Origin of the sequence: Pseudomonas sp. B1(2018), from assembly GCF_003097365.1 — a bacterium.
GTDB lineage: Bacteria > Pseudomonadota > Gammaproteobacteria > Pseudomonadales > Pseudomonadaceae > Aquipseudomonas > Aquipseudomonas laurylsulfatiphila.
This window is the reverse complement of sequence record NZ_PYUK01000003.1, coordinates 57,672-114,033: the sequence shown is the minus strand read 5'-3', so window position 1 is coordinate 114,033 and position 56,362 is coordinate 57,672. Positions and strand designations below refer to the sequence as shown.

Annotated in this window: 53 protein-coding genes, 4 tRNA genes and 1 pseudogene (2 of these 58 only partly in view); 22 read left to right on the top strand and 36 right to left on the bottom strand. The window is 60.0% G+C overall.

Annotated features, from left to right (window positions below; translation table 11 throughout):
* Both C9422_RS05625 and C9422_RS05620 read right to left on the bottom strand, forming a co-directional pair.
* Window positions 1-122, bottom strand: partial view of a Flp family type IVb pilin gene (locus tag C9422_RS05625; protein ID WP_116580128.1) — the 5' portion only. The gene continues 70 nt to the left of window position 1, outside the view; the window shows 122 of its 192 coding nt (coding positions 1-122); the start codon lies at window positions 120-122; its stop codon lies beyond the left edge, outside the window.
* A gap of 90 nt (window positions 123-212) precedes the next feature.
* A complete protein-coding gene (locus tag C9422_RS05620) occupies window positions 213-404 on the bottom strand; it encodes a Flp family type IVb pilin (RefSeq protein ID WP_116579954.1) in 192 nt (63 codons plus the stop codon).
* A 407-nt stretch (window positions 405-811) separates the two neighbouring features.
* On the opposite strand from C9422_RS05620, the gene C9422_RS05615 reads away from it, so the two are divergent.
* A complete protein-coding gene (locus tag C9422_RS05615; RefSeq protein ID WP_116579953.1) occupies window positions 812-1,681 on the top strand; it encodes a DNA-binding response regulator in 870 nt (289 codons plus the stop codon).
* A gap of 58 nt (window positions 1,682-1,739) precedes the next feature.
* Here the strand turns inward: C9422_RS05615 and C9422_RS05610 are convergent.
* From C9422_RS05610 to C9422_RS05595, 4 genes are all read right to left on the bottom strand, one after another.
* A tRNA-Gly gene (locus tag C9422_RS05610) sits at window positions 1,740-1,815 on the bottom strand.
* A 3-nt stretch (window positions 1,816-1,818) separates the two neighbouring features.
* Window positions 1,819-1,894: transfer RNA gene (locus tag C9422_RS05605), tRNA-Glu, on the bottom strand.
* 104 nt (window positions 1,895-1,998) lie between these two features.
* A tRNA-Gly gene (locus C9422_RS05600) sits at window positions 1,999-2,074 on the bottom strand.
* A gap of 2 nt (window positions 2,075-2,076) precedes the next feature.
* Window positions 2,077-2,152, bottom strand: a tRNA-Glu gene (locus C9422_RS05595).
* 383 nt (window positions 2,153-2,535) lie between these two features.
* On the opposite strand from C9422_RS05595, the gene C9422_RS05590 reads away from it, so the two are divergent.
* Window positions 2,536-3,294: a hypothetical protein gene (locus C9422_RS05590; protein WP_178082413.1), complete on the top strand. Its 759-nt coding sequence runs from the start codon at window positions 2,536-2,538 to the stop codon at window positions 3,292-3,294.
* A gap of 168 nt (window positions 3,295-3,462) precedes the next feature.
* On the opposite strand, the gene C9422_RS32830 is transcribed toward C9422_RS05590, so the two are convergent.
* The 4 genes and pseudogenes from C9422_RS32830 to C9422_RS05570 form a co-directional block, all read right to left on the bottom strand.
* Window positions 3,463-4,326, bottom strand: coding sequence for a methyl-accepting chemotaxis protein (locus C9422_RS32830; protein WP_371317843.1), 864 nt, complete (start codon window positions 4,324-4,326; stop codon window positions 3,463-3,465).
* Window positions 4,321-5,388, bottom strand: a pseudogene (locus C9422_RS32825) (HAMP domain-containing protein); the annotation flags it as partial. The gene C9422_RS32830 and the pseudogene C9422_RS32825, both read right to left, overlap by 6 nt.
* 147 nt (window positions 5,389-5,535) lie before the next feature.
* Window positions 5,536-6,921 (bottom strand): PLP-dependent aminotransferase family protein, encoded by a 1,386-nt coding sequence (locus tag C9422_RS05580; protein ID WP_116579950.1) that lies wholly within the window; start codon window positions 6,919-6,921, stop codon window positions 5,536-5,538.
* A gap of 279 nt (window positions 6,922-7,200) precedes the next feature.
* Entirely contained in the window at window positions 7,201-7,962 is a 762-nt protein-coding gene (locus C9422_RS05570; protein WP_116579949.1) for an SDR family oxidoreductase, read from the bottom strand.
* 236 nt (window positions 7,963-8,198) lie between these two features.
* On the opposite strand from C9422_RS05570, the gene C9422_RS05565 reads away from it, so the two are divergent.
* Complete coding sequence (locus C9422_RS05565) at window positions 8,199-9,203, top strand: NADP-dependent oxidoreductase (RefSeq protein ID WP_116579948.1); 1,005 nt, start codon at window positions 8,199-8,201, stop codon at window positions 9,201-9,203.
* A 292-nt stretch (window positions 9,204-9,495) separates the two neighbouring features.
* Here C9422_RS05565 and C9422_RS05560 read toward each other — a convergent pair whose 3' ends face one another.
* Together C9422_RS05560 and pyrF are read right to left on the bottom strand one after the other, a co-directional pair.
* Window positions 9,496-10,554 (bottom strand): IS110 family transposase, encoded by a 1,059-nt coding sequence (locus tag C9422_RS05560; protein WP_116580127.1) that lies wholly within the window; start codon window positions 10,552-10,554, stop codon window positions 9,496-9,498.
* 171 nt (window positions 10,555-10,725) lie between these two features.
* Entirely contained in the window at window positions 10,726-11,424 is a 699-nt protein-coding gene (gene pyrF / locus C9422_RS05555; RefSeq protein WP_165824752.1) for an orotidine-5'-phosphate decarboxylase, read from the bottom strand.
* A 296-nt stretch (window positions 11,425-11,720) separates the two neighbouring features.
* On the opposite strand from pyrF, the gene C9422_RS05550 reads away from it, so the two are divergent.
* Window positions 11,721-12,479: a response regulator gene (locus tag C9422_RS05550; protein ID WP_104449037.1), complete on the top strand. Its 759-nt coding sequence runs from the start codon at window positions 11,721-11,723 to the stop codon at window positions 12,477-12,479.
* Window positions 12,479-13,528: a HAMP domain-containing sensor histidine kinase gene (locus C9422_RS05545; protein WP_116579946.1), complete on the top strand. Its 1,050-nt coding sequence runs from the start codon at window positions 12,479-12,481 to the stop codon at window positions 13,526-13,528. The genes C9422_RS05550 and C9422_RS05545 overlap by 1 nt, the downstream gene beginning before the upstream one ends.
* 255 nt (window positions 13,529-13,783) lie before the next feature.
* On the opposite strand, the gene C9422_RS05540 is transcribed toward C9422_RS05545, so the two are convergent.
* From C9422_RS05540 to C9422_RS05520, 5 genes are all read right to left on the bottom strand, one after another.
* Window positions 13,784-14,839 carry an AI-2E family transporter gene (locus C9422_RS05540; RefSeq protein WP_116579945.1) on the bottom strand — a complete coding sequence of 352 codons (1,056 nt, stop codon included), beginning with the start codon at window positions 14,837-14,839 and terminating at the stop codon, window positions 13,784-13,786.
* A gap of 69 nt (window positions 14,840-14,908) precedes the next feature.
* The gene (locus C9422_RS05535) at window positions 14,909-15,715 is read right to left on the bottom strand and encodes a DUF4892 domain-containing protein (protein WP_116579944.1); all 807 of its coding nucleotides are present in this window, start codon (window positions 15,713-15,715) and stop codon (window positions 14,909-14,911) included.
* Window positions 15,716-15,723: 8 nt separating this feature from the next.
* Complete coding sequence (locus C9422_RS05530; protein ID WP_102699771.1) at window positions 15,724-16,383, bottom strand: glutathione S-transferase family protein; 660 nt, start codon at window positions 16,381-16,383, stop codon at window positions 15,724-15,726.
* A 50-nt stretch (window positions 16,384-16,433) separates the two neighbouring features.
* Window positions 16,434-17,288, bottom strand: coding sequence for an alpha/beta hydrolase (locus tag C9422_RS05525; RefSeq protein ID WP_102699772.1), 855 nt, complete (start codon window positions 17,286-17,288; stop codon window positions 16,434-16,436).
* Window positions 17,285-18,091 (bottom strand): alpha/beta fold hydrolase, encoded by an 807-nt coding sequence (locus tag C9422_RS05520; protein WP_116579943.1) that lies wholly within the window; start codon window positions 18,089-18,091, stop codon window positions 17,285-17,287. Before C9422_RS05520 ends, C9422_RS05525 begins: the two co-directional genes overlap by 4 nt.
* 196 nt (window positions 18,092-18,287) lie before the next feature.
* On the opposite strand from C9422_RS05520, the gene C9422_RS05515 reads away from it, so the two are divergent.
* Window positions 18,288-21,278, top strand: coding sequence for an RHS repeat-associated core domain-containing protein (locus C9422_RS05515; RefSeq protein WP_116579942.1), 2,991 nt, complete (start codon window positions 18,288-18,290; stop codon window positions 21,276-21,278).
* Here C9422_RS05515 and C9422_RS05510 read toward each other — a convergent pair.
* The 5 genes from C9422_RS05510 to C9422_RS05490 all read right to left on the bottom strand — a co-directional run bounded on the left by C9422_RS05510 (window position 21,275) and on the right by C9422_RS05490 (window position 25,418).
* Complete coding sequence (locus tag C9422_RS05510) at window positions 21,275-21,718, bottom strand: hotdog fold thioesterase (RefSeq protein ID WP_116579941.1); 444 nt, start codon at window positions 21,716-21,718, stop codon at window positions 21,275-21,277. The two genes, C9422_RS05515 and C9422_RS05510, sit on opposite strands and share 4 nt — an antisense overlap.
* A gap of 32 nt (window positions 21,719-21,750) precedes the next feature.
* Complete coding sequence (locus tag C9422_RS05505) at window positions 21,751-23,418, bottom strand: AMP-binding protein (protein WP_116579940.1); 1,668 nt, start codon at window positions 23,416-23,418, stop codon at window positions 21,751-21,753.
* 143 nt (window positions 23,419-23,561) lie between these two features.
* Window positions 23,562-24,017 carry a phosphohistidine phosphatase SixA gene (gene sixA, locus C9422_RS05500; protein ID WP_102699776.1) on the bottom strand — a complete coding sequence of 152 codons (456 nt, stop codon included), beginning with the start codon at window positions 24,015-24,017 and terminating at the stop codon, window positions 23,562-23,564.
* A complete protein-coding gene (locus C9422_RS05495) occupies window positions 24,014-24,361 on the bottom strand; it encodes a DUF4389 domain-containing protein (protein ID WP_007974561.1) in 348 nt (115 codons plus the stop codon). Before C9422_RS05495 ends, sixA begins: the two co-directional genes overlap by 4 nt.
* Before the next feature lie 31 nt (window positions 24,362-24,392).
* Window positions 24,393-25,418 (bottom strand): NAD(P)H-dependent glycerol-3-phosphate dehydrogenase, encoded by a 1,026-nt coding sequence (locus tag C9422_RS05490; protein WP_033047849.1) that lies wholly within the window; start codon window positions 25,416-25,418, stop codon window positions 24,393-24,395.
* Window positions 25,419-25,613: 195 nt separating this feature from the next.
* Between C9422_RS05490 and C9422_RS05485 the strand changes: the two genes are divergently transcribed.
* The 6 genes from C9422_RS05485 to C9422_RS05460 all read left to right on the top strand — a co-directional run bounded on the left by C9422_RS05485 (window position 25,614) and on the right by C9422_RS05460 (window position 33,081).
* The gene (locus C9422_RS05485) at window positions 25,614-27,737 is read left to right on the top strand and encodes a TonB-dependent siderophore receptor (RefSeq protein WP_116579939.1); all 2,124 of its coding nucleotides are present in this window, start codon (window positions 25,614-25,616) and stop codon (window positions 27,735-27,737) included.
* Between the two features lies 1 nt (window position 27,738).
* On the top strand, window positions 27,739-28,671 hold the full coding sequence (locus tag C9422_RS05480; protein ID WP_116579938.1) for an ABC transporter substrate-binding protein: 933 nt from the start codon (window positions 27,739-27,741) through the stop codon (window positions 28,669-28,671).
* Entirely contained in the window at window positions 28,668-30,569 is a 1,902-nt protein-coding gene (locus C9422_RS05475; RefSeq protein WP_116579937.1) for an ATP-binding protein, read from the top strand. The genes C9422_RS05480 and C9422_RS05475 overlap by 4 nt, the downstream gene beginning before the upstream one ends.
* A 247-nt stretch (window positions 30,570-30,816) precedes the next feature.
* Window positions 30,817-31,332, top strand: a complete 516-nt coding sequence (gene fabA, locus C9422_RS05470; RefSeq protein WP_003227150.1) for a 3-hydroxyacyl-[acyl-carrier-protein] dehydratase FabA — start codon at window positions 30,817-30,819, stop codon at window positions 31,330-31,332.
* A gap of 11 nt (window positions 31,333-31,343) precedes the next feature.
* Complete coding sequence (gene fabB, locus C9422_RS05465; protein WP_007974551.1) at window positions 31,344-32,564, top strand: beta-ketoacyl-ACP synthase I; 1,221 nt, start codon at window positions 31,344-31,346, stop codon at window positions 32,562-32,564.
* 328 nt (window positions 32,565-32,892) lie between these two features.
* Window positions 32,893-33,081: a hypothetical protein gene (locus C9422_RS05460; protein ID WP_007974549.1), complete on the top strand. Its 189-nt coding sequence runs from the start codon at window positions 32,893-32,895 to the stop codon at window positions 33,079-33,081.
* A gap of 57 nt (window positions 33,082-33,138) precedes the next feature.
* Here C9422_RS05460 and C9422_RS05455 read toward each other — a convergent pair whose 3' ends face one another.
* From C9422_RS05455 to cysM, 6 genes are all read right to left on the bottom strand, one after another.
* Complete coding sequence (locus C9422_RS05455) at window positions 33,139-34,086, bottom strand: hypothetical protein (protein ID WP_116579936.1); 948 nt, start codon at window positions 34,084-34,086, stop codon at window positions 33,139-33,141.
* Window positions 34,087-34,273: 187 nt separating this feature from the next.
* Window positions 34,274-34,816: a DUF2058 domain-containing protein gene (locus tag C9422_RS05450; RefSeq protein ID WP_015096441.1), complete on the bottom strand. Its 543-nt coding sequence runs from the start codon at window positions 34,814-34,816 to the stop codon at window positions 34,274-34,276.
* 28 nt (window positions 34,817-34,844) lie between these two features.
* Window positions 34,845-35,678, bottom strand: coding sequence for a nucleoside triphosphate pyrophosphohydrolase (gene mazG / locus C9422_RS05445; protein ID WP_116579935.1), 834 nt, complete (start codon window positions 35,676-35,678; stop codon window positions 34,845-34,847).
* A gap of 120 nt (window positions 35,679-35,798) precedes the next feature.
* Window positions 35,799-38,042, bottom strand: a complete 2,244-nt coding sequence (gene relA, locus C9422_RS05435; RefSeq protein ID WP_007974540.1) for a GTP diphosphokinase — start codon at window positions 38,040-38,042, stop codon at window positions 35,799-35,801.
* 122 nt (window positions 38,043-38,164) lie between these two features.
* Window positions 38,165-39,517: a 23S rRNA (uracil(1939)-C(5))-methyltransferase RlmD gene (rlmD, locus tag C9422_RS05430; protein WP_116579934.1), complete on the bottom strand. Its 1,353-nt coding sequence runs from the start codon at window positions 39,515-39,517 to the stop codon at window positions 38,165-38,167.
* Window positions 39,517-40,419: a cysteine synthase CysM gene (gene cysM / locus C9422_RS05425; protein ID WP_116579933.1), complete on the bottom strand. Its 903-nt coding sequence runs from the start codon at window positions 40,417-40,419 to the stop codon at window positions 39,517-39,519. The genes rlmD and cysM overlap by 1 nt, the downstream gene beginning before the upstream one ends.
* Window positions 40,420-40,882: 463 nt before the next feature.
* Between cysM and C9422_RS31975 the strand changes: the two genes are divergently transcribed.
* On the top strand, window positions 40,883-41,263 hold the full coding sequence (locus C9422_RS31975) for a hypothetical protein (protein ID WP_133248994.1): 381 nt from the start codon (window positions 40,883-40,885) through the stop codon (window positions 41,261-41,263).
* Between the two features lie 46 nt (window positions 41,264-41,309).
* Here the strand turns inward: C9422_RS31975 and C9422_RS05420 are convergent, their stop codons facing one another.
* The 3 genes from C9422_RS05420 to C9422_RS05410 form a co-directional block, all read right to left on the bottom strand.
* On the bottom strand, window positions 41,310-41,813 hold the full coding sequence (locus tag C9422_RS05420; protein WP_116579932.1) for a hypothetical protein: 504 nt from the start codon (window positions 41,811-41,813) through the stop codon (window positions 41,310-41,312).
* 140 nt (window positions 41,814-41,953) lie between these two features.
* Entirely contained in the window at window positions 41,954-43,312 is a 1,359-nt protein-coding gene (locus tag C9422_RS05415; RefSeq protein WP_116579931.1) for a sensor histidine kinase, read from the bottom strand.
* Complete coding sequence (locus C9422_RS05410) at window positions 43,302-44,021, bottom strand: response regulator transcription factor (protein ID WP_116579930.1); 720 nt, start codon at window positions 44,019-44,021, stop codon at window positions 43,302-43,304. The genes C9422_RS05415 and C9422_RS05410 overlap by 11 nt, the downstream gene beginning before the upstream one ends.
* 216 nt (window positions 44,022-44,237) lie before the next feature.
* Here C9422_RS05410 and C9422_RS05405 point away from each other — a divergent pair, with 216 nt between their 5' ends.
* From C9422_RS05405 to C9422_RS05390, 4 genes are all read left to right on the top strand, one after another.
* Window positions 44,238-46,991, top strand: coding sequence for a response regulator (locus tag C9422_RS05405; RefSeq protein ID WP_116579929.1), 2,754 nt, complete (start codon window positions 44,238-44,240; stop codon window positions 46,989-46,991).
* Window positions 46,992-47,091: 100 nt separating this feature from the next.
* Window positions 47,092-48,084, top strand: coding sequence for a 2-hydroxyacid dehydrogenase (locus C9422_RS05400; RefSeq protein WP_116579928.1), 993 nt, complete (start codon window positions 47,092-47,094; stop codon window positions 48,082-48,084).
* Between the two features lie 77 nt (window positions 48,085-48,161).
* A complete protein-coding gene (locus tag C9422_RS05395) occupies window positions 48,162-48,596 on the top strand; it encodes a hypothetical protein (RefSeq protein ID WP_015096451.1) in 435 nt (144 codons plus the stop codon).
* Window positions 48,596-49,000, top strand: coding sequence for an META domain-containing protein (locus tag C9422_RS05390; protein WP_007974527.1), 405 nt, complete (start codon window positions 48,596-48,598; stop codon window positions 48,998-49,000). The genes C9422_RS05395 and C9422_RS05390 overlap by 1 nt, the downstream gene beginning before the upstream one ends.
* A gap of 86 nt (window positions 49,001-49,086) precedes the next feature.
* Here C9422_RS05390 and C9422_RS05385 read toward each other — a convergent pair whose 3' ends face one another.
* Complete coding sequence (locus C9422_RS05385; RefSeq protein ID WP_104449059.1) at window positions 49,087-49,554, bottom strand: TlpA disulfide reductase family protein; 468 nt, start codon at window positions 49,552-49,554, stop codon at window positions 49,087-49,089.
* Window positions 49,555-49,668: 114 nt separating this feature from the next.
* On the opposite strand from C9422_RS05385, the gene arsC reads away from it, so the two are divergent.
* The 3 genes from arsC to C9422_RS05370 are packed head-to-tail and all read left to right on the top strand — an operon-like array spanning window position 49,669 to window position 51,042.
* Window positions 49,669-50,022 (top strand): arsenate reductase (glutaredoxin), encoded by a 354-nt coding sequence (gene arsC / locus C9422_RS05380; RefSeq protein WP_116579927.1) that lies wholly within the window; start codon window positions 49,669-49,671, stop codon window positions 50,020-50,022.
* Entirely contained in the window at window positions 50,019-50,615 is a 597-nt protein-coding gene (wrbA, locus tag C9422_RS05375) for an NAD(P)H:quinone oxidoreductase (protein WP_116579926.1), read from the top strand. The genes arsC and wrbA overlap by 4 nt, the downstream gene beginning before the upstream one ends.
* Window position 50,616: 1 nt before the next feature.
* On the top strand, window positions 50,617-51,042 hold the full coding sequence (locus tag C9422_RS05370) for a DUF2069 domain-containing protein (protein WP_102699792.1): 426 nt from the start codon (window positions 50,617-50,619) through the stop codon (window positions 51,040-51,042).
* A 96-nt stretch (window positions 51,043-51,138) separates the two neighbouring features.
* On the opposite strand, the gene C9422_RS05365 is transcribed toward C9422_RS05370, so the two are convergent.
* The gene (locus C9422_RS05365; protein WP_116579925.1) at window positions 51,139-51,813 is read right to left on the bottom strand and encodes a DNA-3-methyladenine glycosylase I; all 675 of its coding nucleotides are present in this window, start codon (window positions 51,811-51,813) and stop codon (window positions 51,139-51,141) included.
* A 194-nt stretch (window positions 51,814-52,007) separates the two neighbouring features.
* On the bottom strand, window positions 52,008-52,832 hold the full coding sequence (ttcA, locus tag C9422_RS05360; protein WP_015096458.1) for a tRNA 2-thiocytidine(32) synthetase TtcA: 825 nt from the start codon (window positions 52,830-52,832) through the stop codon (window positions 52,008-52,010).
* Between the two features lie 344 nt (window positions 52,833-53,176).
* On the opposite strand from ttcA, the gene C9422_RS05355 reads away from it, so the two are divergent.
* Together C9422_RS05355 and C9422_RS05350 are read left to right on the top strand one after the other, a co-directional pair.
* A complete protein-coding gene (locus tag C9422_RS05355) occupies window positions 53,177-53,779 on the top strand; it encodes a Yip1 family protein (RefSeq protein ID WP_007980093.1) in 603 nt (200 codons plus the stop codon).
* Window positions 53,780-53,936: 157 nt separating this feature from the next.
* Window positions 53,937-54,431 carry a SprT family zinc-dependent metalloprotease gene (locus C9422_RS05350; protein ID WP_007980095.1) on the top strand — a complete coding sequence of 165 codons (495 nt, stop codon included), beginning with the start codon at window positions 53,937-53,939 and terminating at the stop codon, window positions 54,429-54,431.
* A 120-nt stretch (window positions 54,432-54,551) separates the two neighbouring features.
* Here C9422_RS05350 and C9422_RS05345 read toward each other — a convergent pair whose 3' ends face one another.
* On the bottom strand, window positions 54,552-55,733 hold the full coding sequence (locus C9422_RS05345; RefSeq protein WP_116579924.1) for a CaiB/BaiF CoA-transferase family protein: 1,182 nt from the start codon (window positions 55,731-55,733) through the stop codon (window positions 54,552-54,554).
* A 144-nt stretch (window positions 55,734-55,877) separates the two neighbouring features.
* Window positions 55,878-56,362: the end of a dicarboxylate/amino acid:cation symporter gene (locus C9422_RS05340; RefSeq protein WP_116579923.1), read on the bottom strand. 850 nt of this gene lie beyond the right edge of the window; 485 of the gene's 1,335 nt are visible here — the last part of the coding sequence; its start codon lies off the right edge, out of view; its stop codon occupies window positions 55,878-55,880.

The following is a 56,362-nucleotide window of genomic DNA, read 5'->3' as shown; positions in this document are numbered from 1 at the left end:
ACAAACATTGCGGCAACAGCTACCGTAACTAACCCACCGGCAACGGCGTACTCCACAATGGTCAGGCCATCTTCATCTTTGGCGAATTTGCTTATCAAAGTTCTGATTGTTTGCAGAGTCATTTTTGTGTACCTCACTTCAGCGGCCATACGGCTTAGAAAGTACATTGGCGGGGACAGCGCGAAGCGCCCCGCCACGGTGAGTTGCAATCATCAGCAGGCAGAACCTTTGACCGCAGTGCACAGCGCAGTGATCTTGGTGTTCACGTTGGTGCCCAAAGTTACAAACATTGCGGCAACAGCCACCGTAATTAACCCACCGGCAACGGCATACTCCACAATGGTCAGGCCATCTTCGTCTTTGATGAACTTCACCACCGAAGCCTTGATTGTTTGCATGATCATTTTGCCCACCTCACTCGAATGTTGTTTTTTCTGAGGCAGTACTTTCTGCGCTGCCTGAGTGCAACCCTAGTCAGGAGCAAGGCATGGGCGTTAGGAAGATTTTGCACATCGCTAGGACTTTTTTGCGGGGCGGCCAATACGGAGCATTGGTCTTTGCAGCAGTCACGGGAGGGGTAAACAAAGCATTGAAACGCAAAGGCAATTGCCATTGATTCACAAGCGACAGGCGGCTCGACCGGGCTTTTTCGACGACACACGAGCAAATAATCGCCTGGAGCTGCCTTCCAGATAACCCATAGAGCGAATAGAACTAAAAATCGTATTTTCTATCAGGATTAAATCTGCAGAATTGATGGCACATTGGCAATACTGGCGATGAGAGTCACTAGAACCCCCAGAGTGAAGACATGACGTCCAATTTGACCAGTAGGCCATCGCTCCTATGGTTCGATCTGACTCATGATCGGTCCACGAAAGAACTCGTCACGCAGTTCGAGGATGCCTGCGACTGCAAACTGGCAAAAAACTCCGTGTTGCCCATCGGAGAACAGGCAGACATGATCTGCATCCATTTTGATCGCCCCGACACTCCAGGCTTGAAGCTATTACTGGAGATCAAACGCACCACCCCGACCATCCCGATCACCATGTTCACCGTGCAGCACTCGGAGGAACTGGCGGTATGGGCTATGCGCTCCAGCGTCTGGGAATACATGGTGCTCCCGTTCTCGACCTCCGAGAAGAAGCGTTACCTGACGGCGGTGCTGCAGCTCTGCGAGCTGCGCCGTAATGCCAACGGCCAGGACAAGTCTTCGCAGATCGAACACTCCCCGACCCTGCCAGACAGCATCCGGCTGACCTCAGGCCACCAAAAACACCAGGCACTGAACAGCGTCATGCTGTACATCGAACAGCACTTTCGTGACAGCATCGATCAGAGGGACCTGGCGCAGCGCTGCGGCATGACGACATTTCGCTTCAGCCGCCTGTTCAAGGAAGCCAATGGACTTGGCTTCACGGATTACATCCTGGACAAGCGCATGAACTTCGCCAAAGAACTGCTCGACAACAGCCAGATGCCGATTACCAGCATCGGCTATGAGGCCGGCTTCAAGGATCCGTCCTACTTCGCTCGTGCCTTCAAGCAGTTCGCAAACTGCACGCCCAGCGAATACCGCCTGGCACGCCAACTCAGAGCAACTGCAGCTGTGCAACGGGTGCAGGATGAAGAAACCACTGACGCGCTCGAAAGCCTGGTACAGAGCCTCAGCAGTTGATCCGGTTTTTTACGCGCAAACAAAAACGCCGCTCAATGAGCGGCGTTTTTGTTAAATATGGAGCGGGAAACGAGACTCGAACTCGCGACCCCGACCTTGGCAAGGTCGTGCTCTACCAACTGAGCTATTCCCGCAAATGGCGTCCCCTAGGGGACTCGAACCCCTGTTACCGCCGTGAAAGGGCGGTGTCCTAGGCCACTAGACGAAGGGGACACGCTGCCCGGAACACATGGTGTGTGTTTCGGTGCCCAGATCCGCATCCGAAGACTTGGTTCTGGTTTCACTCAGCCCTGCCCGAAAGCAACGCTGTTTAAAATTGGAGCGGGAAACGAGACTCGAACTCGCGACCCCGACCTTGGCAAGGTCGTGCTCTACCAACTGAGCTATTCCCGCATTGGCGTCCCCTAGGGGACTCGAACCCCTGTTACCGCCGTGAAAGGGCGGTGTCCTAGGCCACTAGACGAAGGGGACACACTACAACATTCACTCCCTGCTTCGTTTCGCTGTGTGCTTTACGCTGCAAGTGGCGCGCATTCTATGGATGGATTGAGAGGTCGTCAACCCCCTGATATAAATTTATTTAAATCAATGACTTCGCCCTGCTTTTGGACGCCATTGCGGTTTTTCCGCTGCCCGGTGTTTGACGCCTATATTCTGGCACCCGCCAAGGCGTTATAGTCCTCCAGTGATGGCAATCTGTATATCGCGTGCCACCATTTATAGAAGCAAGGCTGCGGCCGATATAGGCGCAGGCATGTCCGATCCAACCCGTCATACGGGCCTAGGCGCTCAAATGCCAAGCCACTAGACTCGCATGCGTACCCTAAAAAGAGGTCTTACCGGTGACGCCACTCATGATCACCCTGCTAGTTGTAGCCGGGATCGCACTGTTGATCGCCATTGGCTACATGAACCATGTGGTGGAAAACAACAAGCTGGAAAAGGCCCGTACCAAGATTGAACTCAATGATCGTCTGCGTCGCTGCGGAGAAATCACCGAGACTTTCCCCGGCCAGTTGATGACCCCGGCACTCAAACTGTTGTTGGCCCGCCTGGAACTGAACGTCTGCCAGCGCCTGCTCAACCTGGAAAAATCCAGTGCCAACCTCAAGGCACGGATCGCCGAACTGGAGGTCCTTGTCGGCCAGGGTGAATCGATCCCGGTCAACAATCCGCCGGCACCGATCCAGACCGAAGCCAAGGCCAAGGATGTGCGTTTCCTGCTCGAAGCCCTGCACGGGCAAATCACCCGCGCGGCACAGGACGGCTTCCTGCCACCTAACGAAGCCAAGCGCTGGATTCGTGAAGTGCGCCACATCCTGGTGCTGCTGCACATCGAGTTCTTCAACAACCTCGGCCAGCACTCCCTGCAACAGAACCAGCCAGGGCAGGCTCGCCTGGCATTCGAGCGCGGCGTGCAATACCTGCGCAAGCAACAGGAACCACAGGTCTACGCCGAGCAACTGGAATACCTGGAAAAACTCCTGGCCCGCGCCAATGACCAGGTCATGGATCGTATTGCGCCGGTCGAAGGCGAGGTCAACCAATTGACCGAAGGCCTCAAAGACGTCGAAGCTGACGCGGACTGGAAAAAGAAAGTGATCTACGACTGATCAGCGAAAACAGAAAAGCCACCGCAAGGTGGCTTTTTTTTGTTCTTCTGTAGGAGCCGCCGGTCGACGCTCGATTGCTCGCGATGGACTCCAGAACACCGCGCTCACCCAGTCAACGCGCGTTGTCTTTGCGGCCATCGCGAGCAATCGAGCGTCGACCGGCTGCTCCTACAGCCTGAAATGCCCCACCATCCCCTTCAACTCAACCCCCAGTTGCGCCAACTCGATGCTGGAGGCGGCATTGCCCTGCATCGCCAGCGATGATTGATCGGCACTGGCGCGAATACTGGTGACGCTGCGGTTGATCTCTTCGGCCACCGAGCTCTGCTCCTCGGCCGCCGCGGCGATCTGCTGATTCATCTGCTGGATCAACGATACCGCCGCTGCGATACTTCCCAGTGCGCTCTCGGTCTGCAAGGCATCGCTGACCGCCAGCTTCACCAACTCGCCACTGCTCTGGATCTGCTGCACCGACGACTGCGCCGCCGAGCGCAAAGCGCTGACCAGGCGTTCGATTTCCTCGGTCGATTGCTGGGTTCGCCTGGCCAGTGCACGCACTTCATCGGCCACCACCGCAAAGCCCCTGCCCTGCTCACCCGCCCGGGCCGCTTCGATCGCCGCGTTCAATGCCAGCAGGTTGGTCTGCTCCGCCACGCTTTTGATCACACTCAAGACCGTGCCGATGTTCTGGATTTCCGCACTCAGGCTTTCAATGCTCGAACTGGCCGAGTTGGCCGAGTCCGCCAACTGCTCGATCCGCGCCATGCTCTGGCGCACCACCTGCTGACCACTTTCAACCTTGCCGTCAGCCGTTTGCGCCGCCAGGGCTGCTTCCTCTGCGTTGCGCGCGACATCATGCACCGTGGCCGTCATCTGATTCATCGCAGTGGCGACCTGCTCGGTTTCCTCTTTCTGCGTGCTGACTTCGAGATTGGTCTGTTCAGTCACTGCCGACAGCGATTGGGCGGAAGTGGCCAACTGTTCGATACCCGACTGCAAGCCGCTGACGATATGGCTGAGCCCCGCGGCCATTTGTTGCATGGCCTGCATCAACTGGCCAATTTCGTCACGACGGGTCACGTCAATGGTTGCACTCAAATCCCCTGAGGCTATCTGCTGCGCCACCTGGATCACACTGCGCAGCGGCGCCACGATCAACCGGGTGATGAACCATGCAGCAACCAGCCCGACCAGCAACGCCAGAGCGGAGGAGCCAAGGATCAGCATCGAGTTCTTTTTCAGTTCGGCCTGCATCGCCTGGTCTTCAGCGACATAAGCCTGATCCACCCGCTCAACCACTTGGGCTGCGCGTTGGTGCAACTGTTGATAAACGGTTTTTTCCTGTTCCAGCAGGCCGGTGTACTCGGCGAGCTTGTCACTGAAACCGGCGATATGACCCGTCACCTCGTTGAGGACGGTCTGGTAACCCTCGTCCTTGACCGTGGTCTTGAGCTGCTCGGCCTGGGCCAATGCCTGGCTGGCCTGTTCGATCTTGCCCTGCCCGGCGCTGTCGTCGCCTTTGCGGCTTTGATCCAGGCGCACGCGCGCTTCATTCATGGCTTGCAGCATCAAGCGTGAAACCTGGCTGACCTGACCGGCCTGCTCGATGAACTGTGCACCGTCCTTGCCTTCGGAATCTTTCAGCGTATAAGCGCCGTCATCGGCGAGCCCGGATTGCAATACATCAAGATTATTGGCCACGCTGGACACCGACCAACTGGCCATTTCCAGCGCCAGGTCCTTGGCCTGGGTGAGCGAGACAAACTCGTCGAAGGCCTTGCGATAGGCACCCAGGGACTGTTCGACATCATTCATCACCGGCACATTGGCCGCCGACGCGGCCTTGAGCTGGCCGGCCAGAGCGATCAAGCCATCGACGCCCTCGTGCAAGGCATCGACGGTTTTCGGATTGCCGTGCAAGGCGTATTCCTGCTCCAGCAGCCGTACCTTGAGCAAACCGCTGTTGAGCGATGACATTTGCTTGAGCCCGTCGAAGCGCTGGCTGATGGTTTGCAGGGACCAAACGCCAATGCCCGCCACCAGCGCAGTCAACAACAGCACCAGGACAAACCCGATACCCAGTTTTTTCGCCATACCGAGGTTGGCAAAACGTCCTTGCACGGCCGAATTCATTGCACTTAGTCCCCTGCCAAAGTCTGTAGACGCAGATTCGCAACGGGCCAGTGGCAACACAAGGCTCTGGCGCCGGAATAATGGCCAAAAGCTACGCCAACGTCGCTTTCAGAACGCTTGAGGTCGATCCCGAGCAGTGGCTTGAAAGAACGCACGGGCACGCGGGTCGCAGGCATAGGCCACATTGATACGCTGCCAGTCACTGGCCCCACCCGAGGAATTGAAGGCCGTCTTCGATGACAACACCACACCCAGACGCCGTGCCCGGGCCAGCACCTGATCGTAGTCGGACATTCGTGATCGCGCCCAGATAAACAGGCCTCCCGCCGGTTTGCCGAAGACTTCCCATTCGGCATCCTCGAGCATTTGCAACACCGCCAGCCGGTCGTTGTTCAAGCGTTGGCGCTGACGTTGCACCAGTTTGCCGTAGGCACCGTTCGCCAACAGGCACGTCAGCACCGACTCGCAAAATCGTGAGGCGCCTATGCCAGAGATCATTTTGACCTCGGCCAGACGCGTAATGAGTGCGCAATCGGCCACCACGAAACCGACCCGCAAGGAACTGCTGAGGGTCTTGGAATAGCTGCCCACGTAGATCACGTTGTTGTCCAGCGCAGCCAGTCGCGTACCGCAACCGCTGCGCAAATCCGCATAGACGTCGTCCTCGATCACCTGCACGCCAAAGGCCCTGGCCAGTTGTAGCACGCGACGCGCCACCCCGGGTGAAAGGTTGCTGCCGGTCGGGTTGTGAAAGAAGCTATTGATGAGCAATCCTTGAGGCCGGTGCTTGGCCAGCACCGACTCGAGCACGTCCACGTCCGGCCCGCGCGGTGTTCGCGGCACCTCGACCATGTGGATGCCGTGCAGCCTGAGCAGATCGAACAGCAGCGGATAACCGGGACTCTCCACGACCACACAATCACCGGCCTTGAACAGTGTCCGCACAATCAGGTCGAGCCCCTGACTGGCCCCCGCGGTGGTCATGATCCGGTTGTCCTGTACCGGGATGTCCAGCTGCCTGAGGCGCTTGAGTATCTGTTGCCGCAAGGCTGGCAAACCCAGCGGCGTGCTGTAGTTGAACAGACTGGCCGTATCGGTACGACTGACTTGCCGGATCGCGTAGATCAGATCGTCGGTCTCGCGCCAGCTTTCAGGCAGCCCGCCACAGCCCAGCCTCAACTCACCCGACCAAGGCCCGTACTCGGGTTCGGCCCCCTCAAACCACACAGGCTCATGCCTTGCGTTCGTGACCGATGCCGGGGCGGCGACTGTATAGCCAGCCCCATGACCTGACACCAGCATCCCCTGCGTCACCAGGCGTTCACAGGCCTGAGCGACGCTGGACTGACTAAGCAAATTGATCCGCGCAATCTGTCGCACCGAAGGCAGGCGCGTACCGGGCGATACCCCGCTGGAATGAAGCCAGCCGGTCAGTGCGTCAACAATTTGCTGTACGACGGGCACCAGCGCCTGTCGGTCGATTCTCAACTCCATGAGCAAGCAAACTCCTGTTGATTTTGCCGGAAGCAGTTAATCACAGGAGGGTTCGAAGGCATGTGCGACAACGCCGCCAAAACCATTCGATCTAATTATTTGAAACACATTGCCCGGCCCCTTTGTGGAACCAAAAAAACCTGTGGGAGCGGCGGTGCGGCGATCCGACTTGCTCGCGAAGAGGGCGTGTCAGTCGACATATTTATTGATTGATCCACCGCATTCGCGAGCAAGCCCGCTCCCACAGGTTCCATGTTTTCTGCATTGTGGAGTGCAGTTTCAGAACGCTGTCACGCCACCGTCCACGGCCAATGAGTGCCCTGTGGTGAAGGCCGCGCCATCGCTGCACAGATACAGCACCGCGCTGGCGATCTCTTCGACCTTGCCGATGCGACCGACCGGGTGCATGGCGTTGGCGAACTCGGCTTTTTTCGGGTCGGCTTCATAAGCGCGACGGAACATGTCGGTGTCGATCACCGCCGGGCACACGGCGTTGACCCGGATCTTTTTCTTGGCGTACTCAATGGCCGCCGATTTGGTCAGGCCGATCACCGCGTGCTTGGAAGCTGCGTAGATGCTCATTTTCGGCGCTGCCCCGAGGCCCGCCACCGAAGCCGTATTGACGATCGCGCCGCCCCCTTGCGCCAGCAGCAGTGGCAACTGGTACTTCATGCACAGCCAGACGCCTTTGACGTTGACGCCCATGATCGCGTCGAACTCGTCGAGCGAACCGTCGGCCAGCTTGCCTTTCTCAATTTCGATACCGGCATTGTTGAAGGCATAGTCGAGACGACCGTAAGTATTGATCACCTCCTCCATCAGATTTTTCACATCGTTTTCCAGGGTGACGTTGCAGCGCACGAAGGTCGCCTCGCCACCGGCCGCACGAATGAGCGCCACCGTGCCCTCGCCACCCGCCGTGTCCATATCGGCTACTACGACCTTAAGGCCCTCGGCGGCAAATGCCTGGGCGGTCGCGCGGCCAATACCGGCTGCCCCGCCGGTCACCACCACCACCTGGCCGGAAAACGTCATGCTCATTGTTATGTCCTCGAAGAGAAGTAAGCGGGGAATCGCACAGCGCCAGTCTAGCCATGGAGGTGCTGAACGCGGCAGCACTATCAGGACTCCGGTTGTGCGCCCATGAGTTGCAGTGATGGAACTGCCGTACCAACTATCACTGCACTGGATCAACCTGCATTCGCCGCATCAGCCGAACTTGCGGCATCGGCGCTGACCGGCTATCAACAAAGCTTCATTCATCTTGAGTGCCTGTCATGACCTCCCAGACCAATCGCCAATTCCTGCTCGCCAAACGTCCGGTTGGCGCGGCGACCCGCGAGACATTCACCTACCAGGAAGTACCGGTCGGCGAGCCGGCGGCGGGCCAGATCCTGGTCGAAAACCAATACCTGTCCCTGGACCCGGCCATGCGTGGCTGGATGAACGAGGGCAAGTCCTACATCCCGCCGGTCGGGCTCGGCGAAGTCATGCGCGCCTTGGGTGTGGGCAAAGTCATCGCGTCGAACAATCCGGGCTTCGCAGTTGGGGACCACGTTAACGGCGCCCTCGGTGTGCAGGACTTTTTCCTGGGTGAGCCGCGAGGCTTCTACAAGGTCGATCCAAAACTGGCACCGTTGCCCCGTTACCTGTCGGCACTGGGCATGACCGGGATGACGGCGTACTTCGCCCTGCTCGACGTCGGCGCGCCGAAGACCGGTGACACCGTGGTGCTGTCGGGTGCGGCGGGCGCCGTGGGCAGCATTGCCGGGCAGATCGCCAAGATCAAAGGCTGCCGGGTGGTTGGCATCGCCGGCGGCGCGGACAAGTGCAAGTTTTTGATCGATGAACTGGGTTTCGACGGTGCTATCGACTACAAGAGCGAAGACGTCCTCGCCGGCCTCAAGCGCGAGTGCCCGAAAGGTGTCGACGTGTATTTCGATAATGTGGGTGGCGACATTCTCGACGCGGTGTTGAGCCGCCTGAACATGAAGGCGCGAGTGGTGATTTGCGGCGCCATCAGCCAGTACAACAACAAGGAAGCGGTCAAGGGGCCGGCCAATTACCTGTCGCTGCTGGTCAACCGCGCACGCATGGAAGGTTTTGTGGTGATGGACTACGCCGCCCAATACGCCAGCGCCGCCCAGGAAATGGCCGGCTGGATGGCCAAGGGACAACTCAAGAGCAAGGAAGACATCGTCGAAGGACTGGAGACGTTCCCGGAGACGCTGATGAAATTGTTCAACGGCGAGAATTTCGGGAAGCTGGTGCTGAAGGTTTAAAAACGATAGATCAAAAGATCGCAGGCTGCGCCAGCTCCTATGTATGGACTCGCCCCCACTTTCAACCTGCTTCTAAACACTGCTGCCCGGTTGCATCTATGTATCAGGCCTGTTCGAGGAAGCCTTGAACGGCTTCTGGCCAACATTGGATAAGCGCGCGGTATGCCGATTACAGTGAGGCCTCAAGGGCCGGTAGGAGCCCAGGCATCAATCCGCGACGGTCTGACCTGGGGTCAATGTTTTTTAGCATGGGTTGGAGCGGCTTAACGCCCCGGCGGCAGAACGCTATGGATCAGTGACTCATCGCCACCTCGGGGCCGTTGCCCGGCCAGCGACGATAAGTCTGATCGTTTTGTAGTAGTACCCAGAGAATGCGCAGGTTGCGGTTGGCCAATCGCACTGCCGCCTCCTTGCGCCCCAGGCGGGAGATCCAACGCTGTAGACGTTGGTCGTCCGGCTGCTGTGAGTCAGATCGTATCTGCCTTAAAACAGCATGGGCGCCCTGGATCGCCAGGCTGCGCAAGTAGGCATCGCCATGTTTGCACATCTTGCCCAGCCGGATTTTATCGCCGCTGCTGTGCTGGTTGGGCACCAACCCGAAGTACGCGGCAAACTGCCGGGCGTTGGCGAAGCGTTCAGGCTCGGTCTGCTTGGCCAGCAGCGCCGTGGCGATGATTGGACCAACACCGCGCACAGTCATCAGCCGCCTCGCTATCTCACTCTCTTTCGCCGCCGTTTCCAGTCGGCCGGTCAGTACGTTGACGCGTTCACCCAGTTGACTCCATTCACCCAGCAGTTCGGCGATCAGCTCGCGCAGTAGATCGGGCAATGGCTGGGTAACATCTGCCAATATCCGAGGCACGAGCTGGCTGATCGCCATTTCGCCCTGCGCCAGAGCCACGCCATGTTCCAGCAGCAAACCGCGCATCTGATTGCCCACCGCCGTGCGTCGCCGTATATATCCCTGTCGAGCTCGGTGCAGTGCCTGCATCGCGAGCGCCGCCGGGCTCTTGACCGGAACGGCTGAAATCGTGCTATCGCGGCCTGCACGCAGGATAGCGAACGCATCGTTGTGATCATTTTTCGGGCCACAGCGATGTTTGGCAACAAGCTGGGCCGGCAGGATGCGGACCGGATTGCCCTGTATTTGCAGTAACCGCGCCCACGCCTGAGCGCCTGGCCCGGTTTCCACCAAGACCGTCACACGCTCGGGAAGCTTGTGCAGAAATACCTGGAAGGCCTCGCGGGACTTGATGCGATCCTCGAATTTTACCTGGCCGAGAGCATCCTCCCCGGCGACCTGAAAGACCTTTTTTGCAAGATCTACCGCAACGGTCGTGCACGCCGACACGTCGGCTGACAAAGACTGATTGAACATCGTATGCTTTTTCATGGCCTCGCCCTCGCTGTCGTTGGCTTCTATAAGAATGCCACCGCGGCGCACAGACGCCTCGGCTTGGGCGAGTCCATTTAATTACAGGAAAACGCGATCCATGTAGGAGCTGCCGAAGGCTGCGATCTTTTAAGCGAGTTCGGCCACTACGTCGGCCAACGCCTTCGCCGGATCCGCCGCCTGGCTGATCGGACGGCCGATCACCAGATAATCGGAACCTGCATCCAGTGCCTGACGTGGGGTGAGGATGCGGCGCTGATCGTCTTGGGCACTGCCCGCCGGACGAATCCCCGGGGTCACCAGTTGCAGCGACGGATGTGCCGATTTCAGCGCCTGGGCTTCCAGGGCCGAGCACACCAGTCCGTCCATACCGGCTTTTTCCGCCAGGGCGGCCAGGCGCAGGACCTGCTCTTGCGGCTCGATGTCCAGACCGATGCCTGCCAGATCTTCACGCTCCATGCTGGTCAACACGGTCACGCCGATCAGCAGTGGTTTGGGACCGCTACGCTGATCCAGCACTTCACGGCACGCGGCCATCATGCGCAGGCCGCCGGAGCAATGCACGTTGACCATCCACACGCCCATTTCCGCAGCGGCCTTGACGGCCATCGCGGTGGTGTTCGGGATGTCGTGGAACTTGAGGTCCAGGAACACTTCGAAACCCTTGTCGCGCAGAGTGCCGACGATTTCCGAAGCGCAGCTGGTGAAGAGTTCTTTACCGACTTTGACCCGGCACAGCTTCGGGTCCAACTGATCGGCCAGCTTCAGTGCGGCGTCACGGGTAGGGAAATCCAGGGCGACGATGATAGGCGTCTGGCAGGCGGACATGAGTAGGCTCTCAGGCAAGTCGAAATCGGCGCGCATTGTAGCGGAACCAGCGCCGCTGCGGGACCCGATGATCGGTAAATCGTCGAGACGGCTCAAGCAAGACTAGCCCCCGAGGCCATTGTGTCGAGTTCGATACACACACGACACGCCCGCAACACCCGGGCCGGCTACCCTCGGCAACCGCAACGGGTCCCTGCAACAGCCCTTCCCGCCTCAGGGCCGGACGCCTATGCTGGAACCACAACCTCGCAGCCTATCTTTGTGGTTGGCAGCCTACCTGGCAGATGAACGCACGCATGCACAACACCCAAGCACCCGTGAACGACGACCAAAAGACGCCCGGTGACGACAAACGCTGGAGCATTCGCGCCCTGATCGTCGACGATGACGTGCCGATCCGCGAATTGATGATCGACTATCTGGCCCGGTTCAACATCCACGCCAGCGGCGTCACCGATGGCGCCGCAATGCGCCAGGCGATGCAGGCGGAGCATTTCGACGTGGTGGTACTCGACCTGATGCTGCCCGGCGAAGACGGCCTGTCGCTGTGCCGCTGGCTGCGCGCCGAGTCGGACATCCCGATCCTGATGCTCACCGCCCGCTGCGAACCCACCGACCGGATCATCGGCCTCGAACTGGGCGCCGACGACTACATGGCCAAGCCGTTCGAGCCCCGCGAGCTGGTGGCGCGAATCCAGACCATCTTGCGTCGGGTGCGCGATGACCGCAGCGAACAGCGGGCGAACATTCGCTTCGACAATTGGCGCCTGAACAGCGTGCTGCGGCAGCTGATTGCCGACGATGGCCTGGTGGTGCCGCTGTCCAATGCCGAATTCCGCCTGCTCTGGGTGTTTATCGAACGTCCGCGCCGGGTGCTCAGCCGTGAACAACTGCTGGACGCCGCCCGCGGTCGTTCGATCGAAGCCTTTGACCGCAGCATCGACCTGCTGGTATCGCGCCTGCGCCAGAAACTCGGCGACGATCCCAAGGCTCCGCAGTTGATCAAGACCGTTCGTGGCGAGGGTTACCTGTTCGATGCCCGAGACATCGGCTGATGCGCGGGCGCTTCGATACCCTGTTCGGCCGCCTGTTTGGCGTGTTGTTGCTGGCGATTATCCTCGCGCATCTGCTGGCCTTTGCCTGGTTTCACCATTACGGCCCGCCGCCACCGCCGCCTCCACCAGAGTTTTCCGAAGGCCTGGACGGGCCACGCCCGCCACTGGACCCAAACCTCGAGAAGCGGCCGCCACGGCCGTGGTTCGGCGGCCCCCTGGTGCCACTGACCTTTCAATTGGTCTCGCTGATCATTGCCGCCTGGTATGGCGCCAAACTGCTGAGCCGGCCAATCCAGCGCCTGAGCGACGCAGCCGAGCGCTTGAGCGAGAACCTCGACAGCCCGCCGCTGGAAGAGTCGGGGCCACGGGAAGCGCGGCAAGCGGCGCACACCTTCAACAAAATGCAGCAGCGCATCCTTGAACAGGTCAAGCAGCGCTCACGCATGCTCGGCGCCGTGTCCCACGACCTGCGCACGCCGCTGTCGCGCCTCAAGCTGCGGCTGGAGAAAATCGACGACGACAGGCTGCAAGGCCAGATGCGCCAGGACCTCGACGACATGATCAACATGCTCGACGCCACCCTCACCTACCTGCATGAACAGCGCACCAGCGAAGCCCCACAGTGGATGGACGTGCAGGCGCTGGTGGAGTCCCTGAGTGAAAATGCCCAGGACCAGGGCGCAGACGTGCAGGCCAGCGGTCACTGTGCCCCGCTGCAAGTGCAGCCGATGGCCCTGCGCTCCTGCATCAACAACCTGATGGACAATGCCCTGCGCTATGCCGGGCAGGCGCTGATCACCCTGGATGACCATCGTGAACACCTGGTGATCCGGGTCATCGACCATGGCCCGGGTATCGCCACTGAACAACGTGAAGCGGTGTTCGAACCCTTCTTTCGCCTTGAAGGCTCGCGCAATCGCAACTCCGGCGGCGTTGGCCTGGGCATGACCATTGCGCGTGAGGCGGCGCAACGAATGGGCGGCCAGTTAACCTTGGAAGAGACGCCTGGTGGCGGCCTGACGGCCGTGATTCGCCTGCTGCGTACCTGATTCCCCTACAGAGCCCGCCGCGATCGGCCTCGTTGTCTGGTGGTGCACGTGCTCCCTTGTAGGAGCTGCCGGAGGCTGCGATCTTTTGATTTTGCTTTTGCGATCTGGAGATTGCTGAAGATCAAGATCAAAAGATCGCAGCCTCCGGCAGCTCCTACAGGTATTTCGTTATCTGTGTTCCCCCGGGATTCCATGAAGAACCCAAAAAAAGCCCACTACCCCTCGGCGGTTCAATGGGCTACGGCCCCTGGAACTTCAGGGCAGGCGATCCTCAGCCCGTGACTGAGTCTTGCTCCAGTCGATCAACAGGCTATAGGCCACCGCCAGCAATGTCGGGCCGATGAACAGGCCGATGAAGCCAAAGGCAATCAACCCGCCAAATACCCCAAGCAGCACGATGACCAGCGGCAGGTTACCGCCACGGCTGATCAGGTACGGCTTGAGCACGTTGTCGACACCGCTGATGACGAATGTGCCCCAGATGCCGAGGAATATGGCCATCCCGTACTCGCCTTTCCAGGCCAGCCACGCGGTCGCCGGAATCCACACCAGCGGCGGCCCCATCGGGATCAGGCTGAGCATGAAGGTCACGATGCCAAGCACCAGCGCACCCGGTACGCCGGCAATCAGGAACCCGATCAGCGCCAGGATCGCCTGGGCCGCTGCTGTGCCGATCACACCGTTCACCACCCGCTGCACCGTGCCTGCCACCAGTTCAATGTAGTAGCCGGCCCGTTGACCGATCAGCCGTTCCAGCAATGTGTGCACAAACGCCGCCAGACGCGGTCCGTCACGATAGAAAAAGAACACGAAGACGATGCTCAGGGTCAGTTCGAGAATACCGCCGCCGATCTGCGCGCTGCGCGCCAGCAACCAGTTACCCACCTGTCCCAGATAAGGCTTGAGCGCCATCATCATCGCCGCGCCCTGCTCATCGATGCTGTTCCAGATTCCGACCAGCCGCTCGCCCACCAGGGGAATCGAACCCAGCCAGACCGGTGCTTCGGGCAACCCCTCGACCTGCGCGTCCTTGATGAATGCGGTGGCATCACGCACATGATCGGCGAGGTTGAAACCCAGCCACACCAGCGGTGCCGCGACCAGCAACATCCAGCCCAGCGTCAGCAATGCCGCCGCCAGAGACTCGCGGCCGTTGAGCCAACGGGTCAGCAAGCGCATCAGCGGCCAACTGGCGAATGCCAGGACTGCGCCCCAGAACATCGCCGACCAGAACGGCGCCATCACCCAGAAGCTCGCGCCGAACAGCACCACGAGCAGGATCTGCACCAACAGGCGATCGTTATTGATCATCGAAAATCCCGAAAAAGTCAGTCAGCAAAAGAGTAGGCGAACGCAGCGTGCACGCTCGCCCGGTACAGCCTACCGCAATAGCTCGATGTGCAGGCCAGAGCCTTCGGCGCTGCCGGTTTCCATCCGTGCGGCACGCACGCCCTGGGCAATCAGTGCCTGACGCCAGGCTTCGGCGTTCGCTCCGGAAATACTGACCCGCAAGGTGGTGTCCAGATTCAGTCCGCGGGAAATCAGGCGCAGCCAGGTCTCGTCAGGTGCACTGTTCAACGTGGAAAAATCCAGTTCGCCGGTGCTCTTGAGCTCACGCAGCAAGGTCGCGGAGGTCGGCAACAACTCACCCAGCGGTGCCGAAGCGTCGAACTGCTCGACATGCAGGTAGGCCTTGCGATTACCGCGAGTGATGCTGTACAGCGCGACGAGTGTGTTATCCCGCGGCGCGGCAAGTCGCAGCAGCAAATAGGCTTGTTGATCGTCGGCACCGTACAGCTTGGCGTTGCCGAAGACTTCATTGGCCCAGAGGCTGCTTTCACCGCAATCGCGCGCCTGGCACCAAAAAAGCAACCCGGCGTCCTGTTTTTGCAAAGCCTCGCGGGCAGCGGTGAACGCTTCGATGGATGAATGCTCCGGTGGCAACTCGTAGGTCACCGAAGTGACGTTGCCGCGGGCACTGACCTGACCGTCGAAACGTAACTGGCCACTGATCTTGCGGATCGAGCCCAAGGGGTAGATCCGCTCCAGTTCGACGGTGGGGCGATAGTCGACAATCTGGGCGTCGACCATGCGCGGTACTATCGGCAGGTCCTGACTGCCCGGAAGATCGGCGGCGAACAACAAGGGACTGAAACTGCACAGCACCAGCAAACTGAATGAACGCATGGATAGACTCATCGGATCAGCATGGCCTGGGCGCCCTTGATGACACTGGCTTCATCGGCGCGTTGCGGTACCTGCAGACCACGCTGCACCGCCGGCCGTGCCTCCAGGGTTGCCATCCAGCGTTGCAACGCCGTCAAGCCCTCCACCGGGACACCCGACCACTCGTAACCGCGCACCCATGGAAAGGTGGCGATGTCGGCAATGCTGTACTCATCGGCGAGGAACTCCACGCTTTGCAAACGCGTGTCGAGCACTTCATAGAGGCGACGGGTCTCGTGCTGATAGCGGTCGATGGCGCCCTGGAGTTTTTCCGGAAAGTAGCGGAAGAACACGTTGGCCTGGCCCTGCATCGGGCCGATGCCACCCATCTGGAACATCAGCCACTGCAACACCAGCGAACGTCCCTTCGGGTCGCTCGGCATCAGTTTGCCGGTCTGTTCCGCGAGGTAAATCAGAATGGCGCCGGACTCGAATACGGCGAAATCGCCGTTGGCGCGGTCGACAATCGCCGGAATCCGGCCATTGGGGTTGATCTTGAGGAAGTCCGCGGACTTCTGCTCCTTCTTGTCGAAACTCAAGGCATGCACCCTGTAGGGCAGGCCGAGTTCCTCGAGCACGATAGAGACCTTGTGGCCATTCGGGGTCGCAGCGGTGTAGAGATCTATCATGGTTGTCTCCCTTTTCAACCCACCAAGCCTCGACAGTTGACCGGCGCAAGTCAAGGAATGGCGAAGAACCGATTGAAACAGTCTGCGACAAGATCGGCACCGGACTCGTCATTCAGGTGCAAATGGTGGCCGCCTGGCAGCTGTTCCCGGCTAAAGGGTAGACGCTCCAGCAACTCGGGGTGTTTGGCGAGCATGCCGTCGGCAGCGACCACCAGCGTTGCAGGACATTTGATCCGCTGGACGAAGGCCATGGCCTGCTCGGTGGTCAGGCGCAGTGGCGATGGCAGCGTGAGGCGATTGTCGGTGCGCCAGGTATAACCACCCGATACCGGCATCAGACCCCGCTGCGCCAGCAGTTCCGCGGCTTCGCGGCTGACCGCCACCAGGCCCTTCATGCGCGCTTCGATGGCGCGGTCGAGGGTGTCGTAGACCGGTTTGCGCTTCTCCCGCAGATCCAGTTGCGCCTGCAGGGCCATGCCCATGCGCTCGGCAGCGTTTTCACCCTTGTCCGTAGGAGGAATGATGCCGTCGATCAATGCCAGGTGGGTGACCCGCTCAGGCATCGACCCGGCGATGATCAGCGAAGCGATGGCGCCCATCGAATGCCCCATCAGCGCAAATTTCTTCAATCCAAGCTGTTCGGCGACCTGCAGCACATCGTGGGCATAGTCCCACATGGCGTAACCGGCGCCCGGCGGGCGATGCCCGGAATGACCATGACCGGCCATGTCCAGCGCGATGATGCGCAGGCCTTTGAGTTTGGGCGCCAGACGGGCAAAGCTGTTGGCGTTGTCCAGCCAGCCGTGCAGGGCTATGACCGGCAAACCGTCTTCAGGACCGAACAGGTGCGCCGCCAGCTCGATGTGCGGCAGGCTCAGGCGAACTTCTTCGACGGCGTGGCTCATGCGCAATCCTGTTGTCGATGGCCGCCCCAGCGATGGAACAGGCCTTTAAGCATTTGGGCAGTATCAAGGGGACGTTCAAGCGGAAACATGTGGCCGCCAGGCATGGTCAACGACTCGCCCAACGGCAGGCGGTCGACCGAACTGGCGTGATGGCGCATCACCACGCGGCTGTTGTGCCCGCGAACCACCGCCAGTGGCACTTGCAACTTGCGGGTGCTGCCCGGGCTGGTGTGGGGCACGCCGCGATAGATGCTGATTTCCGTGGCCGGATCGAACCGCAGGCGCAGTTTGTCGCCGACCTGGTGCAAGCCATGTTGCAGGTAGGCATCGAAGCATTCGGGGTCGAAACCGCGAAACAGGGTCTTGCCGGCAAAGTATTTGCGGGCACTTTCCAGGTCGGCGAACTCTTCACGGCGGCCCAGGGTACGGCCGGCCGGCGTCAGGCGGTCGATGAAACCGAAGCGTTTGGCCGCACGTATGACCCATTGATCGGCTCGGGTCAGCACGGGCGAGTCGAGCATCACCACCCCTCGATACAATTCGGGGCAGCGCAAGGCCGCATGCAGGTGCAACACACCGCCGAAGGAGTGACCGACGCCCCACACGGGCTCGGCCTGTTGTTGCAGGTGATGGATCAGCTCATCCACCAGGTTGTACCAGTTGTCGTCCGCCGGGTAACGCGGGTCGTGGGCATGCTGCTCCAGATGCGTCACCTGAAACTCGGGTGCCAGCGCCGCAAACAACTTGCCGTAGGTCCCCGAAGGAAAACCATTGGCGTGGGCGAAAAAGATCTGTTGCGACATACCTGCAAATCCATAAGCGAGAACAGAGATTGATTGTCCGCAAGACCGCGTCTTGCAGCAATGACCGTAACTGCCAGGAATGATGACAGACCTGCCGTGGCTATGACGGCGCCACCTGTTATTTCTGACAGTTGACTGGCAACCGGCATCAAGTGGATAAGAAGGGCTGTTCCGCCGAGTCACAGACACATTCACAATGAGCCACGCCAACACGCCGGCCATCCAGGCCTTTGACCCACGCGGGCTGAGCGTGCGCGGTATAGCCTATCACCGTCGCCAGAACGAGTCGGTTGCGCAGCCGTGCATCACTCAGCAGGAATATGACGGCGCCGGTCGCGCCGTTCTCAGTCGTGATCCACGCCTGTTCCGTTTACATCAGGACGGTCAGCCGACAGCCAATCAGCAAAACCTTTTCAGTTTATCGGGCGCTGTCATTCTTTCGCACAACAGCGACGCCGGCTGGCGCCTGGGTTTGCTCGGCGCCCACGGACAAAGAGTTGAAGGCTGGGACCAGAAACTCAGCCAGAGCCGCGTGGACCATGACCCCCAGTGCCGCCCGGTCGCTACGTTCGAGCGCGCGTGGCAGGGAGCCGAACGCTGCATCGCACGGTTCACCTATGCCGCTGACGACGCCGATGTCGGGCATAACCTGCGCGGTCATCTGATTCGACAGGACGACACCGCCGGCGCCCTGCTCTTTACCGGATTCAGTCTGAACGGTGCATCACTGCAGCAAAACCGAACCTTCATCGCCGACCCGCAATGGCCGGTGGACTGGCCCGATTCAGTGCCTGAACGCGACGCCTTGCTGGAAATCGAACCTGCAATCACGCGCCTCCATTGCAACGCCGCCAGCGAGGCCGTCAGCCAGACCGATGCATTGGGCAACCGGCAGACGTTCATTCATACCTGTGCGGGCGAACTGCGTGAAGTTCGTCTGAAACTCGCCGGGCAGACCGAGGAAACGGCGCTGGTTCGAGACATTCAGTACAACGCCTTTGGTCATGTCGAACAACAGCGCGCTGGAAATGGCGTTGTTTCCCGGGCGACTTTTCGGCCCGACGATGGCCGACTGGAACAGCTGAAAGCCTATGTAACAGGTCAGCCAGCGCTGCAAGACCTGACTTATGAATACGACGCAGTGGGCAATGTCACCTGCATCACCGATGCCGCGCAAGCGACTCACTTTCACCGCAACCAGCGCATCGAGCCCGTTAATCGCTACCGCTACGACAGCCTCTACCGCCTGATCGAGGCCTGTGGCCGGCAATTGCGCAATGCGCCGGGTGGGCCTCAGCTCCCGGATTTCCAAACCACGATCGATCCCGGACAACTGGAAAAGTACACGCGTTTCTACACCTATGATGAGGCCGGCAACTTGAAGGTCATGCAGCATCAGGCAGACAGCGCCTGCCGTACCGAACGCACGGCAGTCGCCCGGTTCAGCAATCGCAGCCTCCCCGAAAAAACCAATGGCGAGTTGCCCGACGAACAGGAAATTGCCGTTGGTCATGACCTGAACGGCAACCGTACCGGGCTTCAGCCAGGGCAATCCCTGCAATGGGATCTGCGCAACCAACTGCGGCAGGTCGATCAGGTGGTGCGTGAAGATGAAGCGGACGACTGCGAGTTTTATGTGTACGACGGCGATGGCCAGCGTCAACGAAAAATCCGTCAGGCCTACACCGGCACACTGACCCGCACCCACGAAACCCGTTATTTGCCCGGCGTGGAAGTGCGTATTTCCGACAAGGACACGCTCCACGTCGTGACGATCAAGGCCGGGCGCAGCACGGTGCAAATCCTCCACTGGCCGACTGAACCGCCAGCCGGCATTGCCCAAAACCAGCAGCGCTACGGTTTTACCGATCATTTGGGCTCCAGCACCCTGGAACTGGACAAAGCGGCCTTGCTCATCTCCCGGGAAAGTTACTACCCCTACGGCGGTACCTGCTGGTGGGCCGGGCGCAACAAACTCGAAGCCAGCTACAAGACGCGGCGCTATTGCGGCCAGGAACGGGATGCCACCGGGTTGTACTATTACGGGTTTCGCTACTACGTACCCTGGTGCCAACGCTGGCTGAACGCGGACCCGGCGGGAATTGCCGATGGGTTGAACCTGTATGCCATGGTGCATGGCAATCCGATCGGGCACCTGGACCTACAGGGACTGATCACCGCTGGAGAAGTGCTCGGTGCGGCCGCCGCGACGATTGGCCGTGACGGTGTGAGTGCGTTGGCCGGTGGCGCTGTCCGGTATCTTGCAGAACAGGGACTGGTTCAGTGGGCAAACCCCACCACGGATGATCCGCAGAACCAGACGGTCGACCCTGGCGCCAATTTGGCGCTGACCGTAACAGGTGCCGTGGTCGGGGCATTGGCGGGTGGATCCATGGGGATGGGCGCAGGCAGCAACATCGTTTCCCGATACAGCAACAACCGCGCTGCGCAGTGGATCGGGGCGGCCATGGGTGGGTTGGTCGGCGCGGCAGCAGGTGCCACTACCCCGCTCTATTCCTACTGGAGTAACCCCGAAAGACTCAATGCAGTGGCCATCAGCCTCATCTCCGGCGCGGCCGGCAGCCTGACAAGGGAAACAGGACAACGCATCAGCACAGAACTGGGCCCCAGCCTTTCACTCCCGCCTTCAGGTGTCGCGACTGCCCTGCGCACGGGCGTCTATGGCGGATTGCTGTTCGCCGGCGGCATGATTCGCGAAGAACTTCCGCCCTTGGCAGACGTCGCCATCAATGCTGCCGTCGAGGGTTTTGATGGCGCATCCATCGCCATTATCAACGCCTTGCGCGGAGGCACCTACAACCAGGGTACTAACGAGTTGACCAGACCCAAAGGCGTGGAAGTGCTGTATGGCTGGGCTACGCGCACGGCCGGGACCGGCTTGACCGCCTCCCTGACATTCATGTCCACCCCGCTGACCGACTCGATTGCGAACCCCAATCTGCAGGCGGGCGCCATTGCTGCAATGGCTACCCCCACAGAGGCCAGAACCTATTTGGGACAACATGTGCAGCGTGGCACCGCCCAGTTGTTCAAGTATGACGATGCGGACTTTTCGCTGGACCACTTCACCCAACCGAACAGGGAGTGGACGGGGCACCCGGACATGCCCACAAGCAGCGCCATTGAGATGAGGACGTTCAGATCCCGTGTTTCGAACTCGCCTTAACGCACTGGCGGCGTCTCACCCAACGGCACCACCGCCATGGTCAGCCGCGACACGCAACTGGCCTTGCCCTCATCGCTGGTCAGGCGAATGTCCCAGACATGGGTCGTGCGGCCGATGTGGATCGGCTTGGCCACCGCGGTCACCCGCCCGCTGCGCAGGCCACGCAAATGGTTGGCGTTGATTTCCAGACCCACGCAATAGAACTTTGTGGCATCGATGCACAGGTAGCTGGCCATCGAGCCGACCGATTCGGCCAGCACCACCGAGGCGCCGCCATGCAGCAAGCCGTAAGGCTGATGGGTGCGGTGATCGACGACCATGCTGGCGGTCAGGGAATCATCGTCAAAGGACTCAAAACGGATGTCCAGCAATTCGCCGATGGTATTTTTCTGGATTGCGTTCAACTGCTCGATGTTGGGAGTGGTGCGCCACAGACTCATCGCAGGGTTTCCTTGTTGGTTTTGTTGGTGGATCAATCCTGCCACAGCACCGCTTCGCTGCGCTCGCTCCATTCTTCAAAACGCTCACCGTACGCCGCTTCGATCACGTTGCGCTTGATCTTCAGCGTCGGGGTGAGAAAGCCGTTTTCCACGGCCCAACTGTCCTTGACCACCACCAGGCGCCGCAGCCGTTCATGTTTGTCGAGGTCGCCGTTGACCTCTTCCAGCAGCTTTTCCAGGCTGGAATGCAAACCGGCGCGTGCGGCCCCGCCGGCATCCTGTTGGCCGACCGCCGACAGCACACACAAACCCAGCGGTGCACTCAAGCCATCGCCCACCACGCACACCTGTTCGATACGAGAATGCACGGCCAGGCGATTTTCGATCGGTGCCGGCGCCACGTATTTGCCTTTGCTGGTCTTGAAGATTTCCTTCAGGCGCCCGGTCAGGCGCAGATTGCCTTCGGCATCCTCCTCGCCCTTGTCGCCGGTGCGCAGGAAGCCGTCCTCGGTAATGGTGTCAGCGGTTTTTTCCGGTTCCTTGAAATAGCCGAGCATGGTCGCGCCGCTGCGCACCATGACCTCCCCCGTCTCGGCGATCCGCACTTCGACTTCCGGGCACGGCTTGCCGATCCAGCCCGGTTTGTTCTGGCCCGGCATGCCGATGTGGGAGTAACCGCAACTCTCGGTCATGCCGTAGACCTCCAACACGTCCAGTCCCAGTTTGCGGTACCACTGCAACAAGGTCTGCGGCACCGGAGCCGCGCCGGACAACGCGATGCGCAACGCATCCAGACCCAGTCCGACGAGGACTTTATGCCCGACCCGTTTGCCGATGATCGGCAGGCCAAGCAGGAAATCGAGGCGTTTTGCCGGGATCTTGCTGTACACGCCCATCTGGAATTTGGTCCAGATGCGTGGCACGCCAAACAGTGCGGTCGGGCGCGCACGCTGCAGGTCGGTGAGGAAGGTGTCCAGGCTTTCGGCAAAAAACACCGTCTGGCCGGTATAGATCGACGCCAGTTCGACGAACATCCGTTCGGCAACGTGGCACAGCGGCAGGTAGGACAACAACCGGTCCGACTCGTTGAGGCCAAACAACGCAGTGCCGCGTGTGGTGGCGAAGCCCAGAGTGCCGAAGCTGTGCATCACGCCCTTGGGCATGCCCGTGGTGCCGGAGGTGTAAATGATGGTCGCCAGTTGATCGGCGGCAGGTTTCGGATCGTCCTGGATCGGCGAGCTGCCTTGCAGGTCGGCCCAACTGAAATCGAACGTACCCGGCGGATGCAGGGGCAGGCTGATGGTCGGCAGGTCGGGGCTGACGCCACGGGACATGCCTGGCCAATCATCGAGCTTGCCGATGAACGCCAGCGCCGCTTCAGAGTGTTCGAGCACCTGGGCAACCGACTCGGCGGTGAGGTTGGGGTACAACGGCACCGACACATGCCCGGCCATCCAGATCGCCAGGTCGGCGATGATCCAGTGCGCACAGTTCTTCGAGATCAGGGCGATATGGCTGCCCTGCGGCAACTCCCGCGCTCGCAACCAATGGGCCGCGCAACGGGCCTGATGACCGACGTCCGCCCAGGTCAAGGTCTCGACCTGGCCGCCTCCGACAGGCTGGACCAGGAAGCGCTGGCGGGGATGACGGGCCTCACGCTCGTAGAAAACGTCCAGCGGCAAACGAAAAGCAGCAGACATGACTCGCTCCTGTGTTTTTGTTCTGGAGCAAGCGTAGTCAACCAAGCAAGTGCTTGGTTAATTTTTTACAGGTAAAAAGCAAGATCAAAAGATCGCAGCCTGCGGCAGCTCCTACAGGAGACCGCAGGCTGCGATCTTTGCTTTTATGGGTGCTTGATGTCGTTGAGCCTCATCGACCCGACCAACAACTCATTGCTCTCGAGCTCGGCCAGGCCGGCGGTGCTGACCCGCTCCGGTGGATGTCCAGCGCCATGTTGCAGGTAGCTCAACAAATTCCCCACCAGAGGGTTGTGACTGACCAGCAGGACATCGCTCACCGCCACCATTTGCTCGGCGACCTTGTCCGGCTCGGTGTCCGGTGTCAGCCACTCGACAGTGCGGATTTCCGGCTCGAACCCCAGTGTTTCGCGCACCAGTTGCGCCGTCTGCTGCGCTCGCAGGTACGGACTTGCGTATATCGCCGTCAGCGGTTGCCCAATCAGTTGCGCGGCGCTGCGCAGCACCTCCTCACGACCGTGGTCCGTCAGTTCCCGCTCCGAATCGTGGGGGCGAGAGCCGTGCGGTACAGCTTCACCATGACGCAATACCCAGAGTTTCATAGCTTGGGTTCCTCATCTCGAGCCGGATGCGGTGCCGGTGCCACTACATGCGGCGCTTCACCTTCCGGTGTACGCGGCGTCGGCCAATCGGCAAACGGCCAAGGCTTCTGGTCGCTGTGAAAGCTGCCGAAACGACCGATCTGCGCCAGAAACTGGCTCAGACTGTCGCCAAAGTTCATCAGGCTGGCGCTCGGGGCGCCATAGAACAAACGATAGATCAACTGCACCAGCACGACGGCGCCGAGGATGAACTGCGCGACCTGCCACACCAGCACGAAGACGATCATCCACAACACGCGCAGCAGGATGGATTCATACTTGGCTTCTACTTTTGGATCGTTCATGCGCAACTCCCTGCTTTTCTGGCAAGCGTGATTAATTGAAACCACTGGTGGAAATAAAGTCGACGTCGGTTTTCGGCTCGCCACGCATTAACAGACCGATGACCTGCTCCAGCGTGCGGCCTTCGAACAGGATCGCGTGCAGCCCGGCGACCAGCGGCATGTACACGCCAACTTCCTGGGACTTGGCCTTGAGTACTTTAAGGGTGTTGACCCCTTCGGCGACTTCGCCCAGGCGCGTGACGGCCTCGTCCAGGCTCAGGCCCTGGCCGAGGGCAAAGCCGACCTGATAGTTGCGGCTCTTTGGCGAAGAACAGGTCACGATCAAGTCGCCCACGCCGGCCAGGCCCAGGAAGGTCATCGGATTGGCGCCCTGATTCACCGCGAAACGGGTCATTTCCGCCAGTGCCCGGGTGATCAGCATGCTCTTGGTGTTTTCCCCCATGCCCAGCGCCACCGCCATGCCGGCGATGATCGCGTAGACGTTTTTCAACGCCCCGCCCAGTTCCACACCGAAACGGTCGGCGCTGGCATAAACCCGAAAGGTGCGGCCGTGCAACGCGGCCTGAACCTGCTGGCACAGTTCTTCGTCTTCACTGGCGACCACCGTGGCCGTCAGCGCATGTTCGGCGATTTCGCGGGCCAGGTTGGGGCCTGACAGGACGCCGATGCGTGCCTGCGGGGCGATCTCTTCGAGAATCTCGCTCATCAACTTGAACGTGTGGGCTTCGATGCCTTTGGTCAGGCTCACCAGCATTTTGCCGCTCAAGCGTTCGGCGTGCGGCACCAGCACCGAGCGCAGCGCGCTGGAGGGCAGTGCGACGAAACACAGGTCGCAGGCGTCCAGAGTGGCTTGCAGGTCGGTGACCGGGGTGACGCCGGGCAGAATCTTGATGCCTTTGAGGTAACGCGGGTTTTCGCGATTGACCCGAATGGCCTCGGCCTGTTCGGGGTCACGCATCCACTGAAGGACCTGATGCCCGTTCTCGGCCAGCAGATTAGCCACGGCGGTTCCAAAACTTCCGCCTCCCAGGACCGCAATCGGGCGCTGTTCAGTCATATGCAATCCGTTAATCCATACCAGTGGCGATGTCGGCATTATACGGGGCAGCCCATCGGCGGCCAGCCCCGACATCAAATACCTGCCCCCCCAGGAAGAAGACCAATAAAACCGAGGAAAATGCAGACATCGTGAATGGAAAAGTCATTCGGCTCGGTTAACATGCGCGCCATCAATCACTGACAGGGATGTGTTGTGTCTCCGGCTGCTCCCTCACCGCGTTCGCCTCTGGTACTGGCGCTGATTTTCAGCTCGCCGGTGCTGGCCGACGACCTGTTCCTGGACAGCGAACCGCTGCCGCAAGTGCTCACCGCCACGCGCCTGAAGCAGTCGCCCGCTGCCGTGCCGGGCAGCATGACGGTGATCGACAGCGCCCTGATCCACGCCACCGGTGCCCGCGACATCAGCGAACTGCTGCGCCTGGTGCCGGGGATGATGGTCGGCAACATCAGTGGCAACCAGGCCGCGGTGAACTACCACGGCACCAATGCGACCGAAGCGCGACGCATGCAAGTGCTGATCGACGGGCGCTCGGTGTATCGCGCCGGCCTGGCCACCGTCGACTGGAGCGACATTCCGGTGGCCATGGAAGACATCGAGCGCATCGAAGTCTTTCGCGGGCCCAATACCGTCAGCTACGGCGCCAATGCCCTGATGGCGGTGGTCAACATCATTACCCGGCGGCCGGCCGACAGCCACGGTACCCGCATGAAGGTCACCCGGGGCCAGCGCGGCATCAACGACTTTTATGCCAGCCAGGGCCTGGGCTGGGAGGATGGTGACATGCGCCTGTCCCTGTCCGGCCAGCAAGACGACGGCTTCGATACCGACCGAACCGGTGCTGATTACCATGACAGTCGTCGCCTCGAGCGCTTCAACCTCGCCGTCAGCCAGAGCCTTGACGAACGACAAAGCCTCGATTGGCAAGTGAATGCCAAGGACGGCACCAACCAGCGGCCCTATACCTACCAGCCGGTGTTCCCGGGAATTACCCGCGCCGGCAACGACTCCGACGTCACGGCCAAGGACTACGCCGGGTCGTTGCGCTGGAACCTGGACATCAATCCCGATCACAGCCTTTATATCCAGGGTTCGGCCCAACACTGGGATCGCCAGCAAACCTGGCGCGCCTGCGACGCAGAAATTTCGTTCAGCCCGCAATTGACCGAGCTCTGGCAACTGAACCCGAACTACACCGAACGCCTGGCCCGCAACATCACACGCTTCACCGGCCGTGGCGCCCCGGCTGGCACACCCGCCGAGCAGGCGCTGGCCAACCAGGTACTCGATCAATGGCGCAACGGTGCAAACCAGACCGTTTGCGGCGACATCGACCAGAGCACCCGGGAAACGCGCTACGACCTTGAACTGCAGGACACCCTGAGCCTTGCCGATAACCTGCGGCTGGTCAGCGGGATGAACTATCGTTACGACCGGGCGGATTCCGAGACTTACTTCAATGGCACTCTCGACGACAGGATCTGGCGGGTGTTCGGCCAGGTCGAGTGGCGTGCCAGCGAACACTGGTTGCTGCAAGGCGGCGCCATGTTCGAGGACACCCGGTTGATCGGCAGCTCGCTGACACCTCGCATGGCGGTCAACTACCTGATCAACCCGCGCCACGGCTTGCGTGCGGTGTACTCCGAGGCTATCCGTTCGCCGGACATGTTCGAGAACAACGTCAACTGGAGTTATCAGGTCACCAACCTCAAGCCCGGTGCCTTTGGCCAGTCCAGCGCCCGTTACTTCGTCAAGACCCGTGGCCCCGGTGACCTCGATCAAGAGCACATGCGCTCCCGGGAGCTGGGCTATAACGGCTATTTCCCCGAAGCGGGGCTGGCACTCGACGTAAAGCTGTTCCACGACGAAATCACCGGCATGATCAGTGAACCGCTGCGCAACAATCAGTACATCGCCAGCAACGCCAACAAAGAGCGTTTTTCGGGAGCCGAAACCCAGCTCGACTGGCGTGTCGGCAGCTTCGATCGTCTGCGACTGACCTATGCCTTCGTCGATGCCAACGCCAGCAATCCACTGGATGCCAGGCAGACGGCAAGCAACAGTGGTTCGGCCGGATGGCTGCGCGATTGGGGCAAGGGCTGGAACAGTGCGCTTTTCTATTATGGCGACGACGCACTCAACGGCTACCGCTTCGAACGGGTCGATGCGCGTATCGCCAAGCGTATCGCCCTGGGCAAGGCCAGCCTGGAGCTGGCCGGGGTGCTCCAGCAACGCCTGGACAATCAGCCGACCACCTTCGTCGACAACCATTATGACCAGCGCCACGTGATGTATTTCAGTGCAGAACTGGAACTTTAAGGTGCCGTATCGTCCGGCCTGGAGAACTCCGACCTTGGGCCGGTTGCTGGCGCTGCTTTGCCTGCTGTTCACCGGCATGCTGGGCAGCCTGGCGAGCAACGCGGCCGACATTTTGCTCACGGGGGCCGAAGACAGCCCCGGTGTGCGGGCGTTTAGCCGGGCCCTGAGCGAGTTGCGACCGAACGACAACGTGCGATTCCAGACGCTGGCCAGTTTGCCGATACCGGGAAAACTTCCGGAAAACATCCGTTTGATTCTCCTCGACCTGCCCAGCCTCGACTGGCGCCTGCAGGACACCCAGGGTCCGGCGACACTGGTGCTGCGCATCAGCCGTCTGCAAGCCCGGCAACGCTTGAGCAGCTCGCTGCCGGCGCGCCTTTGCCTGCTGTGGAGCGATCCACCGCCGGCCCGCCAATTACGCCTGACCCGCACCCTGTTGCCCCAAGCCAAACGCATCGGCGTGCTCTACGACAACCACAGTGAATTCCTGCTGGATGAGCTGCGTCAGGCCGCCCTCCCCCTGGGCCTTGAGGTGGTCACCCAACGCTGGAACAACATTCACGACAGCCGCCCGTTACAGACCTTGCTGAAGAACAGCGACGTGTTGCTGGGACTGGACGACGCCGACCTGTACAACCCGCAAACCGCAAAGAACCTGCTGCTGAGCAGCTACTCGCGGCAAATGGCACTGATCGGCCCCAACGCGGGCTTCGTCAAGGCCGGGAGCCTGGCCAGCACCTACAGCGATCAGAGCGACTGGCTGGCGGTCCTCGACGAATTACTCGACCGGCCACCGGCCACCTGGCCACGCTCGCACTACCCCCACCGATTCAAGGTCGCGAGCAATCCCCAGGTGGCGCGCTCCCTGGGTATCGAAGAGATAAACGAGGCGTCAGTCGCCACATTGCTGGCTGAAGGAGAACGCCGTCCATGAACCTGCGCCGTCGCTGGGACATCAACACCCGCACCCAACTCATCAGCCTCGGCCCTGCCCTGCTGCTGACCTTGTTACTGATCAGCTTCTTCACCTTCGTGCGTATCCAGGATCTGCGTCAGGAAATCTCCCACACCGGCCAGTTGATCGCCAACCAACTGGCCCCCGCCACCGAGTACGGGGTGATTTCGGGCAACAGCGAAGTGCTTGAAACCTTGCTCAAGGCAACGCTGAGCACGCCCAACGTGAGTTTTCTGGAAATCCAGGACAGCGCCAACCGGGTTCTGGTGTACGTCGAACAACCGAACGAACACCACAATCGCGCGCAACAGCTCGAAGTGTTCCAGGCCCCCATACGGCTCCAGCGAATCGCTTTGCACAATGACTTTTTCCAGAGCAGCAAAACCGCCACGGCTGCCCCCACCGAGGACTACCTCGGCCGGGTGATCGTCGGGCTGTCCAACGATGCCTTCAATCGGCGCCAGCAGGAAATCGTGCTCAAGGCTGCCATTCTGGCGCTGTTTGCCCTGCTGTTTACCTTCCTCGTGGCCCGACGCCTGGCGGGCAGCCTGTCGCAACCGATCCGTGATATCGGCAATGCCGTCAAGGCGATCCAGGCCGGCGAATACAAAACACCGCTGCCGATTGTCGATGACACCGAGCTGGGGGCGCTGTCGCAACACATCAACAACCTCGCCAGCGGTCTCGAGCAGGCCAGCCGCGAACAGCACCAGGCCATGGCGCAGTTGATCCAGACCCGCGAAGAGGCGGAAAAGGCCAACAACGCCAAATCCGACTTCCTCGCCATGATGAGCCATGAACTGCGCACGCCGATGAATGGCGTACTGGGCATGCTGCAGTTGCTGGAAACCACCGACATGACCGAAGAACAGGTGGAGTACGCAGCGCTGGCCTCGGAATCCACCGAGCACTTGCTCAAGGTCATCAACGACATCCTGGATTTCTCGCGGATCGAACGTTCGGAGCTGGAACTGGAGCACATTCCCTTCAACCTCGCCGACCTGATCGGCAGTTGCGCCCAGTCGTTCCAGCACAGCGCCGCGCAACGCGGTCTCGACCTGCAATTGATGATCCCCGACGACATGCGCGGCCTGCAGGTCAAGGGCGACCCGACGCGTATCCGGCAGATACTGGTCAACCTGGTGGGCAACGCGCTGAAGTTCACCGAGCAGGGGCGCATCACCCTTGAGGCGCAATGGCAGTCGCTGGATCACGAACTGCTGTGGTTCACCTGCACGGTGCGCGACAGCGGCATCGGCATCCCGGCCGAAAGCCTGGAATTGATGTTCAACGCTTTCCAGCAGGCCGACAGCTCCATTTCAAGACGCTACGGCGGCACCGGGCTGGGCCTGCCGATTGCCCGCACCCTCGCCGAACGCATGGGCGGCACCTTGCGCGCGCAGAGTGAGGAAGGCCGCGGTTCGGTGTTCACCCTGGAAATTCCCCTGGCCCTGCACCAGCAGACGCAGCCGCTGTTGCCCCACCGCACGCAAACCGGCGACAGCGACGGCGAAGGGCGCAATGTGCTTTTGGTCGAAGACAACCCGGTCAACCAGACGGTCATCGAAGCCATGTTGCGCAGTTTGGGCTTCAAGGTCAGTGTCGCCGCCGACGGCGCGCAGGCGGTACGCAGTGCCGAGAGCCTGATTTTCGAAGCGATCCTGATGGATTGCCGCTTGCCGGTCATCGATGGCTATGAAGCCACCCGACAAATCCGCCAGTTACCCGGGTGCACCGACCTGCCAATCATCGCCCTGACTGCCAACGCCTTGCAGGGCGATCGCGAGGCCTGTCTGTCGGCAGGGATGAACGATTACCTGGCCAAGCCATTCAAACGGACTGATCTGCAACAAATTCTGCAACGGTGGGTGCAGTAGTACAGGCCTTTCGACCATCTGCGACTGGCGTGAAAGGCGAAAGTGCGGCAGTCTTAGGCACCTCGACAGGCCCGAAAAGGGGCTTGAATAATAATTTCAGTGCACAAGTGTACATTCATGTCCTTGGTGCTGTGACTTTCACCACAACGCAATAGTCTATGAGTAGGCTGCCGGTTCGAGGCATGAACGCTTCGATCGGCCGGGAAGATTTGCCCCACCTGCCGCATGGGACTATTGAGGAGCTCGCATGACCAAACAAAACGCCTTTACCCGGGAAGACCTGCTGCGCTGCAGTCGCGGTGAGCTGTTCGGCCCTGGTAACGCGCAACTGCCCGCCCCGAACATGCTGATGGTTGATCGCATCACCCTGATCAGCGAAGAAGGTGGCAAGTACGGCAAAGGTGAATTGGTCGCCGAGCTGGATATCAATCCGGACCTGTGGTTCTTCGCCTGCCACTTCGAAGGCGATCCGGTGATGCCGGGCTGCCTGGGCCTCGACGCCATGTGGCAACTGGTCGGCTTCTTCCTGGGCTGGCAAGGCCTGCCGGGCCGTGGCCGTGCGCTCGGTTCGGGCGAAGTGAAATTCTTCGGCCAGGTCCTGCCGACCGCCAAGAAAGTCACCTATAACATTCATATCAAGCGCGTCCTCAAGGGCAAGCTGAACCTGGCCATCGCCGACGGTTCGGTCACTGTCGACGGTCGCGAAATCTACACCGCCGAAGGCCTCCGGGTCGGCGTGTTCACCTCCACTGACAACTTCTAAGGGTTATCCGCATGCGCCGCGTCGTTATCACTGGTCTGGGCATCGTTTCTTGCCTGGGCAATGACAAAGAGACCGTCTCCGCTAACCTGCGTGCAAGCCGCCCTGGCATCCGGTTCAACCCGGAATATGCCGAAATGGGTCTGCGTAGCCAGGTTTCCGGCTCCATCGACCTCAACCTTGAAGAACTGATCGATCGCAAGATCTATCGCTTCGTCGGCCATGCGGCAGCTTATGCCTACCTGGCCATGAAAGACGCCATCACCGACTCGGGCCTGACCGAAGAGCAGGTTTCCAACCCGCGTACCGGCCTGATCGCCGGCTCCGGTGGCGCATCGACCCTGAACCAGATGGAAGCGCTGGACATCCTGCGCGAAAAAGGCGTCAAGCGCGTCGGCCCATACCGCGTCACGCGGACCATGAGCAGCACCGTTTCCGCTTGCCTGGCCACTCCGTTCAAAATCAAGGGCCTGAACTACTCCATCGCTTCTGCCTGCGCCACCAGTGCTCACTGCATCGGTACCGCCATGGAACAGATCCAGATGGGCAAGCAGGACATCGTCTTCGCCGGTGGCGGTGAAGAAGAGCACTGGAGCCAGTCGTTCCTGTTCGACGCCATGGGTGCTCTGTCCAGCAAGCGCAACGACACCCCTGAAAAAGCCTCCCGTGCCTACGACGCCGACCGTGACGGCTTCGTCATCGCCGGCGGTGGCGGCATGGTCGTGGTCGAAGAGCTGGAACACGCTCTGGCCCGTGGCGCGAAGATCTACGCGGAAATCGTCGGCTACGGCGCGACTTCCGACGGCTACGACATGGTTGCCCCAAGTGGCGAAGGCGCGATCCGCTGCATGCAGCAGGCGCTGTCCACCGTCGACACCCCGATCGACTACCTGAACACCCACGGCACCTCGACCCCGGTCGGCGACGTCGCGGAAATGAAAGGCGTGCGTGAAGTGTTCGGCGACAAGGCTCCAGCCATCAGCTCCACCAAGAGCCTGTCGGGTCACTCCCTGGGCGCCGCCGGCGTTCACGAAGCGATCTACTGCATGCTGATGATGGAAGGCAACTTCATTGCCGGCTCCGCTAACATCGACGAGCTGGACCCTGAAGTGGCCGACCTGCCGGTGCTGACCAAGACCCGCGAAAACGCCACCATCAACACCGTGATGAGCAACAGCTTCGGTTTCGGTGGCACCAACGCCACGCTGGTACTGAAGCGCTGGGAAGGCAAGTAATTTCCCGCCGCTGAGCCGCACAAAAAACGCCCCGACTGGTTCGGGGCGTTTTTTTTGCTGCTGCTTTTTGTAGGAGCTGCCGCAGGCTGCGATCTTTTGATCTTAACAAGCAAAGATCGCAGCCTGCGGCAGCTCCTACAAGATGAAACCTTTGTCATGAAACTCAATGACCTGCGACCGAATGTCGCGTATTTAGCGGGCTGCAGGACTGTTTCCGTTTTTGCAAAAAACCGTTACCGAACTCAGCCATTTACTTAGCAAGCTACCAAACTCTATAACAGAGGCCTGCACACGCCTTGCTGCAGATAACAGAGATTGGAGCTAGCAGATGACTGTAAAAGTAACTGAACGCGACGATTCACATAAGTCCCACGAGGGTGTAGCCGCCGGTATCCGGATCTGGGATGTGCACCAACAAGACCTGCTGGTCGGCATGTTCCATTCCGAGGCCGACGCGCAAAACTACAGGGCCGAACTGGAAATGCTCGAGCGTAAACGCGAGCTCGCAACCGGTTGAAAACATACTCGCCCACGGTGCAGCCTGCCCTTTCCTGCCGGGCAGGCTGCATCCACATCAGACAAGCTCGATCAGCGTCAAATGAAGGTCATCTTCGATCTTCACCGAAGGAACACTTTCAACAATCCAGCCCGCTTGAAGCCTGACCACCTCGACCTCGCCATCGCCCATTCCGTCATTGCGGATCGAAAACTGCAGCGATGACGGATGACGCTTGGCATAGTCGAAACTCATGCCGCAGGCGATCAGGAAATCGATTTTTGCCTCGGTCAGCTCAACTTGAATGTCGCGCTCGCCTTCTTTCAGACTGTAGTAATCCAGGCACAAGTTGATTGCAAAAGGGCAGCCATTGACGAGGCTGTTGATGAACTTCCCTTCATAACCACCGAAATAACTGTGTTCAGCCCGCACGCTGCTGAGTTTCTTCACCCTGACTTCTATTTCCTCGGAAATCCTGAACAGCCAAAAGTCCCCCTCCGAAGCCAGGTATTTGCCGAAGTCGATACCTGATACATGGCGCTTCGGCCACATCGACATCAAAGGAATATCGACTTCATATTCTTTATTGGTGATCGCCAGCAAGTAATTAATAACGTCGTAATAACTCGACTCACCTTCTCCAACCTTGATGAGTGTCGCACAGCTTCCCGCCAGCAATACGATCTTGCCATAGCGCTCCACCGGCAATTCGGTCATCAATAAAGCTACGCACGCGGGCACTTTCTCCAGGAAGGCGCCGTTCAGCTCATGGAGTTCCTCTTCATTATGGACCTCGCGCCAGGGAATGTTCCAGAAGAACTCAGGCAGGGTAAAAAAAACACAAGCGGTCTCGCCATGATCCTCGCGAGCAGCTTTTGCAGCGATCTTGATTTTTCGGCGTACCAGCTCGGCACGAGCGGCAAGTTCATCGTCCAGATAATCGCGAATGGATTGTCCGAACGGTCGCGACCGTGAAAGCTGCGACTTGAAAGTGGGTTGGCGTAACGAAGCGATACTGACAAGCATTTATTCCATCCTTGGATACTAAAGTTCATTCCATTTGTTTTCTCCAGACACAAACATCCTTATAAAAGGATATTATTTACCGGCAAAAGAAAACCCGAAAGATCGTATCGATACAATCTTTCGGGCTCAATGCATTATTCCTGCAAAGTACTAGCAAACATGTAAGCCTGCTAGAACATTGAATCTGTTACCACATCAGGTCATCCGGGATCTTATAGGCTGCGTACGGATCGTCCTCGGCGATGACCTCTTCAGTCTGCACATTGAGCTGCACGATGCGCTGCGGGTCGCGCTCCTGAATCTTCAGCGCCGCCTCGCGTGGAATCACTTCGTAGCCACCAGCGTGATGCACGATGGCCAACGATCCACTGCTGAGCTTGTTGCGCATCAGGGTGTTGACGCAGATGCGCTTGACCTTCTTGTCGTCGACGAAGTTGTAGTAGTCCTCGGTCGTCAGCTTTGGCAGGCGCGAGACTTCGATCAACTGCTTGACCTGCGCGGCACGGGCCTTGGCCTCGGCTTTCTCCTGCTGCTGGCGGTTGAGTTCCTGATCGCGCTTGACCTTCTCGGCCATGGCTTCCTGCGCTGCGCGCTGTTGGGAGTCATCCAGCTCGATCTGGCCTTTGTGGGCCAGGCGCTGTTGTTTCTGCTTGTCTTTGCTGACCTGCTTGGCCTGCTTCTGGTTGACCAGCCCTGCTTTGAGCAACTGGTCGCGAAGGGAAATGCTCATGGTGCTTATTACTCACTTGGGCCACGGCTCAACCGCAGCTGGGCAAATTCTTTTCCTGACGTTTGGCTTCGCCCCACAAGGCGTCCAACTCTTCGAGGGTGCAATCTTCTATGGGACGACGGGTATCGCGCAATGCCTGTTCGATAAAACGAAAGCGTCTTTCAAACTTGCCGTTGGCGCCACGCAGCGCGGTTTCCGGATCAACCTTGAGATGCCGCGCCAGATTGACCACGGAAAACAGCAAGTCGCCGATCTCGTCGGCCACGGCTTCTGGATCGTTTTCCGACATGGCTTCGAGCACTTCATCGAGCTCTTCACGCACTTTATCGAGCACCGGCAAGGCGTCCGGCCAGTCGAAGCCGACCTGCCCCGCACGCTTCTGCAATTTTGCCGAACGCGACAGCGCCGGCAATGCAGCAGGGACGTCATCGAGCAACGACAACTGCTCGGGTGCCGAAGATTTCTCCGCGCGTTCTTCGGCCTTGATCTCTTCCCAGCGCTGCTTGACCTGATCTTCGCTCAGGCGCGGGACATCCAGAGGTGCATACAGGTCACCGGTGGGGAACACGTGGGGGTGACGGCGGATCAGTTTGCGGGTGATGCTGTCGACTACGCCGGCGAATTCGAAGCGCCCTTCCTCGCGAGCCAACTGGCTGTAATACACCACCTGGAACAGCAGATCGCCCAACTCGCCCTGCAAGTGATCGAAGTCACCGCGTTCGATCGCGTCGGCGACTTCGTAGGCTTCCTCAAGGGTGTGCGGGACGATGGTGGCGTACGTTTGCTTGATGTCCCAGGGGCAACCGTACTGCGGGTCGCGCAGGCGGTTCATCAGATGCAGCAAATCTTCAAGGCTGTACATCAAATTCTCTCGTAAAAACCGGTCTCTGTAGGAGCTGCCGAAGGCTGCGATCTTTTGATCTTGATCTTGAAAAACAAAATCAAAAGATCGCAGCCTTCGGCAGCTCCTACATAGCGCGCATCAAGGTGTACGGTTACGCCGCGTTTCGATGATGTTCGGCAACTGGGAAATCCGCCCCAGCAACCGCCCCAATGCATCCAGCCCCGGAATCTCGATGGTCAGGGACATCAGCGCGGTGTTGTCCTCCTTGTTCGAGCGGGTGTTGACCGCCAGCACGTTGATCCGCTCATTGAGCAGCACTTGCGACACATCACGCAGCAAACCGGAACGGTCGTAGGCGCGGATGACGATGTCCACCGGATAGGTGAGCACCGGTACCGGCCCCCAACTGACCTGGATGATCCGCTCCGGCTCGCGTCCGGCCAGCTGCAGCACCGAGGCGCAGTCCTGGCGGTGAATGCTCACGCCACGACCCTGAGTGATGTAGCCGACGATTGCATCGCCCGGCAATGGCTGGCAGCAGCCAGCCATCTGGGTCATCAGGTTGCCGACACCCTGGATCTGGATATCACCGCGCTTGCCCGGTTTGTAGCCGGTGGCCTTGCGTGGAATCAATTCCAGCTGTTCGTTGCCGCGCTCCGGCTCGACCAGTTGCTGCGCCAGGTTGACCAGTTGCGCCAGACGCAAGTCGCCAGCACCGAGGGCGGCGAACAGGTCTTCGGCGGTTTTCATGTTGGCTTTGTCGGCCAGCTTGTCGAAATCCACCGCCGGCAGACCGAGGCGATTGAGCTCGCGCTCAAGCAGGGTTTTACCGGCCGCGACGTTCTGATCGCGAGCCTGCAGCTTGAACCAGTGAACAATCTTCGCCCGTGCCCGCGACGTGGTGACGTAACCCAGGTTCGGGTTCAGCCAGTCACGGCTTGGGGTGCCGTGCTTGCTGGTGATGATCTCGACCTGTTCACCGGTTTGCAGACTGTAGTTGAGCGGCACGATGCGCCCGTTGATCTTGGCGCCACGGCAGTTGTGACCGATTTCGGTGTGTACGCGGTAGGCGAAGTCCAGCGGCGTCGCGCCCTTCGGCAAGTCGATGGCGTGGCCGTCCGGGGTAAAGATATAGACCCGGTCAGGCTCGATATCGACCCGCAGTTGTTCGGCCAGGCCACCGATGTCGCCCAGCTCTTCGTGCCACTCCAGCACCTGACGCAGCCAGGAGATTTTCTCTTCGTAGTGATTGGAACCGGACTTGACGTCGGTACCCTTGTAGCGCCAGTGCGCGCACACGCCGAGCTCGGCTTCCTCATGCATCGCGTGGGTGCGAATCTGCACTTCCAGCACCTTGCCCTCAGGCCCGATCACCGCGGTGTGCAGCGAGCGATAGCCGTTTTCCTTGGGGTTGGCGATGTAGTCGTCGAACTCTTTCGGGATGTGCCGCCACAGGGTGTGGACGATGCCGAGCGCGGTGTAGCAGTCGCGCATTTCCGGCACCAGCACGCGAACGGCACGCACGTCGTAGATCTGGCTGAACTCCAGCCCCTTGCGCTGCATTTTGCGCCAGATCGAATAGATGTGTTTGGCCCGGCCGCTGATGTCGGCATCGACGCCGGTGGCCTGCAATTCGTTTTTCAGCTGGCTCATCACGTCGCTGATGAAGCGCTCGCGATCCAGTCGTCGCTCGTGGAGCAACTTGGCGATCTGCTTGTACTGGTCCGGCTCCAGGTAACGGAAGGACAGATCCTCCAGCTCCCACTTGATGTGGCCGATACCCAGGCGGTGGGCCAGTGGCGCATAAATGTCGAAGACTTCACGGGCCACGCGGTTGCGCTTTTCGTCGTCGGCGGTTTTCACCGCACGAATGGCGCAGGTGCGTTCGGCCAGCTTGATCAGGGCGACGCGAACGTCGTCAACCATGGCCACCAGCATCTTGCGCAGGTTTTCCACCTGGCCCTGGGTGCCCAGCACCAAAGATTTTCGCGGGCTCAGGCTGTCGCTGATCGCGGCCATGCGCTGCACGCCATCGATGAGTTTGGCCACCACCGGACCGAAGCGCTGGCTGACCGCCGGCAACTTGATCTGGCCTTCGCGTACGCCTCGATACAGGATCGCGGCGACCAAAGAGTCCTGGTCGAGTTTGAGGTCGGCGAGGATCTCGGCGATCTCAAGTCCGGTACGGAAAGTCGAGTTACCTTCCGACCACAGATTCTGTGCCGCATTGGCTTGTTGTTCGGCCTCGCGAGCGTACTCGCAGGCTTCCTTCAAGGCTTCGCGATCCAGTGCCAGATCGACACTCACCGCGTGATCGAGCCAAGCCTCGAGATTGATACTGCCGTCGGTGTTGATCGGCTGGTGTGCTCTCACCTGTACCATCTTGCTTACCTTCCCTACGACGCAGATTCAATGCGTCAAATCGCTGACCTTCGTTGCCGGTGCGCCCACGTCGGGCTCGGTGCGCGGCTGCACGGGCGGGCCAGTCGGACCAGACGAGCATCCTAGCTCGCTTCAAATAACGCCATGGCCTCGACATGTGCCGTTTGAGGAAACATATCGAGAATCCCGGCACGTTTTAACCGGTAGCCCTGCTTGATCAATTCGACCGTGTCGCGCGCCAGCGTTGCCGGGTTGCATGACACATACACCAACCGCTCGGCGCCCAGGGTCTTGAGCTTGCGCACAACCTCGAAAGCACCGTCACGCGGTGGGTCCAAGAGTACCGCACAAAAGCCTTCGGCGGCCCATTCGGCGTCCGTCAAAGGCTGGGATAAATCGGCCTGAAAAAACTTCGCGTTATGCAGATTGTTGCTAGCGGCATTCGCCGCCGCCCGGTCGACCATGACCTGCACGCCTTCCACGGCCACCACTTCGCGAGCAGCCTTGGCCAGCGGCAAGGCAAAGTTGCCCAGGCCGCAGAACAGATCGAGTACGCGCTCATCCGCCGTCGGCTTCAACCAGTCCAGCGCCTGGGCGACCATCGCTTCGTTGACGCCGGCGTTGACCTGGATGAAATCCCCAGGTCGGTAAGCCAGTTCCAGGTCCCACTGTTCAAGACGATAGCCCAGCGACTGGTCAGCCTCGACCGGTTGCGGTTCACCGTCGCCATGCAGCCACAACTGGGCCTCATGGAACGCGCAGAAATCCTTGAGGATGGTCATGTCACTTTCAGACAACGGCGCCATGTGCCGCAGCAAGACCGCCAGCGTCGAGCCGCTGAACAACTCCACGTGCCCCAGTGCCTGGGGTTTGCTCAAGCGCCGCAACATTTCCGGCAAGCGGGCCATGATCGGTTGCAAGGGCTGTACCAGCACCGGGCAATCATCGATGCCAACGATGTCCTGACTGCCGGCGGCACGGAAACCGACTTCGAGCTTTTTCGCCTTCATGTCCCAGCGCACCGCCACGCGGGCGCGACGCCGGTAGGCGAATTCCGCACCGCTCAAAGGCGGCGCCCACTCTTCGGGTTCGACACCCGCAACCTTCGACAACTGCTCGGCGAGCATGCGCTGTTTCAGGGCGAGTTGTTCGTTATGAGGCAGATGCTGCACGCTGCAACCGCCGCAACGGCCGGCATGGGCGCACGGTGCCGGGCGGCGCAATTCGCTGGCCTTGAACACCCGTTCGGTACGCGCCTCGACCACTTTGCCGTGGGCGCCGAGCACACGCGCCTCAACCTCTTCACCGGCCAACGCGCCGATGACGAACCAGGTGCGACCTTCGAAAAACGCGATGCCGCGACCGTCATTGGCCAGGCGCTCGATGGTCAGGCGCTGCTTTTTGCCGGTCGGGATTTGCGGGGCCTTGCTGCCACCGGTGGGCTGGAAGCGCAGGCCTCTTTCATGCTTGGCCATCAGTTGGCCGCGTCGAAAATGCCGGTCGACAGGTAACGGTCGCCACGGTCGCAGATGATCGCGACGATCACCGCGTTTTCAACTTCTTTGGACAGGCGCAGCATTGCCGCCACGGCACCGCCCGAGGACACGCCACAGAAAATGCCTTCTTCACGGGCCAGCCGACGGGTCACGTCTTCGGCTTCGCTTTGGGCCATGTCGACGATCCGGTCCACGCGGTCAGCCTGGTAGATCTTCGGCAGGTATTCCTGGGGCCAGCGGCGGATGCCCGGGATCGCCGAGCCTTCCATCGGTTGCAGGCCGATGATCTGCACGTTGTCGTTCTGCTCTTTCAAGTAGCGCGACACGCCCATGATGGTCCCGGTGGTGCCCATGGAGCTGACGAAATGGGTGATGGTGCCCTCGGTCTGACGCCAGATTTCCGGGCCGGTGGTGGTGTAGTGCGCTTCGGGGTTGTCGCCGTTGGCGAACTGATCCAGAACCTTGCCGCGACCTTCGGCTTCCATCTTCTGCGCGAGGTCACGGGCGCCTTCCATGCCCTGTTCCTGGCTGACCAGGATCAGCTCGGCGCCATAGGCGGTCATGGCCGCCTTGCGTTCGGCGCTGGAGTTGTCCGGCATGATCAGGATCATCTTGTAACCCTTGATCGCCGCGGCCATGGCCAGGGCGATCCCGGTGTTGCCCGAGGTCGCTTCGATCAGCGTATCGCCGGCATGGATCTGCCCGCGCAGTTCGGCGCGGGTGATCATCGACAGCGCCGGACGGTCCTTGACCGAACCCGCCGGGTTGTTCCCTTCGAGCTTGAGCAAAAGGGTGTTGCTGGTGGCGCCGGGCAGGCGCTGCAAACGGACCAGCGGAGTGTTGCCGACGCAATCGGCGATGGTTGGGTACTGCAAGGTCATGGCGTATTCGCAATCCAGACTGCGGGGGCGCCTATCATACCGGCAAACGTTCTCAGGCCATATCACGCAAAGTGTGATGCTTATGGTTTATGGGAATAAGGGAGACATTCGTGACGAACGTGCGTGCCTGTTCGTGGGCAAGCTTCGCTCCTGCAACCCAACTCGCACGACACGGAGATAAGCACCTGTCGCAGCTTTCCGTCCTTTTTAAAACAAGGGGTAACAAATCGCCGCCAGAAAATGCAATTTTCTGTAAGAAAAAAGAATGTATTCATCGGAAGTTTCCTGCGCATTGCAACGACACGCATGAACTAGTGAGTATCAGAGTTGGCAGGTAATCTTTTCCATGATCAGTCAACAAGACGTCTGACTTTTCATAGGGTGCAGGGAAACGCGACAGCTCGTATGCGAGGCTCACACCTTCAAATTTGTCAAAATGAATTTACTTCAAGGAAGAAACCAAATGAAAATTTTTCTTACATTTTCTCTCGCAGGACTGATACTTGCTGCCGGCCAGACTTCGGCAGCATGCATCTACATTCAAAACTCTTATAGTGGCACTGTACCTGCCAACACAGAAATAACTGTACAGGGGCCGTTTACCATCACCAGTGCAAACGGATGCCAACAGGCGAATATTTCATCCACTATTACAGGTCTTGGTTCTGGCTCTCCTCCACAGCTGTTTATTGAAAGACTGGATGGTTCAAACTGGACAAAAGTCGACGGTGGCAACCGCCAAAATGTTTCAGCATTGGGTCGACTAGGCACTTACAGAGTCCGCCTCAAAAATGAACACAACGTAGCCAAAGGTTACTCCGGCACCACACGATATGGGCGATAAGCAGTAAGATTGCCAGTGCCCGGTAGTTTTTCGGGCACTGGTGAGTTCAGGCTTTAATGCTTACGGACAGATCGTTTTGATCCGAGCCTGCAAAAAAAGAGAGCGCGGCGATGGTGTGATTCGTACGTAACAAATCCTTGGTTATCTCATGAAATCCCGGATTGGAATACGACCCACTAATAGCCAATCGCTCCTCAAACATCTGATTAAACATGGCTATTGCGTTATACTTAACGTTTCTTGCCGCCTGATGACCATTTTCATCAGACGCCATATTCCCGGATATAAAAAAACCAAACACACCTGAATCAATCAAACCTTTCTCGAAGAATATCGCGCCAATCTCTACAAGTTCATCGGTAGTGACCGATGTGAAATCATAACCCTTCAGCGAATTTTTCAGATCATCAATTGAATATTTGTCTGTAAAATTCAGCTTGCTTTCGGCTTTATCTGCCTCTGTTATTGTGTATGCATTCTTTGTTTCCCCAGGATTATTGACAACATAAGGGTCCACTTTCATCGACAGGGGTGGATAATTTATTATCATATTCTCTACCGTCCTCTCTTGGATTTTATTCGCAAACTAGGTATCGGTATCCAGACTTAGATCTTTAGCCCCCAACTCGCCAACCCCACCCAAAACATGTTGCAAGTTATATCAAACTAAGCATTGCGAACATCATCGAATCAAACCGGTGATGCATGAACCAACAACCGCATATTCACCTGCAGGCCAGTGCCGGTGTTCTGCGCCCAAATTTGCCCGCCTTGGCGCCGCACCGCATTCCTCGCAATGCTCAGCCCCAGGCCAAACCCACCGTCCCCCGGCCGTGAGCCGTCGAGTCGAGTGAAGGGCAGGAAAATCCGCTCCAGATCCTCTTCCGCCACGCCACTCCCCTGATCTTCCAGCCACAGGTGCCAGTAATCACCATCACGCCGTCCGCCGAGATGAACAACGCCGCCGCTGGGCGAATGCCTAATCGCATTGCGCAGAATGTTTTCCAGTGCCTGGGCCAGGGTGTTGAGATGACCGCGCACCCAGCATGACGCATCCACAGTGCATTGCAGCCGAGTATCAGGCCAACCGCTTTCATAACAGGCATTCTCCGTGAGCATCTCCCACAGCGCCTGGATCTGGATCGCTTCGTCGGGCAAGCGGGTGCGCTCGGTGTCCAGCCAGGCCAGCTGCAGCGTGTCTTCCACCAGGCGCTGCATGCCATCGACCTCCCGGCCGATACGTTCGCGCAATAGCTCCAGCCCCTGCTCGCTTTCACTGGCCACCCGCAAGCGGCTCAAAGGCGTGCGCAACTCGTGGGACAAGTCGCGCAACAGTTGCTGCTGCAAGGCCACGGTGCTTTGCAGGCGTTCAGACATGTGATCGAACGCCCTGCCCAGCTCGCCCAGTTCATCCGCCCGATTGGTGGTCCGGCTCGAGAGCCGTACGTTCAGTTGATCGGCACGCCAGGCATTGGCCTGCGCGCGCAAGTGATTGAGCGGCACCACCAGCAGGCGGTACAGCCCGACGCACAGCAACAGGGTGAACAATCCCGGAATCACCCCATTGGTGATCACCCGCCAGAACAGCCGGTAGTGCCCGGGAACGAAGCGCTCGGGCAACTCGATCACCAGGCTGCCGGTGGAAGGGTCCCCCGGAAACGGCACACGCATCCAGGGCCGGCCCTTCTTGTGGACGGGCCAATCCAGGCCGCGCAAAAACGTCAGGCGTTCGACTTCCTTGTCCGTCAGCGATTGGTTGCTCAAGGACTGCAAATCCGCGCCGATGACACCCACCCAGCCTTTTTCCCGCTGATGCATGCCTTGCAACCATTCATCGACACCCGCGCTCTGCGTCTGTTGCCATGCCTGCTCGGCCTCGGCGGCATAGCGCGTCAGGGTGCCGCGGGCCTCATCGGAGAGAAACTGGTTGCGCTGCTCCATGTAACGGCCCCAGGACCAACTCAACCAGATCATCAGCAGACAGAACGCGACCAATAAACAGGCCAGTTTCCAGAACAACGAATGCCTGCCCGGCAAGTTACATTTCATCGGCGGCGCTCAGGATGTAACCCTTGCCCCAGACCGTGCGCACTTCGCGCTCGGTGTAGCCAATGGCCTTGAGCTTGCGGCGGATCTGGCTGATGTGCATGTCCAGGCTGCGGTCATGGGCCGCGTAACCGCGTTGCAGCACCTGCTGATAAAGGAAGGCTTTGCTCAAGACTTCGTCGGCGCTGCGATGCAGTGTCTCCAGCAATCGATACTCGCTGCGGGTCAGGCCGCCGGCCTGTTCGCCATAAAACACCTCGAAGCGTTCATCGTCGAAACGCAGGCTGTCCATCGAAGGGGCTGGCACCGCGGGGACGGGGCGGCGGTCGAGGGCCACCCGCCGCAGGATGGCTTCGATGCGCACCCGCAATTCCACCATGCTGAAAGGCTTTGGCAGGTAATCGTCGGCCCCCAGGCGAAAGCCGCTGATGCGGTCGGATTCGGCACCGAGGGCCGACATCAGTAACACCGGAGTGGCATGGCTCTGGCGCAATTGGGTCAGCACCGCCAGACCGTCCAGGCCCGGCAGCAGAATATCCATCAGCACCACGTCGAAAGGTTGCCGCCGGGCCATATCCAGGCCTTCCTGGCCGTTCTGGCACCAGGTCACCTGGAACCCGCTGCGGTCCAGATGCTCATGCACGTAGGCGCCCAGCACGAGGTCGTCTTCAATGGACAGGATTCGGGGGAGGCTGGCTGTGATGGGAGTCATGACTATCTGCAAACAATTCTCAGTTGAATTGATTATTCAAGATTGCCTCGCCAGGGGCAACCCACCGCTTGGCTGGAGCACCAATGAGCTGCTCGGGCCGACGAATGGCAGCCGCATTTTTACGAAGATTGCCCGCGAGCAAATCGCTACACTGCGCAAGTGCTGCATGACGGATATATGTGCAGGTCTATGAATGGCGGGATGCAGGAGAGATGCGTGCTCAAGAAACTGGGAATCAAAGGCCGCGTGCTGTTGCTGACCCTGTTGCCAACCAGCCTGATGGCGTTGGTGCTGGGGGGGTATTTTACCTGGATGCAACAGGCTGACCTGCAAACCCAACTCATGCAGCGCGGCGAAATGATCGCCGAGCAGTTGGCCCCCCTGGCGGCGCCAGCCATGGGCCATCAGGACAACGAACTGCTCGAACGCATCGCCACCCAGGCCCTTGAACAAACCGACGTACGGGCCGTGACCTTCCTGTCTCCCGACCGCACGCTGCTGGCCCACGCCGGCCCGACCATGCTCAACCAGACGCCTTCCGGCAGCGGCACGCAGATGCTGCGCCGCAGTGGCAACGATGCGACCCGCTATCTGCTGCCGGTGTTCGGCAAACACCGCAACCTGGCCGGAGACGTTATTCCCGAGGAAGCCGACCGCCTGCTGGGCTGGGTCGAACTGGAGCTGTCCCATAACAGCATGCTGTTGCGCGGTTACCGCAGCCTGTTCGCCAGCTTGATGCTGATCGCAGCCGGACTGATCGGTGCGGCACTGCTGGCCCTGCGCATGGGTCGCACGATCAACCGGCCACTGAGCCAGATCAAGCAGGCCGTAGCCCAACTCAAGGACGGCCATCTGGAAACCCGCTTGCCGCCCCTCGGCAGCCAGGAGCTGGACGAACTGGCCTCCGGCATCAATCGCATGGCCGGCACCCTGCAAAATGCCCAGGAAGAATTGCAGCACAGCATCGACCAGGCCACCGAAGACGTACGCCAGAACCTGGAAACCATCGAGATCCAGAACATCGAGCTGGACCTGGCGCGCAAGGAGGCCCTGGAAGCAAGCCGGATCAAGTCCGAGTTCCTGGCCAACATGAGCCATGAGATCCGCACGCCGCTCAACGGCATTCTCGGTTTCACCCACCTGTTGCAAAAAAGCGAGCTCACCCCACGCCAGCTCGACTACCTGGGTACCATCGAAAAGTCCGCCGACAGCCTGCTGGGCATCATCAACGAGATTCTCGACTTCTCGAAAATCGAGGCCGGCAAGCTGGTGCTCGACCATATTCCGTTCAACCTGCGCGACCTGCTGCAAGACACCCTGACCATCCTCGCCCCCGCCGCCCACGCCAAGCAGCTGGAACTGGTGAGCCTGGTGTACCGGGACACGCCGCTGTCCCTGGTCGGCGACCCGCTGCGGCTCAAGCAGATCCTGACGAACCTGGTGAGCAACGCAATCAAGTTCACCCGCGAAGGCACCATCGTCGCCCGCGCCATGCTCGAAGAAGAGCACGAAGACACCGTGCAACTGCGCATCAGCATTCAGGACACCGGCATCGGTCTGTCAAACCAGGACGTGCGCGCCCTGTTCCAGGCCTTCAGCCAGGCCGACAACTCGCTGTCGCGGCAACCTGGCGGCACGGGCCTGGGCCTGGTGATTTCCAAGCGCCTGATCGAACAGATGGGGGGAGAGATCGGCGTCGACAGCACACCCGGGGAAGGCTCGGAATTCTGGATCAGCCTGAGCCTGCCAAAAGCCCGCGACGATGCCGAAGACCTGCCCGCCGCGCCCTTGCTCGGGCGTCGGGTGGCGGTCCTGGAAAACCACGAACTGGCCCGACAGGCGTTGCAGCATCAACTGGAAGACTGCGGCCTGAGTACCACGCCGTTCAATACCCTGGAAAGCCTGACCAATGGCGTCACCGCCGCCCACCAGACCGATCAGGCGATCGACCTCGCCGTGCTCGGCATCACCAGCAACGACATGCCGCCGGAACGCCTCAACCAGTACATCTGGGACCTCGAACACCTTGGCTGCAAAGTGCTGGTGCTGTGCCCGACCACGGAACAGACGCTGTTCCACCTTTCCGTGCCTAACCCCCACAGCCAGCTCCAGGCGAAACCGGCCTGTACCCGCAAGCTGCGACGCTCCCTGTCTGACCTGGTCAGCCCGCGCCCGATGCGCAGCGAGCCGGGTGAACCGGTGTCCAGCCGTGCACCGAAGGTGCTGTGCGTCGATGACAACCCGGCCAACCTGATGTTGGTGCAGACCCTGCTCGAAGACATGGGCGCCAAGGTGCTCGCGGTGGAAAGCGGTTATGCCGCGGTCAAGGCGGTACAGAACGAGACATTCGATCTGATATTGATGGACGTGCAGATGCCCGGCATGGATGGCCGCCAGAGCACCGAGGCGATTCGCCAGTGGGAAAGCGAGCGGCATTGCACGCCGTTGCCGATCGTGGCCCTCACCGCCCACGCCATGGCCAACGAAAAACGCGCACTGCTGCAAAGCGGCATGGACGACTACCTGACCAAACCGATCAGCGAACGACAATTGGCCCAGGTGGTGCTGAAGTGGAGCGGTCTGGCGTTGCGCAATCACAGCCCGGAGCGCTCCGGCGATGGGCACGGCAGCGCCCATGACCTGTTGGTGCTCGACCACGAGGAAGGATTACGCCTGGCCGCCGGCAAGGCTGATCTGGCCGCAGACATGCTGGCGATGCTGTTGGCATCCCTGGAGGCTGACCGCGAAGCCATCCGTCTGGCTCAGCAGAGCAATGACCACAACGCCTTGATAGAACGGGTCCATCGCCTGCATGGCGCGACACGCTACTGCGGCGTACCGCAATTGCGTGCGGCCTGCCAACGCAGCGAAACCCTGCTCAAGCAACAGGATCCGAAAGCCAGCGTGGCACTGGACGAGCTCGACCGGGCGATCAATCGCCTGGCAGCCCACGCGCGAATGAACGCTTGATGCAGCGCAATCGCAGGAATCAAATATCAGCGTAAGCTCACCACCTGCTCTGTGGGAGCTGGCTTGCCAGCGCTTACAGGAACGAGGCAAAGAGGAAATCATGCGCACGATTCTTTTCAGCAGCCAGAACTACGACATCGACAGCTTTCTCGCGGCCGGGCGACCGGCCGGCATCGAGCTGCAATTTCAGCCGGCGCGCCTGAGCCTCGACACGGTCGCGCTCGCTCAAGGGTATGAAGCGGTCTGCGCGTTCATCAATGATGACCTCAGCGCGGCAGTACTCGAGCGCCTGGCCGCTGGAGGCACTCGCCTGATCGCCCTGCGCTCGGCGGGTTACAACCACGTCGACTTGCCAACGGCAAAACGTCTGGGACTGGCCATCGTACGCGTCCCCGCCTATTCGCCCCACGCCGTGGCCGAACACGCGGTGGCGCTGATCCTCGCACTCAACCGCCGCTTGCCCCGCGCCTACAACCGCACCCGCGATGGGGATTTCAGGCTGCAAGGGCTGACCGGTTTCGACCTGGTGGGCAAGACGGTCGGCGTGGTCGGCACCGGGCAGATCGGCGCCACCTTCGCCAAAATCATGAACGGTTTTGGCTGCCGGTTACTGGCCTATGACCCCTGCCCCAACCCGCAGGTCGAAGCCTTGGGCGCGCGCTACCTGAGCCTGCCGCAGCTGCTGGCCGAATCGCAGATCATCAGCCTGCACTGCCCGCTCAACGAGCAGAGCAAGCACTTGATCAACCGTGAATCACTGGCCCACATGCAGCCGGGCGCGATGCTGATCAATACCGGACGTGGCGGCCTGGTGGACACCCCGGCGCTGATCGACGCGTTGAAAGACGGTCGCCTCGGCTATCTGGGTCTGGACGTGTATGAGGAGGAGGCGCAATTGTTTTTCGAGGACCGTTCCGACCTGCCGCTGCAAGACGATGTGCTGGCCAGGTTGCTGACCTTTCCTAACGTGATCGTCACCGCACACCAGGCCTTTCTGACCCACGAAGCGCTGGATGCGATTGCCGCCACCACGTTGCGCAACATTGCCGCCTGGGTGGCGGGCACGCCGGAAAACCTGGTCACGGGCGACTGAAACGGATCGAAGGTCATCGGCCTGCGCGATGCGGCATGCAAGCCCGTGCTAGCATATCGCGCATATTTGGAGGACCCATGGTCGAACACGATTTCCGCTACAGCCTGATGAACCCGCAACACACCCTCACCGAATGCCGCGCCCTGGTGCCGGGGCGCTATCAGGTCACCGGCAACGGTGGCTCGATTCGCAACAACGACGTGCTCGTCGTGACCCTCAAGGGCGCCAAGGACTTGTCCATGCGCCTGACCGTCGAAACGGTTCGCCACCTGATCAATCCGCCTGGTCAATGGGTCGCGGTGGCTAGCGGCCCGGTGTTCGGCGAACTGGCGATCCATACCTGGCAAGTGAACTGCGACAGCTGCGCCAAAGCGCTGAGCTTCGAGTTCGCCGTCGACGCCAAGCTGGGCAACAAAGCCGAAAAACCTGCCGCCACCGCGCGCATTGCCGAGCTGGGCTGGACCACCGTCGGCGAGAAACACCTGTGCCCGAAATGCCAGGAGCCTGCGTGATGAAACGCCTCGCTCTGAGCGCGATGACCGGTGCCAGCCTGCTGGGCTGCGCCGCCGAGCCGGTGCAGCTTGAACACAATCGCAGCTACATCCTGGAGTGGATCGGCGAGCGGCCGCTGATGGACTACAGCCACCTGACCATCACGCTCGGCGAAGATGGCCGGGCCTACGGCAATGGCGGCTGCAACCACTGGTTCGCGCCGTACACCCTGGAGGGCGACAAACTGACCTTCGGCAAAATCGGCAGCACCCGCAAACTGTGCGCGCCGGCGCTGATGGAGCAGGAAAAACGCTTCCTGCAGGCCCTGGAAAACGTCCAGCGCTGGGACGTCTCCCCGATCGAGCAGATCCGCTTCTGGCCAGCGGAAGGCAAGCCGCTGCGTTGGTGGCTTGAGGAAGGTTGATCCGCAAAAAAGATCGCAGCCTTCGGCAGCTCCTACAGGATTAAACGTAAATCTGTAGGAGCTGCCGCAGGCTGCGATCTTTTGCCTTAATTTTTTGCCTGCAACGCCTCAAGCTTCGCCATCACCCCCGCCGCCGTCTGCTCACCCATCAACTGCTCACGCACCTTGCCCTTGTCATCGATGATGTACGTCACCGGCAATGCCTCGCTGCGCGGCAATTCGAACAATTCGGCAGGGTCCTGGGCCAACACGGTGAACTTGATCCCCAGTTTCTCGCTCGCGCCCTTCAGTTCCTGCCCCTGGACGTTGTCGAAGTTAACCCCGAACACACCGATTTTCTTGTCCTTGAGTTGCTCGGCCAGGGTGTTCAACTCCGGGATTTCGGTACGGCAGGGTCCGCACCATTCTGCCCAGTAGTTGAGTACCAGCCATTTGCCGTCCAGTCGGTCGGCGGCGATCTTGTGGCCGTCCTGGTCGATGCCATAGTCATTCCCGCAGCCCCCCAGCATCAACGCTCCGATGATCGCCAATGCTGCTGCCAGTCGCCTTGTCATGTCGTGTTCCTTGTCAAAAATTGAATACGCCTGCGACCCATCGCCTCTCACGGTTCTGGATTGCGCGCTGCACAGTTAGAATAGCCGCCACCTTACGCAAGATGCGACCCGCTCATGACCGATCTGACGCTTTATCACAACCCGCGCTGCTCGAAATCCCGCGGTGCGCTCGAACTGCTTGAAGCCCGTGGCCTGGCCCCGACCGTGGTGCGTTACCTGGACACCCCGCTGGACGCCACGCAAATCCAGCGCCTGCTGGGCAAGCTGGGGATCAGCGCGCGGCAACTGCTGCGAACCGGCGAGGACGAGTACAAGACCCTCAATCTGGCCGACGGCAGCCTGAGCGAAGCGCAATTGATCGCCGCCATCGCCGCCCACCCGAAACTGATGGAGCGACCGATTCTCGAAGTCGGTGACAAGGCCGTCATCGGTCGTCCACCGGAGCAGATCCTGGAACTGTTGCCATGAGTGCACCTTACATTCTGGTTCTGTACTACAGCCGCAGCGGCTCGACCAACGAAATGGCCCGGCAGATTGCCCGTGGCATCGAACAGGCCGGGCTTGAAGCCCGCCTGCGCACAGTGCCGGCGATTTCCACCGAGTGCGAAGCCGTTGCGCCGCAGATTCCCGACGAAGGCGCGCTGTATGCCAGCCTCGACGACCTGAAGAACTGCGCCGGCCTGGCACTCGGCAGCCCGACCCGCTTCGGCAATATGGCCGCGCCGCTCAAGTACTTCCTCGACGGCACCAGCAACCTGTGGCTGACCGGCGCCCTGGTGGGTAAACCGGCAGGCGTATTCACCTCCACCGCGAGCCTGCACGGCGGCCAGGAGACGACCCTGCTGTCGATGATGCTGCCATTGCTGCACCACGGCATGCTGATCACCGGCCTGCCGTACAGCGAATCGGCACTCCTGGAAACCCAGGGCGGCGGTACGCCATACGGCGCCAGCCACCACGCCGGTGCCGACGGCAAAAGCGGCCTGGATAGCCATGAAGTGGCGCTGTGCCGCGCGTTGGGCATGCGCCTGGCCAAGACTGCACAGAAACTGGAGAGCTGAAGTGGCCAGGAAGCCGAAGATTCTCCCCGCCATTGACTGGCTCGAGCCGCGGGTGCGGGCGATGCGTGTCATCAGCCTGCTGTGCTTTTTGGGGCTGGTGGGCCTGCTGTGCGTCTATTACCTGCTGATCGCCGACCTGCATGGCGCCCGGCCATGGGTGATTCTGCTGATCGAACTGGTGCCACTGCTGATACTGGCGCCGGGCATGATCGTCGGCAGTCCTCGCGGGCATTCATGGATGTGCTTTGTGGTGAACCTGTATTTCATCAAGGGCGCATTGGCCGCTTATGACCCGAACCGGCAAATCTTCGGCTTGCTGGAGATGGGTGCGAGCCTGGCGGTGTTTTGCTCGGCACTGTTGTATGTGCGCTGGCGTTATCAGTTGAACCGCAAGCTGGCTGGCGAGGGCGAGACTTCCGTCGCCTGACAGAAAAGATCGCAGCCTTCGGCAGCTCCTACAGGGGAATGTGTGTAAACCTGTAGGAGCTGCCGAAGGCTGCGATCTTTTCAGCCACCCACCCCCTCAATGATTGACGGTATACGCCAGCATCATCGAAATCTGGCTCATCGGCCGCCCGCCACTTTCCGCATGCCACTGGTTGAACACATCCTGCACCAGCGCCAGGTCGCGCAGACTGCTCGGCACCTTGTCGATGATGTCTTGCGCATTCAGCGCCGCGACCACGTCGTAGCTCGGCACAAAGGTATCCTTGCCGATCATCCGCAGGAAGCGCGGGGCTGACAGCCCACCCAACTGATGTCCGCGTTTTTTCAGGAAGGTCCAGAGCCCGACGATATCGGTCACCGGCCAGTCGGCGATCAGCTCGCCGAAGCTGCCCTTTTCATGGGCCACGTCCAGTACGAACTGTGCATTGCGCGGCACACTCTTGAGCTTGCCCAGGTGCCGGATGATCCGCGTGTCCTGCATCAGCCGCTCAAGGTGCTCAGCACTCATCAGCACGACTTTTTCCGGGTCGAACCCGAAGAACACTTCTTCGAAGGCTGGCCACTTGGCATCCACCAGACTGTGCTTGAGCCCGGCGCGAAACACCCGTAGCGCCATCATCGAGAGGTAGCGATCGTCGCTGATCTTGCGTAACTGCGCGGGAGTCTTGGGAACGGGCAGATGGGCTTCCAGTTCAGCCGCCGAACCGAAGCGGTTCAGACAGTATTCATTGAGCCACTTGTAATCGCGCATGCCCTCTCCTGAGGATTGAAACGAAAACCAAATGTGGGAGCGGACTTGTGGCGAGGGGGCTTGTCGGAACGCCGCACCGCCCCGTTTGAGTGCGTAGCACTCACAAGATCTTTGCTACATCGGAGATTTTGGGGCCGCTTCGCAGCCCAACGGGGGCAAGCCCCCTCGCCACAGGCCCGCTCCCACAGTTTTAATCAGAGGTTGACCACGTTGACGAAGCGCGATGCGGCGCTTTCGTCGATCTTGAGGCTGGTGAAGTCAAACAGGTTGCGGTCCGCCAGTTGCGACGGGATCACGTTCTGCAGGCTGCGGAAAATGCTCTCGGTACGGCCCGGGGTCTTGCGTTCCCAGTCCTGCAGCATTTCCTTGACCACCTGACGCTGCAGGTTTTCCTGGGAACCACAGAGGTTGCACGGAATGATCGGGAATTGCTTGAAGTCCGAGTAGGCCTGGATGTCTTTTTCGTTGCAGTAAGCCAGCGGGCGGATCACCACGTTTCGACCATCGTCGGCGCGCAGCTTCGGCGGCATGGCCTTGAGCGAACCGTTGAAGAACATGTTCAGGAAGAACGTTTCGACGATGTCGTCGCGATGGTGACCCAGGGCCATCTTGGTCGCGCCAATTTCATCGGCGAAGGTGTAGAGCGTGCCGCGACGCAGGCGCGAGCACAGCGAGCACGTGGTCTTGCCTTCCGGAATCAGCTCCTTGACCACCGAATACGTGTCTTTCTCGACGATGTGGTATTCGATACCCAGCTCTTTCAGGTAGGCCGGCAGCACGTGCTCCGGGAAGCCCGGCTGCTTCTGGTCCATGTTCACGGCCACGATCTCGAACTTGATCGGCGCGACCTTCTGCAAGTGCATCAGCACATCGAGCATGGTGTAGCTGTCCTTGCCACCGGACAGGCAGACCATGACCTTGTCGCCGTCTTCAATCATGTTGAAATCGGCAACCGCCTCACCGGCCTGTCGGCGAAGGCGCTTTTGCAGTTTGTTCTGGTTGACCGTGAGAGTGCCCATGACGCGAAATCCGTGAGGTGTGACGAAAGGCGGGCATTTTACGCAAAAAATCGACCCGTAGGAGCTGCCGAAGGCTGCGATCTTTTGATTTTGATCTTCGGTGGCGCTGAAATCACCAAAGATCAAAAGATCACAGCCTTCGGCAGCCCGTACAGACGCAACCGCGATTAGGCCTCGTGTTTACAGCGCGATTTGCTCTAAAGCCCCTGCTCCACCCATGGAAACTCCTCCCTATACTGCGACATAAGGTCGCTTACATATTTCAGACCTGTGACTTGCTTGGCCGCATTGGCCCGTAGGCGCTCCACTGGGGGGCGACGGTAAAGACAAGAGGAGTGACTGGCATGATCCATCACGTAGTGGGGCTCTTCACCCACCCTGACCAAGAATGGAAAGAAATCCGTGGCGACCAGGAGGAAAGCATCAGCCACATGTACCTGACCCATACGCTGATCCTGGCGGCCATCCCCGCCGTGTCTGCCTTCATAGGCACCACACAGGTCGGCTGGGTCATCGGCAATCGGCCTCCCGTGATGTTGACCGTAGAAAGCGCGATATGGATGACGGTCATGTCGTACCTGGCGATGCTCGGGGGTGTGGCGGTAATGGGCGCATTCATTCACTGGATGGCCCGCACCTACGACGCCAACCCAAGCCTCGCCCGCTGCATTGCGTTTGCAACCTACACCGCGACACCCTTGTTCATCGGCGGCCTCGCGGCCTTGTACCCGCACCTGTGGCTGGGGATGATCATCGGCACCGCAGCCATCTGCTACACGGTGTACTTGCTGTATGTGGGCTTACCGACGTTCATGAACATTCCATCTGACGAGGGCTTCCTGTTTTCAAGTTCGGTGCTCGCCGTAGGCCTGGTGGTGCTGGTCGCCATCATGGCGTTCACTGTGATTGTCTGGGGACTCGGCGTGGGGCCGGTCTACACCAACTAGCCGCTCATCACTGAAAATCAGAAATGCCGATAAAGGCCGCCGCGAGGCGGCCTTTTCATTCTTCAGCAACGAGAAAGCCCATGACCATTCGGCAACCTGGTGATTCGCAAGGCCCGAGGGTTGCGGCATACTCGACCGCTCTGGAGATCCATCAAGCATGCCCGAGCAACTCAATTCCCGCGTCGAAGACTGTTTCCAACTAGCCGAATCCTTTTTCAAACGACCTTTCAAACGCCCCGTGGTGAGCCTCAAGCTGCGCGGACAAAAAGCCGGTGTCGCGCATTTGCACGAGAACCTGCTGCGCTTCAACCCGCAGTTGTACCGGGAGAATACCGAGGATTTCCTCAAGCAGACCGTGGCCCATGAAGTCGCGCACCTGATCGCCCATCAGCTGTTTGGCGACCGCATCCAGCCCCATGGCGAAGAGTGGCAGTTGATCATGCGCGGCGTGTACGAACTGCCGCCCAACCGCTGCCACACCTATGACGTCAAACGCCGCAGCGTGACCCGTTACATCTACAAATGCCCGTGCGCCGACAGCGACTTCCCGTTCTCAGCCCAGCGCCACAGCCTGGTGCGGCAAGGACGGCGGTATCTGTGCCGGCGGTGCCGCAACACCTTGGTGTTCAGTGGGGAGATGCGGGTCGAGTAGCGAGATTTGCGATGGCTGTACTGGCCTCTTCGCGAGCAAGCCCGCTCCCACAGGGGACCTCCGGTATGGCATAGATCCAATGTGGGAGCGGGCTTGCCCGCGAAGAGGCCAGTACAAACACTAAAGAATCACTTTGTTACTCCGCAGCTCTTCAATTCGCTCAACGCTAAACCCCAACTCCCCCAACACCTGATCGGTATGCTGCCCCAGCGCCGCGCCGATATGCTTCGGCTCTGGCAAGCCCTCTGAAAACTTCAGCGGGCACGCCATCTGCGCCTGGCTTGAACCATCGTCCCGCGGCACATCGGCCACCAACTCCCGCGCCTGCAACTGCGGATGGCACAGCGCCTCTCCCAGGCTCAACACCGGCTCTACGCACGCATCCAGCTCAGCGAACAGCGCACGCAACTCGGCAAAATCATGCTTTTCGAATTCGACCCTCAGCGCGTCTTTCAGCTGTTTCTGATGCGCCGGTTGCGGTGACAGGCCGAGGCCAGCCAGTTCCTCCAGCCCCAACGCCGCGCACAACTGCTTCATGAACACCGGCTCCAGGCTGCCCACCGACAGCCAGCGCCCATCCCGGGAGCGGTAGTAATCGTAAAAGCTGCCGCCATTGAGCACCTGGTTTTCCGGCCCCGGCTCGACGCCACAGGCCAGATATCCCGCACCCGCCAGCGCATTCAGGCTGAACGCGCAGTCGGTCATGCTGACATCCAGGTGCTGACCCTGACCGGTCTGCTGCCGGGCGATGACCGCCGCCAGCAAGCCAATCACCCCGTGCAGCGAACCACCGGCGACATCCGCCACCTGCATGCCCAATGGCAGTGGCCCACTGTCGGCTCGGCCGGTGTAACTGGCCAGCCCGGACAAGGCCAGATAGTTGATGTCATGGCCGGCGCGGTCCTTGTAGGGGCCGGTCTGGCCGTAGCCGGTGATCGACACATAAATCAGTTTTGGGTTGATCGCCTTCAGGGCCTCATACCCCAGCCCCAGTCGCTCCATGACACCGGGGCGAAATTGTTCCAGCACGATGTCGTAGTCCTGCAACAGCTGCTTGATGACATCCAGCGCCTCAGGCTGCTTGAGGTCCAGGGCGAGGCTGCGTTTGTTGCGATTGAGGTAGGCATGACTGGCCGACACCCCTTGATCGTGGGGCGGCAACACCCGCAGCAGATCCAGGCGGGTGGGTGATTCGATGCGCAGCACTTCGGCGCCCATGTCCGCCAGCAGCAACGAGGCGAACGGCCCCGGCAGCAGCGTCGAGAAATCCAGAACCTTGAGTGATACCAATGGACCGAGCATGAACGTTCTCCGTTAACAATGCCTCCAGCCTAGGCAGCCAACGACATTGCAGCAATTACCTTATGTGCCACTTGCAGTGACCGTTACGCTCAAACGCCGGGCATGAAAAAACCCGCCGAAGCGGGTTTTTCATTACAACGAGGTTTACTTGGCGTTCGTCGGGGTTGCTCCTTCGACGTGGCCCAACACATCGTCTTTAGGCTCGTCGGCAATGCCGCGACCACCCGAGGCCAGCTCGGCCTGCAGCACATCGGTGTCCAGTTCCTTGACCCACTTGGCCACAACGATGGTCGCCACGGCGTTACCGATCAGGTTGGTCAGGGCACGGGCTTCGGACATGAAGCGGTCGATGCCGAGGATCAGCGCAAGGCCGGCAACCGGCAGGTGGCCAACAGCGGACAGGGTGGCTGCCAGTACAATGAAGCCCGAACCCGTCACACCGGCGGCGCCTTTGGAGGACAGCAACAACACCACCAGCAGGGTGATCTGGTGCGTGATGTCCATGTGCGTATCGGTGGCCTGGGCAATGAACACTGCGGCCATGGTCAGGTAGATGGCGGTACCGTCGAGGTTGAACGAGTAGCCGGTCGGGATCACCAGACCCACGACGGATTTCTGTGCGCCCAAAC

What these genes read in the sequence shown, in the direction of transcription:
- C9422_RS05620 (WP_116579954.1), bottom strand. Translation starts at nt 404, where the DNA reads ATGATCATGCAAACAATCAAGGCTTCGGTGGTGAAGTTCATCAAAGAC.
- C9422_RS05615 (WP_116579953.1), top strand. Translation starts at nt 812, where the DNA reads ATGACGTCCAATTTGACCAGTAGGCCATCGCTCCTATGGTTCGATCTG.
- C9422_RS05590 (WP_178082413.1), top strand. Translation starts at nt 2,536, where the DNA reads ATGATCACCCTGCTAGTTGTAGCCGGGATCGCACTGTTGATCGCCATT.
- C9422_RS32830 (WP_371317843.1), bottom strand. Translation starts at nt 4,326, where the DNA reads ATGGCCGCGGGGCTCAGCCATATCGTCAGCGGCTTGCAGTCGGGTATC.
- C9422_RS05580 (WP_116579950.1), bottom strand. Translation starts at nt 6,921, where the DNA reads ATGGAGTTGAGAATCGACCGACAGGCGCTGGTGCCCGTCGTACAGCAA.
- C9422_RS05570 (WP_116579949.1), bottom strand. Translation starts at nt 7,962, where the DNA reads ATGAGCATGACGTTTTCCGGCCAGGTGGTGGTGGTGACCGGCGGGGCA.
- C9422_RS05565 (WP_116579948.1), top strand. Translation starts at nt 8,199, where the DNA reads ATGACCTCCCAGACCAATCGCCAATTCCTGCTCGCCAAACGTCCGGTT.
- pyrF (WP_165824752.1), bottom strand. Translation starts at nt 11,424, where the DNA reads ATGTCCGCCTGCCAGACGCCTATCATCGTCGCCCTGGATTTCCCTACC.
- C9422_RS05550 (WP_104449037.1), top strand. Translation starts at nt 11,721, where the DNA reads ATGCACAACACCCAAGCACCCGTGAACGACGACCAAAAGACGCCCGGT.
- C9422_RS05545 (WP_116579946.1), top strand. Translation starts at nt 12,479, where the DNA reads ATGCGCGGGCGCTTCGATACCCTGTTCGGCCGCCTGTTTGGCGTGTTG.
- C9422_RS05540 (WP_116579945.1), bottom strand. Translation starts at nt 14,839, where the DNA reads ATGATCAATAACGATCGCCTGTTGGTGCAGATCCTGCTCGTGGTGCTG.
- C9422_RS05535 (WP_116579944.1), bottom strand. Translation starts at nt 15,715, where the DNA reads ATGCGTTCATTCAGTTTGCTGGTGCTGTGCAGTTTCAGTCCCTTGTTG.
- C9422_RS05530 (WP_102699771.1), bottom strand. Translation starts at nt 16,383, where the DNA reads ATGATAGATCTCTACACCGCTGCGACCCCGAATGGCCACAAGGTCTCT.
- C9422_RS05525 (WP_102699772.1), bottom strand. Translation starts at nt 17,288, where the DNA reads ATGAGCCACGCCGTCGAAGAAGTTCGCCTGAGCCTGCCGCACATCGAG.
- C9422_RS05520 (WP_116579943.1), bottom strand. Translation starts at nt 18,091, where the DNA reads ATGTCGCAACAGATCTTTTTCGCCCACGCCAATGGTTTTCCTTCGGGG.
- C9422_RS05515 (WP_116579942.1), top strand. Translation starts at nt 18,288, where the DNA reads ATGAGCCACGCCAACACGCCGGCCATCCAGGCCTTTGACCCACGCGGG.
- C9422_RS05510 (WP_116579941.1), bottom strand. Translation starts at nt 21,718, where the DNA reads ATGAGTCTGTGGCGCACCACTCCCAACATCGAGCAGTTGAACGCAATC.
- C9422_RS05505 (WP_116579940.1), bottom strand. Translation starts at nt 23,418, where the DNA reads ATGTCTGCTGCTTTTCGTTTGCCGCTGGACGTTTTCTACGAGCGTGAG.
- sixA (WP_102699776.1), bottom strand. Translation starts at nt 24,017, where the DNA reads ATGAAACTCTGGGTATTGCGTCATGGTGAAGCTGTACCGCACGGCTCT.
- C9422_RS05495 (WP_007974561.1), bottom strand. Translation starts at nt 24,361, where the DNA reads ATGAACGATCCAAAAGTAGAAGCCAAGTATGAATCCATCCTGCTGCGC.
- C9422_RS05490 (WP_033047849.1), bottom strand. Translation starts at nt 25,418, where the DNA reads ATGACTGAACAGCGCCCGATTGCGGTCCTGGGAGGCGGAAGTTTTGGA.
- C9422_RS05475 (WP_116579937.1), top strand. Translation starts at nt 28,668, where the DNA reads ATGAACCTGCGCCGTCGCTGGGACATCAACACCCGCACCCAACTCATC.
- fabA (WP_003227150.1), top strand. Translation starts at nt 30,817, where the DNA reads ATGACCAAACAAAACGCCTTTACCCGGGAAGACCTGCTGCGCTGCAGT.
- fabB (WP_007974551.1), top strand. Translation starts at nt 31,344, where the DNA reads ATGCGCCGCGTCGTTATCACTGGTCTGGGCATCGTTTCTTGCCTGGGC.
- C9422_RS05460 (WP_007974549.1), top strand. Translation starts at nt 32,893, where the DNA reads ATGACTGTAAAAGTAACTGAACGCGACGATTCACATAAGTCCCACGAG.
- C9422_RS05455 (WP_116579936.1), bottom strand. Translation starts at nt 34,086, where the DNA reads ATGCTTGTCAGTATCGCTTCGTTACGCCAACCCACTTTCAAGTCGCAG.
- C9422_RS05450 (WP_015096441.1), bottom strand. Translation starts at nt 34,816, where the DNA reads ATGAGCATTTCCCTTCGCGACCAGTTGCTCAAAGCAGGGCTGGTCAAC.
- mazG (WP_116579935.1), bottom strand. Translation starts at nt 35,678, where the DNA reads ATGTACAGCCTTGAAGATTTGCTGCATCTGATGAACCGCCTGCGCGAC.
- relA (WP_007974540.1), bottom strand. Translation starts at nt 38,042, where the DNA reads ATGGTACAGGTGAGAGCACACCAGCCGATCAACACCGACGGCAGTATC.
- rlmD (WP_116579934.1), bottom strand. Translation starts at nt 39,517, where the DNA reads ATGGCCAAGCATGAAAGAGGCCTGCGCTTCCAGCCCACCGGTGGCAGC.
- cysM (WP_116579933.1), bottom strand. Translation starts at nt 40,419, where the DNA reads ATGACCTTGCAGTACCCAACCATCGCCGATTGCGTCGGCAACACTCCG.
- C9422_RS31975 (WP_133248994.1), top strand. Translation starts at nt 40,883, where the DNA reads ATGAAAATTTTTCTTACATTTTCTCTCGCAGGACTGATACTTGCTGCC.
- C9422_RS05420 (WP_116579932.1), bottom strand. Translation starts at nt 41,813, where the DNA reads ATGATAATAAATTATCCACCCCTGTCGATGAAAGTGGACCCTTATGTT.
- C9422_RS05415 (WP_116579931.1), bottom strand. Translation starts at nt 43,312, where the DNA reads ATGAAATGTAACTTGCCGGGCAGGCATTCGTTGTTCTGGAAACTGGCC.
- C9422_RS05410 (WP_116579930.1), bottom strand. Translation starts at nt 44,021, where the DNA reads ATGACTCCCATCACAGCCAGCCTCCCCCGAATCCTGTCCATTGAAGAC.
- C9422_RS05400 (WP_116579928.1), top strand. Translation starts at nt 47,092, where the DNA reads ATGCGCACGATTCTTTTCAGCAGCCAGAACTACGACATCGACAGCTTT.
- C9422_RS05395 (WP_015096451.1), top strand. Translation starts at nt 48,162, where the DNA reads ATGGTCGAACACGATTTCCGCTACAGCCTGATGAACCCGCAACACACC.
- C9422_RS05390 (WP_007974527.1), top strand. Translation starts at nt 48,596, where the DNA reads ATGAAACGCCTCGCTCTGAGCGCGATGACCGGTGCCAGCCTGCTGGGC.
- C9422_RS05385 (WP_104449059.1), bottom strand. Translation starts at nt 49,554, where the DNA reads ATGACAAGGCGACTGGCAGCAGCATTGGCGATCATCGGAGCGTTGATG.
- arsC (WP_116579927.1), top strand. Translation starts at nt 49,669, where the DNA reads ATGACCGATCTGACGCTTTATCACAACCCGCGCTGCTCGAAATCCCGC.
- wrbA (WP_116579926.1), top strand. Translation starts at nt 50,019, where the DNA reads ATGAGTGCACCTTACATTCTGGTTCTGTACTACAGCCGCAGCGGCTCG.
- C9422_RS05365 (WP_116579925.1), bottom strand. Translation starts at nt 51,813, where the DNA reads ATGCGCGATTACAAGTGGCTCAATGAATACTGTCTGAACCGCTTCGGT.
- ttcA (WP_015096458.1), bottom strand. Translation starts at nt 52,832, where the DNA reads ATGGGCACTCTCACGGTCAACCAGAACAAACTGCAAAAGCGCCTTCGC.
- C9422_RS05355 (WP_007980093.1), top strand. Translation starts at nt 53,177, where the DNA reads ATGATCCATCACGTAGTGGGGCTCTTCACCCACCCTGACCAAGAATGG.
- C9422_RS05350 (WP_007980095.1), top strand. Translation starts at nt 53,937, where the DNA reads ATGCCCGAGCAACTCAATTCCCGCGTCGAAGACTGTTTCCAACTAGCC.
- C9422_RS05345 (WP_116579924.1), bottom strand. Translation starts at nt 55,733, where the DNA reads ATGCTCGGTCCATTGGTATCACTCAAGGTTCTGGATTTCTCGACGCTG.